The sequence below is a fragment of the Myxacorys chilensis genome, assembly GCF_059505265.1.
Genome location: NZ_JCACKG010000214.1, coordinates 1 through 57,671, shown reverse-complemented (window position 1 = coordinate 57,671; position 57,671 = coordinate 1). Strand labels below are relative to the sequence as shown.

Below are 57,671 nucleotides of genomic sequence, written 5' to 3'. Positions count from 1 at the left end.
AGCACAATGAGAGGCAAAACTGGCTCTTGTTCTGTACAAATTACGGTGTTCAATTCCTAAAGCCTGCAAAGTAAACTTCCATCCTCTTTGAGAAAAAGTATGGTCATCAATAACCTTACCTTTAGGACTTAGGAAAATCAATTCACCTTTTCTAATTCTGGCACTCAGCATTTGATGAACAGTTTCATTCATTGGAACAATTCTGTATTTGGAAGTCTTAGTAGATTTCCTAATCCTGTTTGCAGTTGAGCCCCTATTTCTAGAGAGAGTTTCATAAATATGAATCTCTTTCTTAATCAAATCAACATCTTGCCATCTAATGCCAATGGCTTCAGAAGTTCTACATCCAGTGTTGAATAGAAAGAGAACAAAGTCATGATAGTAGTGGTAAAGAGGACTCTCTCTCAACCCATTGAGAATTGAGTGAATTTCTTCTTTAGTAAAGGGTTTGGGTTTAGGTCTTTCAGCAACCTTAATCTTGATGCCTTCAAATAAATCCTTCCTAATCACTTGGAGAATAGCCAAGTAACGTTTGGTAGTGGTGGACTTTACATTTCTATCCTCAATCCACTTGATGAACTTCTTTGCTTCAGCTTGATTACGGATGGGGAGATTGTAACTTTCTAGAAGTTTGAGCAGGGATTGATCAGCAGCATTGTAATTTTCCTCAATTCTCTTCTTCAATAGCTCAAGAACAGGAGGGGACTTTATGTTTGTAGAAGGTTGAGTAGGAGGAACAATCCCTAGCAGCCAACACCTATACTTGTCAAGGCTAAAGTCAAAATTATCTGCAAGACAGTCTTGACTAATGATTTTGCCACAGAGGTCTAACTTTGCTCTATCAGAAGGATTATTCCATCTCCCCCAAGTCAAAGAGTAATGCTGGTCAACATATCTCCATCTTAGTAAACAGGATTGATTGTTCTGTCTGACTTTCAGTGATTTAGTCATATGCAAGTTTATGCAAATGTGTTTATTCACCTGAAAGAGGATTACCTGATTAGAACACCTGTTTTAGTCCTAAAAGCCACAGAAGTTGCACTTTAGCGCTAGATGCGGCATGATTGAGAGGCGCAAGGGGCTATAGCGCAGTTGGTAGCGCATCTCAATGGCATTGAGAGGGTCAGCGGTTCGAATCCGCTTAGCTCCATTTCCTGAAAATATACATTTGTATATTATGTGACTTGACCTAAAAGTTGAACAAATTGTCCAACTTTTAGGTCAAGTCACATTAGGGCAGACACGCCTGGCTTGCTTATCGATTCAGTCAGCAACGAATCGCACAAAGTGCCGCCACTTAAACAAGGATTGGGAAGCGATACCAGCGAGTTCGCCTGCGATTCGATTCGCTACTGGTGGAGCACCTGTGGTAAAGCTCGCTATCCACTGGCTGACTTCATTTTGCTGCTCTGCGATGGGGGCGGCAGCAATAGCTCCCGCTACTACCTCTTCAAACAAGATTTACAAGCACTGGTCAATGAACTGGGAATCGAAATTCGCATCGCTCACTATCCCCCCTACACCTCCAAGTACAATCCGATTGAGCACCGCCTGTTTCCTCATGTCTCTCGAGTATGCCAGGGTGTGATTTTTGAGAGCGTCCAAACAGTACAAGAGCTGATGGCAACGGCAACGACTCGCGCAGGTCTCAATGTGTTTACGACGATTCTCGACAAAACCTATCAAACCGGTCGAAAAGTCGCTCAAGACTTCAAATCCAACATGAAGATTATCTTTGATGAGTTCTTGCCGCAATGGAATTACACAGCTAAACCAGAATCACAGGTTATTTAATCCTCGATCCTTAGGGAGCGATCGACAGGAAATTTCGCCCCATGCTCAACTGCTAGCAGGGTTCTAAGTACGATAAGACATCCATCCGTACTTGGAACCCAAAATCCGACTTTGGGTAGATCCACTCGCACAGATCTCTTACACTTAGCTACATACTCCAGTGGTTATTAGAGAGCGAGCCTATATGTCGTTAAGCAGTACCAGCAAAATTGCTGACTTGTTAGAGAAAAACGAGACAGAACTTCTAAGAAACTGGCTTACAGAGTTGGAAGCATCTGGGCTGCGCCGAGACGACTTGATGCGATCGACAGAATTAAACCAGCAGTGTCATGAGTTCTTGCGGATGTTTCGCAGTGCTGCCCAGCATGAGAATTTCAGCGATGTTCAAGCGCCAGAATGGGGCAGTGTGCGACAACTCTTAACTGATATTTCCCGCGATCGCGCACAGCAAGGATTCACGCCCTCAGAAGTGGCAACTTTTATCTTTTCCTTGAAAAAACCGTTATTTGACCAGCTTAAACGGGAGTTGGCGCAACAAAATGATCTTCTGATTGACTCAATCTGGACGGTGACAGATGTGCTGGATCAGCTTGGATTGTGGACAACCGAAGTTTTTCAACAAACTCGCGAAAAAGTCATTTTGCGACAACAACAAGAACTCCTCGAACTATCGACTCCGGTTGTGAAACTGTGGGAAGGCATTCTTGCTCTGCCAATGATTGGAACGCTCGACAGTGCCCGGACTCAGGTAGTAATGGAAACCCTGTTGCAGCAAATTGTTGAAACAGGGTCGCAAGTGGTGGTTATCGATATTACCGGAGTTCCTACGGTGGATACCTTGGTCGCCCAATACCTGCTGAAAACAGTAGAAGCGGCACGGTTAATGGGAACGGACTGTATCATTAGTGGCATTCGTCCCCAGATTGCTCAAACAATTGTTCATCTAGGGTTGGATCTCTCCGGTGTGATTACCAAAGCAACTCTGGCCGATGCCTTTGCGATCGCGCTCAAAAAACGGCAGTTAACCATTGTTTCTAAAGCGTCTCAATCTGTTTGAGCGCGGCTCAACAGCGTAGAATTCAAACTGGATTTCTTGGTCAAATCATTTTTTTCAACATTAATTGAGTTCAACATTAATTGAGTTCAACATTAATTGAGGTAAGGACGTGGAACGTATTCCCATTTTGCAGATGGGTCAATTTCTGTTAGTGACGATTCAGGTCGATATGCACGATCGCTTGGCCTTAGCACTGCAAGATGACCTTACCAATCGCATTGTCAAAACCAGTGCCAGTGGAGTCCTGATCGATATTTCGTCGCTGGAAATTGTAGATTCATTTATTGGACGGGTTTTAGGAAATATTGCTACCGTTTCACAGCTTCTTGGGGCTGAGACGGTGGTTGTTGGAATGCAGCCTGCGATCGCGATTACGTTAGTTGAGTTGGGACTTTCGCTCTCTGGAGTCCGCACCGCAGCAAATGTTGATACTGGAATGCGGCTTTTGCAGACTGTCTTAGGCGTGCCATTTCACGGGGGCTTAAATGCCAATCCTTGAAACAATCTCGATATCGGATCAAACCGATATCGTTATGGTGCGGCAGAAAGTGCGGGCGCAGACCGTGGCACTGGGGTTTGGATTGGTCGATCAGACCAAGATTGTGACGGCAGCGAGTGAACTTGCCCGCAATACGTTAGATTATGGTGGCGGTGGTAGTGTGACGCTAGAAGTCTTAGAAAGCGATCAGCGCGTTGGATTGAGCCTGAAGTTTACGGATCAAGGGGCAGGGATTGCCAATATAGAATTAGCGCTACAAAATGGCTACACAACCGGAGGCGGATTGGGACTCGGACTTGGAGGAGCGAAACGGTTGATGCACGAGTTTGAAATCACTTCAGAGGTAGGCAAGGGAACGTGCGTGACGACCGTTCGATGGCGACAGCAGAGTTGATAGCAGGCGGAACGGATGTAGCAAAAAGAAATTTTTGTGTTAGTTCTAACTCAGGTTGTCGTATTACCGCGATCGCGCTAAGGTCAAGTGCCAGACAGATGGATTTCTGACAGATGGATTTTTTAAAGTGTTTTGAGTGTTGTGAGATTGAGTTGAGTCATAGTGAATAGAGAATTGTTTCTATTCAAAGAAAGTTTTGATCGCCGACGCGCGATTTTATGGAGCTTGCGAAGCGATCGCCCTGAATGGAAACATGCATTGTATTACCAATTACTGAAGACAGCCAAATAGGAGAAGCTCGACGCTTTGTTGCAACCCTGGCGAGAGCATTAGAGTTCAATGACCACGATCGCGGCAAAGTGGCGATCGTGGTGACGGAAGTGGCGAATAACTTACTCAAACACGCTCAGAAGGGGCAAGTGATCCTACAATCCCTCGCCACGCCTGAAGCGGTAGGCATCGAAATCATCGCGCTAGATTCTGGGCCTGGCATGAAAGATGTCAATCAGTGTCTTCAAGATGGCTTCTCGACCGGAGGCACAACCGGAACTGGACTTGGTGCAATCCAACGGCTTTCGACGTTTTTTGAGATTTATTCGCAGCCGCAGGTGGGAACAGTACTTGTCAGCCGATTCTGGGTGCAGAGATTGCCTCATTCAAATTCTCCTATCCTGACGACTCTACGATCGACGCCGCGATCGCACCCGCTTGAGCTAGGCGCGATTAATCTACCGAAAGTAAGCGGTGACGCATCGGGAGATGCTTGGGCCGTTGAGAATCACCTCGATCGATGTCTCGTGCTAGTTGCCGATGGCTTAGGATCAGGAGCGTTAGCCGCCGAAGCCTCTCAAGAAGCGGTGCGCGTGTTTCAAGCCAACGTCGCGCAACATCCGCAAGCAATCTTAGAGCAAATTCATGCTGCGCTCAGAAAAACGCGCGGTGCGGTCGTTGCGATCGCAGAAATTCTGCCCACTCAACAAATGCTTCGGTACGCCGGCATCGGCAATATTTCTGGAGTCATTCTGACTGATAGAACAAGTCGAAGTCTCGTGTCTTTCAATGGCATTGTCGGAGGAAGCGTTCGCAAATTCGCTGAGTTCTCCTATGATTGGTCAATTCGCTCTGTGGGAATGTTTCAGAGTGATTCGCTCTTAGTCATGCACTCAGATGGATTAGCAAGCCACTGGTCGTTAGATCGCTATCCTGGACTAGTCAATCGTCATCCCGCCCTGATTGCCGCCGTCTTGTATCGTGATTTTGTGCGATCGCGCGATGATGTAACTGTAGTGGTTGCAAAGCTGAGGCAGGAAGAGCATGTCTAAACCGCAGCAGTCTCCGTCAGGAAGACTGGCACTTCTAACCGTCGAACTTCGATTTGAGCAAGATGTTGTGTTGGCACGTCAACGGGCAAGACAAATTGCGAGTCGGCTAGGATTTGATCTGCAACAACAGACTCGCATTGCGACCGCTATATCAGAAATTGCTCGGAATGCGTTGAGCTATGCGGGAGGGGGTAGAGTTGAATTTGCGATTAGCGCAGAGCGCAACTCCGAAGGAACCGATGGGAGCTTGGCACAGCCAACCGCAGGACAAGCATCGCAGGCTTTTTTGATGCGGGTTTCAGACTCCGGACCCGGTATTGACCAGCTATCTGCTATTTTTGATGGACGCTATCAGTCCTCTACAGGAATGGGATTGGGGCTAATTGGTGCGAAACGACTGATGGATGATTTGAAAATTCAGTCTGTGTGCGCTAGTTCGGGCGATGCAAAGCGGGGCACGATCGTTGAATTGATCAAATATTTGCCAAAGCAAGCCCCTCGCCTAACGCCGAAAGACGTACAGCAGCTAGTCGACCATCTGCTGCGCGACCATCCCCAAGACGCTTACGCCGAACTTCATCAACAAAATCAAGAATTGCTGCATACGCTGGAGGCGCTGCGTCAACGGCAAGACGACCTCACGCAACTCAATCAAGAACTAGAAGCGACCAATCGTGGTGTTGTTGCGTTGTACGCTGAGCTAAACGATCTCGCGGAGTCTTTTCAGCAAGCGAGCGAACTCAAGTCTCGATTCTTGTCGCACATGAGCCATGAGCTTCGGACTCCCTTAAATGGCATTCTCGGTCTGTCTAATATGCTGTTGCGCCGCTTGGATGGAGAATTAAGCGCAGAGCAGGAAAAACAGGTCACGTTCATTCGCCGTTCTGCCGCTACGCTCTCTGACTTAGTGAATGATTTGCTAGATTTAGCCAAGGTGGAATCTGGAAAATCTGACGTCGATGTTGCGCCGTTTGAGGTGGCAGATTTGTTTAGTACGCTGCTCGGAATGCTGCGTCCCCTGCTGGATCAAAATAAGTCAGTGCAATTAGTGTTTGACGAGGCAATAAACGGTTCCTTCGGAGTTGCGCAGAGCGCAACTCGCGATACTGCTAAATCAAGCGGATTGCCAACTTTGTACACAGACGAAGGGAAAGTGTCTCAAATTTTGCGCAATCTGATCTCAAATGCCTTGAAGTTTACTGAGCAAGGAGAAGTTCGAGTCAGTGCAACGCTCGGCAGCAATCAAACGATTGTGTTCACCGTTGCAGATACCGGAATCGGCATTGCCGCGACCGATCAATTCCGCATTTTTGAAGAATTTGTTCAGGTTAATCATTCCCTCCAGCGTCGCGTAAAAGGCACGGGTTTAGGATTACCATTATGTAGAAAATTAGCCGCGCTACTTGGGGGTAGCGTTGCTCTAGACAGTACTGTAGGCGTTGGCTCTAGATTTGTCTTAACGTTGCCTATCTCCTATTCCGACTCGATAGCTACAGCGTTGGATGTATCCATTGCCAGATCGAAACCTGATCCATCTTTTGAGCAAACTAATGATGTAGAACCAAAGCCTGAGCCGATCGCAGATCAACCTCCGCGATCGCATGTGCCAAGTTCTGATGTGCGCTCGACGAAAAAGATTCTGCTCATTGATGATGACAAAGTTTCTCGCTACACGTTGATCAGTTCGTTGACTGATTTCTATACAGTGATTGAAGCCAAAGATGGGTATGAAGGACTCTACCGTGCCAGAACCCAGCAACCGGACGCGATCGTCCTCGATCTTTCTATGCCTAGACTAGACGGATTTGAAGTTCTCGCTGAGTTAAAGGCAGATCCGCTCACACAAGCCATTCCAGTGATTATTCTCTCATCTAACGCCCTCACCGCCGCTCAAGCGGAAGACCTCGCGACCCACACGATCGCGCTGCTTTCTAAACAAACAGATTCGCCTCAAATGCTGCTGCAACTGCAAGAGGCATTACTCAGCGTCGGGTTAGATTGCCATTAGTCAGAAGCCTTAGCCAGCTTTGCTACGATCGCGACTAATTCATCTGGCTCGACTGGCTTCGACAAATGCCACTGAAATCCGGAATCAAGTGCCTGCTGATGGTTGGCTTCCCCGGCATACGCCGTTAGCGCGATCGCTGGAATACGGCAAGCTTCCTTTGTCGCGGGGAGTTGTCCAGTCTGTTCAGTCGGCAGCATCCGAATTTGACGAATCAACATATACCCATCAATTTCAGGCATTCCAATATCGCTAACCAACACATCAGGCTTTACCTCAGGTAAGGCTTGCAGCACTTCTATGGCGCAGGTTGCGGTTGTCACCTGTGCGCCAGACTGCTTCAACACAAACGATACAAACTCTAGTGAATCTGGCTCATCGTCCACCACCATAACGTGGACACCGCTCAAATCAAGCCGTTCGGTTGGATCAGGAACTTGCGCGATCGCGCTGGATTGCACCGTTAAGATCGGCAAATGCACTGTAAACATTGCTCCCTGCCCTTCGCCTCCACTTTCTGCTTGCACCGTACCGCCGTGCGATTCGACAAGCTGACGTACGATCGCCAGCCCCAACCCTAAGCCACCAAATTTTCGGGTCGTGGCACTATCTTGCTGCTGAAAGTAATCAAACACATGAGGCAGAAATTCTGTATTGATGCCTCTTCCCGTATCGCTAATTTGAATCTGGGCATCGGCATCGATCTGTGAGAGGCGGACTTCAACGCGGTTGCCGCTGGGCGTAAATTTAACGGCATTAGACAGCAAATTCCACACGACTTGCTGCAACCGGGCCGGATCGCCCATCACAATTACTTCTGGTTGCAATACGGTCTCAAGCTTAATGGCTTTTGCTTCGGCGGCAAGTCGTCCCGTCTCGATCGCACTTTTGATGACGTAATTTAAATCGACGGGCATCACCGCCAAGCTCAATTTGCCGCGCAGAATGCGAGACACATCGAGCAAGTCATCAATCAACTGCGTTTGCAGTTTGGCGTTGCGCTCGATTGTGGCTAACGCTTCTGCAACTCTGCCTTCATCCAATCTACGAGTTTGTAACAGCCGACACCATCCCAAAATGGGATTGAGCGGAGAACGTAACTCGTGAGATAACACCGCGAGAAATTCATCTTTGACATGATTGGCGCGGGTCAGATCATCAGTGCGCTGTTGTAGGGCAGCTTCAATCTGTTTGCGATCGCTCAGATCCACGACAAACAGAACATATTCATCCGCTTCGCCCTGTAAGCGAGTTCCACTGACCAAGACCGGAAAGTGAGATCCATCTTTGCGAATGAGTTCTTTTTCAACGGGTTCAACGTTGCCACATTGCTCCAGATCAGCAACCCTTTGTCCATCTATATCAGCAAATTTCAATGAAAAGGCTCTCCAGTCCGCCCTCCGCGCCTGCTCTTCAGTGCCATAGCCCAACATTCGCAGCAGGGCGGCGTTCGCTTCTAGCAGTTCGCCATCAGATCGAGTAAAACAGATGCCAATTTGCGCCGTTTCTACCATGCGATGCAGCCGTTCTTGGCTACGACGCAGTATTTTTTCTGCACTCCGAAGCCGCAGCAGCGATCGTACCGTCGCTAGCAATTCTTCAGGATTAATCGGCTGCATCAGGTAGCCATCTGCACCGCCATCTAAGCCATCTACTTTATCTTGGCTCGTGATTCGCTCTGCCGACAAGTGCAAAATTGGGATCGAAGCGGTTACAGGATTAGCTTTGAGACGCTGGCATACTTCAGTACCATCAATATCAGGTAATTTGACATCTAGAATAATCAGATCGGGCTGATCGTTGGCGAGTTCTAACGCGCTGATTCCGCTTGAAGCTTGCCGAACTGCAAAATTTGCTTGTTGCAGAATTCGGCTGGTGATGTACAGATTAGTGTCGTTATCATCGACGCAGAGGACAATCTGATGCAAGGGATCCGCAGCCTGAGCTAACTCTGATTGGACTTCACGGATTGCCTCGAGCGTATTTAGATCGTTTTTAGCTGAAGGCAGCTCTGCCTGCGGCGTCACGTCAGTAAAGGTGGTCACGACTGCATACGGAACCGAGGCATTGGCCTGAAATAATGGCTGTGCGGTGACCATCAACTCAATTCGATCCCCGCTGGGTCTGTAAAATTCCATCGCCACATCCGAGCAAGGCTGACCAGTCTGTAACGCCGTCCACGCCGGATAGTCTCCAGTGGAAGCCTCTGTAGCAAAAATTTGCCACGGATAACGGGTTGCGGTGCGAAGTTCTGAAGGATCGTAGCTCTGGGTCGCGGTGTATCCTTGGATCTGCTCGAACGTCATGCCTAGAATTTGCTCAGCCGCCACGTTACAGGCTTGAACTGTACCATCTGCCAACTGTAATACCAGCCCTACAGATTCTACAGATGAAGCATTTTGACGTTCACTAGAATCAAGCGGTTTTCGAGATAGCTCAGTGATGAGTTGAGAGTTAGCCGTTCCGGGGTTCTGCATTGACTCGAACTAGTGGGCTGCGATCGCAGCACTGAGGGACTTAAAGACACAGTGATGAAACAGACATAGTCTCCTCATTATGAGGTGATCAACAGAGAATGGTTAAGCGATCGCTCCAGATTTCTATCACAGGACTGATAACAGTACGGTGCTTATATCTACCCAAAGAAAAAGGTGTGCATTGAATCTGCTTTATTGAATCTGCTTCGAAGGATAGCCGCTAATCTCAAAACGCTCACAACCGTAAATTATTAAGACAGGGAATCATTAAAACGGTTGCTCCCCCTCCACTGACGTTTCCCTATTGCCTTACCGGAAATCTGAACTGATCTGACTCATCGTATAGCACTATGAGATGTGCATTAGGACAAACTTTTTGTGTAGAAGTCGCGCGTATCGGAGCTTCTACACAAAAAAATTCCATCCAAGCGGTAGCGCTATAGACACCAGAATTTAGAACTACAAGGTTGACAATCTTCCAATAGGTTTCCTATGCAATGAGTTGAACACAACGATTTTTGAGGGTTTGCGTGACTGGAATCCGAATCCAAAATTCAGCACCTTGTCCAGGTAACGAACAACAATTGATTGTGCCACCATGCTTGTCCACTACAATTTGGTAGCTAATCGATAATCCTAGCCCTGTCCCTTGACCCACTGGCTTTGTTGTAAAGAATGGGTCAAACAGTTTTCTCTGAATCGTCTCAGGAATGCCAGGACCATTATCCTTAATACAAATGGCAACTTCCTCATCACCCAATCTCTGAGTTGAGATCGTAATGATACTTGAGTGTTCTTTCAGCGTTTGGGGCGATCGATGCTTATCGCGTTGCTGCAAAGCATCGATCGCATTGCTGATCAAATTCATAAACACTTGGTTGAGTTGTCCCGCGTAGCATTCTACTTCAGGGAGATCATCGTACTGCTTAATGATTTGAATTGCGGACTGATTAGATGTTGCTTTCAGCCGATTTTGTAGAATCAGCAGGGTGCTATCAATACCGTCGTGAATGTTGACAGATTTCATTCCGGCTTCATCCAAACGCGAGAAATTGCGGAGGGTGAGCACAATTTCGCGGATCCGATCGGCTCCTCCTTTCATCGAAGTTAACGTTTTAGGCAAATCTTCAGCGATAAAATCAAGGTCAATCTCATCGCTCAACTGTTGAATTGAGGGCGTGACAGTGGGGTAGGAGGCTTGAAACAGGGTAATTAACTTGAGAAGATTTTGGCTATACTCACTCACATAAGTGAGGTTGCCATGAATAAAGTTAACTGGGTTATTGATTTCATGGGCAACCCCAGCAACTAGTTGTCCCAAGCTAGACATCTTCTCAGTCTGAATTAACTGAGACTGTGTTTGTTGCAACTCAGACAATGCTTGCTCTAAATCCTGTTTTTTCTGACGCAGTAGTGCCTCGGATTGGCGCAAAGCCGTGTCGGCTTGTTTTTGCTCGGTGACATCGCGCAGAATCACGATGTAGTTCTCGAAATTGCGTTTACAGCGTTGTGAAAGAGTCAGTTCGATAATGCGATCGCTTTGATTGCTGTGTATCAAGGTTTGCTCACTTCGATCGCTCCAATCCTCTATTGAACAATCAAGTGACGGGAAAAAGTCGCTCAGAGATTGCTCAATCAGATGCTGCGGAGTTGTTTGCAGAAGCGATACGGCAGCAGAATTTGCCTGAACAATTGCGCCAACTTCATTCAACACCAAAATGGTGTCTGGAACCGTATCTAGAGCGGTGCTGAATAAATTTTCAGCACGTTCACGCGCTTGAGCGATCGCGGCTACTTGCGGCAAACTCGTCCAGCAGGCAATGGCGATCGCGACAAAGGCGATCATCATCAACACTGTTACCAACAAGTTATTACTCAGCCCAGCAGCACCCCTGCCCAGTTTGCTCAACATCCAACCGATTGTCGTGGCGCTGCAAACCAGCACAATCAGAACAATGACTTGTACACTCACAAAATCCTTGAACTTTCCATCGATCGCTCTAGTTAAACGAGGATGTGTCCACCATTCGGGCTGAAAGAGCGCAAATGGAATGCGCCGAATTACAGCATCAACCCCCAAGATCGCAACAGCAGCGAATAGACCAATTAATACATCTTCCCAACTCCAAGCAAGCCCACCCACCAGCAGAACTACGACTTCGACGCATAGGAAACCGAGCGACCAGCGGGACCAGCGTGCTTCTGGGTTATCCCGATGTAACCACAGTCCCCAGTGCATTGCCATCATTGGCATCATGTAGGCAGTACTGCCAACCACCACAATCCGAGAAATATCCCCCCATTCAAGAAACAGAATACTAATTGCAAGGGTAAAGATTAAATTTGGTGCTAGCACTCCGTCACGTGAAACCGTGGAAAATACAGGAGAAAGCTGTTTATCGACGGCAAGCTGGTACAGAACTCGGGGTGCACTGGCGACAGCAGTAGCGCTAATGAGTAAGCAACTAGAGGTTAGCAACAGCGTGACGAACAAGGATGCACCAGTACCCCAAAATGGCTGAGAGGCGCTCAGTAGATGTGCAAATATCGTATCTGTTGATGTGTTGCCTATCTGCATGAGAACCCACGACCCGCCCAAGTAGATGATGGGAATTAACCAAGCAGAGAAGGCGATAAATCGCAGTGTTTCCGTCGGTTTCTTGCTATCTGCTACAAAGGAGGAGCCTGTTTCGCAAGCATAAGTGCCATAAACAGCAAAGAAAAACCACTTTGCCCATTCCACAAAACTAAAGTGAGACCAGCTTGTGGGAGCTAAACCGGGGCTTGTAGGCGCGATCGCTAACCATCCCAGCCCTTGCATACAAAACAACAGCAGCAGCCCAATGGCTGGCAGGACAAAGAATGCGTGTAGAATTCCGAGTGTTCGTGTACCGCTAAACGCCACAATAAATGGAACAATTGTGAACCCAATTTTGAGGGCTAACTCAGGACAAGGAATCCCTAATGGAGACAGATTTGCTTTGATTAAATCAGTCAGATTGATCGCGTTTAGTGCAGGCACGAGCGCCCAACTGAAGTAATACGCGATCGCGGCATACCGTCCAACGTTTGGATGTTGCTGCAAGAGCCGCGTTGTGTAATTGGGCGTTCCACCAGAAACATCTGACCACAGCGTTCCCAACTGTTTAACCTGAAAATTCAGCATCATGCCAATGATCACAGCCGGTAGCCAAACAAAAATGGCTTGTGGTCCGAGTGCCATGTGCATGAGAGGAGCGGTATTAATCCAAGACAAATGCCCTGAGAGTCCAAAGCCAAAGGTCTCCAGCGATGTCAAGTTTCTGGGTAATTGCCCATGCGAATTAGGTTCACTTAGGTGCTGCATAAACAATTGGGAACAAATGAGAAGTACGAATCAAATGCCGGGTTGAACAGTGGTTGTGTTGAACAGTGATTAGCACCTTTCCCACAGCCTTTTGCTCTTTTTCATCTTTCCCTGACATGCATGAAGCTGAACATTTGCCCTTGGCAAAACGGCTCACATGTATAGAGCGCGACTCTTTTCTTTGCTTCCAATGTGCTATCGAAATTATGCGATCGAAACTTCCAAAGAGATATCCGTTGTGTGCCCCGCAAAGCTTGAGTAAATGTTAAGAAATTATAAATAAAAGAGGAAAATACGCACTTTTGTCATTCCTATGTCTTAATGACTGTACGGTAAATACCGAGGTGCTTAATAGGTAGCTTAAAGCTGAGTCGATCAGTTAGTAGTTCCAACATTCGAGGCACGAAGGACTATATTTCGTAGCACCCGTTTACCCCTGCAAGTCTTATTTCGGTTAACGCTCCATTCATCAACGTGCAGTAATGCCCGGTGTATCCGTATGTTCACATTTAGACGATACGAGGAGAGAGAATGATGGTGTCTAACGCTACAGCCGAATTATCCCACTTCGAGAATCCTTATCAGGTGGCACAAGCTGCGATACAACAGTCTGTTCCCCCAACACTGTGGGCAGAAAATGAGCAATTTGTGTCTGGATTAAGGGAGCGCTTAAAGACGCATCCATTGTTAACCCATCCGTTGCTAAGCGCACTCCAGCAGGGACGGTTCAACTGCGAGCAACTCAAAGTTGTTCATTTAGAATATCGCCATGCCATCGTTGAGATTTTTACAGATACGTTACTCGCCGCTCAACTGCAAGCCCACCAATTGGAACCCCGGCTCATGCGAGGAAGTAAACTGTATGCTCGGTTTATTCTGGGTCTGAACCTATTTGATGAGTATGGATTCCAGCCTGGTTCTCAAGGAGGAAGTTATCAAGGTAATCCCAATCACGCCCATTATCTGTTATTTGAACAGGTGCTGGACGAACTTGAGATTAGTTCAACCGAGCGAGAGAACTATGCTCCCAGCCAAGCAGCACGAGTATTGCGACAGGCGCTAGAAAGTGTTTACCATGACTTGACTTCGATCGTTGCACTTTTAGCGATCGCAGAAGCTGCTGTCGCGTTTACTATGAGTTTGCGAGACAATGCACGTCTTGTTGGGTTAACGGTTGACACTGGCTTCTACAAATGTCATGGGTTCACCTATGAGCAAGAAACAGTCGGCTGTGATGATTTCCATGAACTGGGGCTTTGGTATGTGCTGATGCAGGCCATCACTCCTGATCGATATGCTGAAATTACGAATTTGGGGGATCAATACTGTAATTTATGGGCTGCGTTCTATGATGCTCAGCTACAGCGATTAGAAGAAACTGAGGAGCATCACTTTGAAGGTGACCGAGACATTCCATTTCCTATATTCACACCATCTATTGAAAAGGTGTAGAAATCTGGGTGGTCTCTGCAAAATGCTGGAGATGTGAATGAGTGTTGATAAAAGACACAACAACATCTCTTTGACAATCCATTGTTTCAACTGACTGTTGTTTCAACTGGTTTGAAGCTAGGTTTTGTGTACAGTGCCAAATTAAATGGCATCGAGACACATTCGCGTTGCTCAGCAAACTCTCTCTGCCGCACAATTGCAGGGAAAGTTTGCCCAGCGGCCTAGCATCAGGTCATCAAGATTGCTTAGCTGTCTCTAGGCGAAAAGAAGCAAAGCTAGACCTAGCTTTGTTTCTTTAACGACACTCATGTGTCTCCACGACAAATACAAAGTCACTGTACATTGAGGGAGCGGTTTTTTCTACTCAAGCAATTCCAGGTTTCGTACCGCACCTTGATCTGCGCTAGTCGCTAACAGGGCATACGCCTTGAGCGCCGCTGTGACCCGACGTTTCCGAGGCTGCTCAGGCTTCCAGGCATCCTTGCCCTTCGCTTCCATTGCCACGCGGCGGTTGGCTAATTCCTCCGCCGATAAATCCACATTGATACTGCGATCGGGGATGTTGATTTGGATGCGATCGCCGTTGCAAACCAGAGCAATATTGCCGCCCGCTGCCGCTTCCGGAGAAGCATGACCAATCGAAAGTCCCGACGTTCCGCCTGAGAAGCGACCGTCGGTTAATAAAGCACAACCCTTACCCAGACCCTTAGATTTCAAGTAACTGGTCGGATAGAGCATTTCCTGCATACCAGGTCCACCGCGCGGACCTTCATAGCGAATGATCACGACATCGCCTGGTTCCACTTCATCTCTGAGAATGCCGTTGACAGCAGCATCCTGACTTTCATAAATGCGCGCCCGACCTTCAAACACATGAATGCTTTCGTCTACGCCTGCCGTCTTCACAATACAACCGCGCTCCGCCAAATTGCCGTAGAGCACAGCCAGTCCGCCCTCAGTACTGTAGGCGTGTTCGCTGTTGCGGATACAGCCATTCTCACGATCTAGGTCGAGGGAGGGCCAGCGGGTCGATTGACTAAACGCTTGCTGCGTTGGAATTCCCGCAGGGCCAGCCTTAAAGAAGGTGTGGACGGCTTCGTCATCGGTACGCACGACATCCCAGCGATCGAGTGCTTCTTTCATCGTCTGACTATGAACCGTCGGTACGTCCGTGTGGAGCAGCCCAGCCCGATCCAGCTCACCGAGAATGCTAGGGATACCACCGGCGCGGTGAACATCCTCAACGTGATAGTTGGGTGTGTTCGGTGCCACCTTGCAGAGTTGGGGAACCTGACGTGAGAGGCGATCGATGTCGCTCAAGGTGAAATCGACCCCGGCTTCATGGACGGCAGCTAGCAAGTGCAGAATGGTGTTGGTCGATCCGCCCATTGCAATATCAAGAGCCATTGCATTTTCAAACGCTTTGAAACTAGCGATCGAGCGCGGCAGCACCGATTCATCGTCCTGCTCATAATAACGACGGGTAATCCTGACAATGGTTCGGGCAGCGTCGAGGAACAGATCCTTGCGATCAAAATGGGTCGCCAGTACAGTGCCATTACCAGGCAAGGAAAGACCGATCGCCTCGGTGAGACAGTTCATAGAGTTGGCGGTGAACATGCCAGAGCAAGAGCCACAGGTCGGGCAGGCGGAACGCTCATACTCTTCAACCACCTCGTCGCTAACACTGTCGCTGACGGCAACCACCATAGCGTCCACCAAGTCCAGTTTGTGATCCGCGAGCTTAGTCTTGCCCGCTTCCATGGGGCCACCGGAGACGAATACGGCGGGAATGTTAAGACGCAGGGCTGCCATCAACATACCGGGGGTGATCTTGTCACAGTTGGAAATGCAGACTAGGGCATCGGCACAATGGGCGTTGACCATGTACTCGACCGAATCAGCGATGATTTCGCGCGAGGGCAGACTGTAGAGCATCCCGTCATGACCCATCGCAATGCCATCGTCCACCGCGATCGTATTGAATTCTTTGGCGACCCCACCAGCGACTTCAATCTCACGGCACACCAATTGCCCCAAATCCTTGAGGTGAACGTGACCGGGCACAAATTGCGTAAAGGAGTTGGCGACCGCAATGATGGGCTTCTCAAAATCCTCGGTGTGCATTCCGGTGGCACGCCAGAGGGCACGGGCACCCGCCATATTGCGTCCCTGGGTAGAAGTTTTCGATCGATAGGTCGGCATGGTGCATCCTATGCGTCTAAGGGCTTTTAATAGTCTAAACGGTTGTGTTGCAAAAACAAGTCAACTGAATTTGCTTAGATTTGCGCAAATTTCTGCTAAAAATGCCTCAAGCTGATAGAAACTTCACGTTTTCAGAACTCAGTGATATGGGAGATGGGATAATTTTTGACGTTTAGGCGACGTAGCCCGCTGTCCCTTGTCATACCAGGAGACAGATGAACGGTTTTCTAACTGATGCGCGATCATTAAGACAAACCTATTAACCAAACTCAGGCATGTCCGAACAGGCTGCTTTTCTCAAATGAGTTCTATTTCCTGGTACACACTACTATTTGCAGCGATCATCTTCATTGGCGGAAGTGCCATTGGTGTCTCAATATACGCTGCGATTTCTGCTTATCTAAATCTCAAACCGAAAATTGGTTGTCGGGTTGACACTGATCCGTTATTTGAAGACCTTTCTGGCGTAGCTGATCTGCGATCGCAGATTGAAATTTCTGATGGTCACAAGACTTACAGCTACAGCAACTTGCAAATTGCGCAAGTGCAAGTGAAAAATCAATCCAAGCAGGATTTTGATCAATTTGAGTTAGGAATCACCCTGTCTTCCAAGGATGTTGTCATTCATCTCGAAGTACAGTCGCCCGGTCGCCACCATCTCGTTAAACAAATTGATCCGTTCACTTTTACCGAGCCTAAACCTAAAGCTGACTTAATCTTGCAACCGTTTAACCGAGACGATGCTTATACATTGCGCTTGTTAAGCATCACAGCCGAACCGAACCAACGCTTAGGTGAGATCAACTTTAGTTCACCAGTTGCAGTTCGGTTTGTCGATCTGCCTCGGATTCAAGAGACGATTAAAGACACGGCAAAGTCTGCTACTATCTCGCTCGGCCCCTTTAGTTTTTCGTTTGACTAATTTCCTGCGACTAAACTAATAAGTAAGCAACTCTCCACTTTTAGCATTCGCTTTATACCGTCAGAGCGATGTTTGCTGTTAGTAAACGATCAAAACTGATGACCAACGAATTTGAGGATTCTATCTATATGAACAAAGTTATCGCTTATTTGCAAAGGCTACGGCTACGTCAATTTTTGATGGCTTCTCTAATTGGACTAACCTTTCTTGTCAGTTTTGCTGTAGGGCAATTTAGCGACTCATTACCAGCACAAGCGGCACCTATAACCTCAGCTAACCAGAGCAAGGCTCAAGCAGAGGGAACTAGAGCGTCAAGCGGTGGCTTGGTTGAGTCTGTCAAAGATACGGCTGAAACTGTCAAAGAAAAGCTGAATTTAGATGAGCCTCTACCTGAGAGCACAAAACTTTTCTTCAAACAGGTACAAGGTGAGGATGTCAAAGTGAAAGAGCCAGGTTTCTCAGAAGACGAAGAAACGCCTAAAAATGAGTAGTCATTTTTGATGCTGAAGATGTGTCCAGCATCTGTTAGCAGAATGAGGATACGCAAATTAAGCAATGTGAAGTGTAGCGCGAATGAGTCAACATCAGTCTAACTACACTTCCAAGCAATTAGGACTATTTTAGGATGCGATCGCAGCACTCAGCCAGCTTGTTTTTTCTCTGGCAAATTCCGGAGTGGCACGGATCGGCCTTCATAAAACTGGCGTTCTAGCTTGCCTAAGCCAAACCACAGCGCGATCGCACTCAATGCCACGATTGCTGAAACAACCGATGGTACAAACACCGGAAGCAATGTCGCAGCGATCAGACTCACGATCACAAATGTGAACCGAATCCTCTGAATATTTGTCAATGCGCTGCGACAGCTTGCACAATGAACCGTATGGGAATGGTAGCGATCAAGCAACGCTTCTGCTGATTGAGCAGGCGGCAACGCTTGACCCACAAAAGGATCTGCCCCAAACTCGTTGACCCACTGCCGCAATGTTGATACGAACGCATCTGCCCGCGTCGGCAGATAGAACGCTTTCGCAAAATTAGCGCTTCCGCCCTTTGCGGCTAAATACCGTTCCTGATGATGCAAGAAAATTTGATCGTCTTCCAGAACGTTGTTATTGCCAATGTGGGAGTACCAGCGCGGCGTCAGTGTAATGAGAAAACCAGGCAATTTCGAGGAAAACTTGAACGGGAACCGCGCAAACACGCGACACTCCCCTTTGCGAATCGGCGTTGCATACACAACGGTGAGCGTCCGACCGAACTGTTTCGAGGTCAGATCGTGCCACATGAGCGATGGTGCAACAAAAGTGGTGTGCTGTTGCCCTAGGGTTCCTTTACGTGGACCCTCTGCCCAAATCCCCTGAAAGCCTTGTTTACCAGATTCCAACACTTCTAATTCCGCCGGAGCCGCATTCGACCGATTGCCTACGGATCGATGGTGGGTAAATGACACATGGCTCGAATCTAAGACATTTTCTAACAGCGTCAGTGCATCGTAGGGCAAGTCTCGAAACGTGTTTAAACAAATCCAGCCCTCTGGCGATTCTTCCATCGGTTCAATCAGCGGAATTTTGACGCGCTCGGCATTCTCTGGTGTCCCCGCATAAATGAACAGCAATCCTTGACGTTCAGCCGTGGGAAAAGCCGCCACACAAGCGCGGTCAGATTCATGCGCCGCCTGATCAGGACGTTGCTGTGGAATACGATCGCACGCGCCATCTCCCTTAAACGCCCAACCGTGGTACGGGCACTCAAGCAATCCATCTGCTGCAATCCTACCTTCAGACAGTGGTGCCAATCGATGCGGGCATTGATCACTAAACGCTCGCCAGCACGCCGCTTGTTTGTCCCACCAAATAACGAGATCCTGATCAAGCAGCGTAAACTTGGTTAACTTCGCTTTGTCTAAATCTTGGACGTAATAAACGGGATACCAAGCTTCTTTCCAATCAAACCGATTCGGATCAGTTCCTCCAGCGGGGAGTGCATCAGGTTGAGTTGTCCGTTCTTCCATCAGCATGGCGATCGCCCTTTAAACTCGTGCTTTATGCATCTTAACAATTTTGGCGCAAGCCTACCGACTACCGCCTTAAAGACGGACTTAATGAGTCTGTTGAGCGGGTGCAGATAGAATGCCTGAATTTCCCTAGCCCTCTAGGTAGAGGCAGCAATCGCTGGATTATTCAGAATAGATGGAATCAGGGTTAGGTTTTTACATCTAGATTTTTACATCATCGTTCGTAGTACTGCATTCGACTTTAAACAAAAGGAAGTTATGACGCGATCGCAATTCCCCAAAATCTTTTCCGCAAGTGTATTAGCACTCAGCCTCACGACATTACCGTTAGGATTACCTGCTTTGGCTCAGAACAGCGGTTCAGGTACCTCGTCGGGTGGGAGCACTGGCACCACTGGTTCGGGGAGTGGAACAACGAATACAGAAGGTAGTACAAGCGGCACTAATAGCGCACCTGGCTCAACCGGAACGACTGGCACGACCGGAACAACAGGTACAGGTTCAACTGGAACGACCGGAACGACAGGTACAGGTACAGATGCAACTGGAACGACTGGAACAACAGGTACAACAGGTACAGGTTCAACCGGAACTACTGGCACAACAGGTACAGGTACAGATGCAACTGGAACGGCAGGTACAACAGGTACAGGTTCAACAGGCACAACTGGCACAGGTACAGCAGGTTCAGATGGGACAACGGCTCCAGGCTCAACTGGGACAACAGGTACAGGTTCAACCGGCACAACGGGTACAACAACTACTCCAGGTGGGACAGGTGGCGTATCTGGTGCAGGAACAGCGAACCCAAGCGGCATAACGGGTACACCAACTACTTCTCCTACTGGTGCTAACACCATGACTGCTCCTACTGGTGCTAACACCTCGACTGCTGGTGCTAGCGCAAATCAGGGTTCTGGTGGCAATTGGGGATGGTTAGGAGTGTTAGGGCTTGCTGGATTGGCGAGCTTACTGAGCAACGGCAGAAAACAAGCCTCCCGATCATGAGTAGGACTAGCGCATTTGGTTTCTATAATCCTCAAGCATGAAACCTTTGGTTCTGGTTTCTTCAACTTGAGTGGGGTTTGGGAATCAATTCGGAGTGATGTGCAAAACGAGGGGTGGAAGTGGCGTCCCTCGGAGTAATGCACATTGGATTTGGATTTTGGAGATTGCTACGTCAGGGGAGAGGGTTAGCTCTTCAGTACCGACTACGTGTTAAAGGACAATAAAGTGGGTTGTTCGGCATTAGTCGTTACAGAGATTTAGAAGCCGTTTCTAAACGAGCGGACTTTTTCTAGCATTCGGCAGAAGCTTCGGCTTAGAAAACTCTTTACGATTTTTGTGTAAAAAATCGTTCTCATCTCTCTTTAATTTCACCCTAATAATTAATAATTTCACCCTAATAATATGAGCTTCCTTTCGATTGAAGAACTGAAAGAACTCGTTGAACAGCAGCAAGGATTGTGTGTGTCGATCTACATGCCGACCGCGCAGCTTAGTTCAGAAACTCAGCAAAACTCTGTCCGCTTCAAGAATCTAATTCGACAGGCAGAAGCGGAGATAGAAAACTACGAATCGCGTCCGACTGATGTAGGTCAATTTCTTCAGCCCGCAACTGATTTGGATAAAGATGAATTTTGGCAGGATCAGAACGCAGGTTTAGCTTTGTTCATCGCAGAAGGATTCTTCCGCTTCTATCGCGTGCCGATTGAGATGATTGAATTGGTGGTCGTGAGCGATCGCTTTCATCTCAAGCCGCTAATTCCGCTGTTGAGCAGAGATGACCGCTTCTATATTCTTACGCTCGGTCAGCGCGATGTGCGTCTTTTGGAAGGCAATCGTTACGGCATGACTCGTGAAATTGAAATCGAAGGCCTGCCGAAGAGCATGGATGAAGCGTTGCAGTACGACGAAACGGCGAAGGATGAACAGCGGCGACAGGGCGCTGGTGCAGGTCGTGCAGCGTTACAAAGTGGCGGCTCGTATCACGGACAGGGAGGCGAGCGCGAAAACGTCAAAGAAGATTTGCTGCAATATTTCCACTTGGTTGACAAAGCGCTGCACGACTTTCTCCACAATCGCCATGCGCCGCTTATTCTAGCCGGCGTCAACTATTTGCTGCCGATTTATCACGAAGCAAATACCTATAATTTCATCGTGGAAGAAGGAATTCAGCACAACACAAAGCAGCAAACGTTGCAAGAACTCCATGCGGAAGCTTGGGCAATTGTGGAGCCGCAGTTTGAAGCAGACCAGCAAAAAGCCATCGATTACTATCATGAGTCGATCGCCACTGGCAAAGGATCAAACAATTTGGACGAAGTAATTCAAGGCGCGTTTTATGGTCGTGTAGAGCAGCTTTTTGTTCCGGTCGGCGTGCAAAAATGGGGACATTTTGATCCGAACTCGATGGAGCTTGAAATACACAAAGATGCTCAACCTGGCGATGAAGATTTGCTAAATGCAGCAGCAATTCAAACGATCTTTCATGGTGGAACGGTGTACGCCGTTGAACCGGAAAAAGTGCCGGATGACGCACCTGTTGCGGCAGTATTTCGCTACTAATTGCACTTCATTTGAGCGGATCTAAAAGCCCGATCAATTCAGGGGTAGTTCATTCGTTCAACTGGGCTGTGTAAAAGTTAAGTTTGTAAGTTTTCAGTACGATGTTGCATATTGTTCTGAAATGGGGCTTCGGGTTTTGTTGTACGTTGCGTTAAACGTGCAAAATTTGCTGATCGGTTTGCTGCTGATCGCAATTTCGGTTGTAGATTGGGGGACTCGGCAAATCTCCTGAAGTCTGCCCCAACTTGAATCAGACCTGCTAACTGAGTTGCGATCGCAATTACTCGACCTCTGCATAGCTGTTCCTGAATGAAAACCTCTCCCCTGATCCCTTAGGCTTATCGCTCGTACTGCCCAGAGCGCATTGATCCAGCTTCTGAACTAACGCTTCAAATTGGGGCTTTCTCGCGCAGCTCTGCGATCGCTTGAGCCATCCTTCAGGAGCTACCCAGATGAAATAGGTAGGAATTGGGTAAGTTGCCGCTATCTCTAGAGAAGTGATTGGTTCATGATGAAAGAACATTCAAAACCGCTAGCGACCCAATTACGCTGGCATTTATCAAAACAAGCCCTGGGCAATTGCTCAGGGCTTATTAGTTAGTTCAATGTCGCAATGCCGACCACAAGTTGCGACATTTATTTAATGTATGAACGTACAGCAGAACTATCAATTGACCCAAGTACCTTGAGTACTCACAAGCGTAGTCTCTCCTTGAAAAAAGAGAGCTAACACCTACCTTCCGAACCAAGATCAAGCTTTTCTAGTTGGATGACGGATGAACAACTTTCGCAGTTTTTACACGTCTACAGCATCCGTAGAGCGGCCCGTTCCTACGACTTCGTTAGGCAATGACTCGGCCTCACCACCATTAGGAGCGAGACCGTCCAACCCTTGCACAAGCCGATCGAGTTCCTCTTGCATCTGCATACAGACTTGCGCATAGCAGGCATCGACATAGTTCCGATCGTTCGCGGCTGCCCGACCGGAACGCTCAAACACGATCGGTGCACATATCCGAGTGTGGATCTGCACAGGCAATGGAATGTTAGGCAACGGACCTACTGCTAATCCCCACGGCAATCCTAGGTAAATGGGAAAGACGATCGGATCAATCCCCAACAGCCACGGCATTCCCCACTCGTGCAGTTGTCGTAACTGCGGGTAGAGATTCGCCAGAATGATCAGCGTCTCGTGAGCGCCGATGGAGATCGCCGGGACAATGGGCACTCCTTCTCGCAGTGCGAGTTTAATAAATCCTTTCCGTCCTGCAAAGTGAATGCGATGACGATCGCGGTACGGTCGCCATAAATCTTCAGCGCCGCCTGGGTAGACCAAGACGGCTGCATCCTTTTGCAGAGCAGCCGCTGCCATGTGAGGGTGCGCTCGGATGGCTCCTAATTGCACCGTTAGCTTGGAATACCCAGGAACCATCCAGACGTTGGGGTGCATTAGCCCATACACTAATCGCTCTGCACCAAAGCGGTGAAACCAGTCCACCATAAACATTAAGGTGTCTGGGGCAATCATGCCGCCATTGTGAGATCCGACAATCAACATTTTTCCCGATGGGGGTAAGTGCTGCCAGCCATCGCTCGTCACCCGAAAATAGTGGCGGTAGAGCCAGTCTCCCAACGGCAGAAGGGCTTGAATGACGCTGGGGTCTCGTCCCTCTAGAGACCAGCCATCAAACCGATTTTCTCTCGCTTTTTTGCTATCCCAGTCCCTAGTCATCGAAGCCCTTAAAGATTCAGCTATTTACTATAAAACGAAAGGGCTGCGCTGGCTTCTCTAATTTCAGACAGTTCCAAATGAGGCAGCTTGCTGAATTCAGGTAGGGTCAACTTAGGATCATGGATTAAATAAAATCGGATTTACCCTCACCCCAACCCTCTCCCGCAGGAGAGGGAGCAAGACTCTGGTTCTCCTTCTCCTGCGGGAGAAGGGGTTAGGGGATGAGGGCAACCCGGAGCTATGCAAGTGTTGGAGTTATTCAATCCACGATCCTTACTTCTAAAGTAAGCAAAGGAGAAAGCTTGCAGTGCTACAGTTTATTTTTCCGTTGTGACAGCCTTCCTTAAGCCCGTGGATCTATTTGACCTGCCTCGCTCCCGCGCTTCTGAAGAAGCCCCGCTTGCCGCTCGAATGCGGCCCAGAACGATCGATGAATTTATTGGACAAACTGAGATCGTCGGTCAAGGACGATTATTACGCCGCGCCATTCAAGCGGATCAATTGTCTTCGCTGATCTTTTCCGGCCCACCAGGAACTGGAAAAACCACGATCGCACAAATTATTGCCAACACTACGAAGGCTCATTTCATTGCGATCAATGCGGTTCTTGCAGGCATCAAAGATATTCGAGATGCGATCGCGACTGCTCAAGAACGATACCGACAATCCAATCAGCGCACGATTCTCTTTGTCGATGAAGTCCATCGATTTAACAAAGCGCAACAAGATGCGCTGCTGCCGTGGGTAGAAAATGGAACCGTTATTCTGATTGGAGCGACGACCGAGAATCCTTACTTTGAAGTCAACAAAGCGTTAGTCAGTCGATCGCGCATTTTCCAACTCAAACCACTCACGTTCGATCACCTGAAGCAAGTGGTTGAGCAAGCGTTGCGCGATCGCACTCGTGGCTATGGAACTTTAGATATTGCTCTTGATCCAGACGCGCTTGATCATCTGGTGAATGTTGCGAATGGAGATGCACGATCGCTTCTTAATGCGCTGGAACTTGCTGTCAAAACGACACCACCGAACGATCAAGGTGTCATTCATCTCACCATGACGATCGCGGAAGAGTCGATCCAGCAACGCGCCGTTCTGTATGACAAAGAAGGCGATGCCCACTTTGACACGATTAGCGCCTTCATTAAAAGCTTGCGTGGTTCTGATCCAGATGCAGCGATGTATTGGTTAGCGCGGATGGTGTATGCCGGAGAAGATCCGCGATTCATCTTTCGTCGCATGTTGATTTTAGCGGGCGAAGATGTGGGACTCGCTGATCCGAATGCGATCGTGGTTGTGAATGCCTGTGCCGCCGCGTTTGATCGGGTGGGAATGCCAGAAGGTCGCTATCCATTGGCGCAAGCAGCACTGTATCTTGCAACTGCACCCAAATCAAACAGTGTAATGGGCTTTTTCGATGCGCTATCTGCTGTGGAGCGAGAACGCGAAGCAGAAGTACCGCTGCATCTGCGCGACTCGAATCGCGATCGACAAGGGTTTGGAGATGGAGCAGGCTATCTCTATCCGCACTCGTATCGAGAACACTGGGTCGCACAGCAGTACTTACCCAGCAATTTGCAAGGCCAAGTGTTTTATCAACCGTCAGATCAAGGATTTGAAGGCTCGATTCGAGTCAAAGTGCAGCGCGATCGCGAGGCGCAACTTGCGGCATTGATTGAAGGAATCGGAATTGAGATGCCTGAAACTCTCACGGTGAGTCCTGCCAATTCGAGTGTAGATCGATGGATAGCTCGCTCACTTGGTCAAGTGGGGGAAACGCTGGGGAAGGTTCGCGATCGCATCTTTACGATCGCGCAGCCGCAGCGCCATCATGTGATTCTTGATTTGAATGCAGGTAGCGGTTTGCTCGTGTGGGAAGCGATTCGTCAAGTTCCTGAAGGGGGTGTGTATGCTCGTGTGCAAAGTGAGAAAGACTTTGCGGCATTGAGTGAGCAAATGCAGTCCTTGCCAGAACTATCTCGTCCGATTCTGGTGCAAGCTTTGCCACAGTCCATCCCATTCGATCGCATCATTGGACGAAATGCCCTTCAAGCTGAGGTTGATAAAGCGGGTGCGATCGCATCACTCGCATCGCTGATGACAGCAAACGGGCGAATTGTATTAGCAGAATCCGTTCCACGAGTTGCCCAGCGATTGTATCAACTGGCTGATCCGTCTTGGGTAAACGCGAAACTGTATGCTCTCTGGCAGCAAGCCGAGGAAGCAATTTACAGCCAATCTGTAGATCCCAAGCTGAATTGGACGACCCAAGACTTGCACTCTTATTTTGAGCAAGCAGGATTCGAGGTCGAGTTGCAAACCGAACAAACCCAAACCGAGGTATATCTATCGGAGTCGTTAATTGATCGTTGGTTTACCTCCAACCCAGATCAACTTACCTATGCAGATCACCTCGCTCGCGTGTTGTCCCCCACAGAACTCGCCCAAATTCAGCGGATTTTCTTGACTCGATTGACCAATCAAACGGTGATTTGGAACAGTCAGACAGCGTGGATTCAAGCCAGAAAACCCACGTCCTAAATTTCTCCATATCAAGACTTACGTACTGGTGACATCAAGACACTGACCTTACATCAAGACACTGACCTTAAACGACACGAACCTAGACTTAATTACAGAAGCAATCTTCCTTACGACAGAAGCAACTCTCCTTACGGCGGAAGCAACCCTTCCTTACGTCGAAAGCGATCTTTCTTACGTCGAAAGCAACCCTTCTTACACCAGAAGCAACCCTTCTTACGCTAGAAGCAAGGTTCGTTACGGCGGAAGCAACCCTTCCTTACGTTGAAAGCAATCTTCCTTACGTCGAAAGCAACCCTTCTTACACCGGAAGCAACCCTCCTTACTGCAGAAGCAACATTCCTTACTCCAGAAGCAACATTCCTCACCATAGGCACTCTGTTTGTAAAGACCTACGGCTGCACTGCAACATCTGTAATGATTTGCGTAAGTTCCATACCTACTCCCTGATCGCAAAACCAATCGCTAGAATCAAACTATATCCTGCTGATTGAGTGAAAGAGCGATGTTAACTTGCTTGACGAGGTCTTGGATTCGGACGGGTACAATTAGCGCCCTGTGTAACTCTGTAGGAATCGCTGCACTTGTAACCACCAGCCTCTTAAGTTCCCCTGCGCTGAGCGCCGATCGCAACCTTGGAAAACTCGCTGCGCAAACGTCTACATCGGGGCTGCCGATCGTGCGATCGTCGATCTTGCAGCCAAATCTGCGAGTGCCGTGGTCGCAGCCTGTGAGAGTGATTGATCCGTTTGAGGGAGAATCGCTCGCTGTCTTCGATCAAAATTATTTTCCGCGATCGTTCCGCAATACCAATAGTCAAGTCAAGGTCGTTAGTCTGTGGAAGCCTGACTCGGTGCGTGTTCTATTGGCTTACAGTGGACGAGAATGTGCGATCAGCGCAGAGCGTAACTTCGGAGGACTCGCTCGGCATTCATTCCCGTTTCATCGTCGGTTACATGCCTCAAGGTTTGGATATTATCCATTTGGATATTTTTATGATGACTTTCCCGATTCTATTTGCGTTGCCAATAACGGCGTTCAAAAGATTACCGGGCTATCTGTCAAAGCGGGCGATCGCGTTTTTCAGCTTCAGAACAAAAATGGGCAGTTTTCAATCAATCCAGAATTAGCAACGGCGCTCAGGAATGCGCCCCAGGATGTTCAACTAAGAGCGATCGCAGATAACGGCGAAGTCGTGGATAGTGCAATCGGTCAAGGAACTGTCAAAGCGTGGAGAAGCATTTACTGATTCGCAAATAGATTTGTTTTGCAGTTGAGAACCTTTGTGATGAGAATCTCAGTTGTGTTTTGGGATTATCTCAAGGCGCGATCGCAGGACGTTCTTCTGTAGGATTTGTAGATGTTAGAGTTAGCATGACATCTTGCTGATAAAAATCATATTTCGGTAAGCATTTGAATGGCAAATTAATTGTTTTATTTGCGCTTAATCATTCCGAAGATGCAGATTAGAGGGTGCTATTCTCGTTTACAAAACTTACAGTTACAAACACAGACCGTTATAAACACAGGTAAAGTACAAACACAGAAAGGATTAGAAGAAGTTTATGCCTGGACACGACATTATTGTTATCGGAGCTTCAGCAGGCGGACTCAAAGCACTCGGTGTGATCGTCAGTGCTCTGCCTGCTGATATAGATGCTGTTATCTTGATCGTTCAACACCTCGATCCCAATCGAGTGAGCATAATCCCCGACATTCTGACAGAGGTAAGTTCCCTGCCAGTATCTCACCCAACGGACGGAGAAAAGCTTCAACCGGGGCGAATTTATGTTGCGCCGCCCGATTATCATTTGTTGGTGAATCAAGGATATGTACGGGTCGTGCGCGGACCTCAAGAAAACCGATTTAGACCCGCCATTGATGCGCTGTTTCGTTCTGCTGCCCGCGCTTACGGTTCTAGGGTAGTAGGAGCGGTGTTAACCGGCTTTCTCGATGATGGCACCGTAGGACTGCAAGCGATCAAGAAACGGGGCGGAGTTGCGATCGTACAAGACCCGAAAGAAGCAGAATACCCCAGCATGGTGAAGAATGCCTTGCGATTTGTTAAGGTCGATCATTGCCTACCGCTTGCCGAAATTCCAGCCCTCCTTGTCCGTTTATCTACTGAAGCCGCAGAGCCGCAGGAAGCGTACCCAGTGACTAAAGACATCGAAGTTGAATCTAAAATTGCTGAACAGCAACTGAACACCCAGGAATTTCTGGAAAACGTTGAATCGATTGGAACTCGGACAAGCTACACCTGCCCTGAGTGTAACGGGAGCATTTGGCAGATTGGTGACGAAGATCCGCTCCGGTTTCGCTGTCATACGGGACATTCATTTACAGCCGATTCCTTCCTATCTGAGCAAACGCAGAATTTAGAAAATGCGCTTTGGTCAGCAATTCGGGTGATGGAGGAAAAGGTCACATTTTCGCGCCAAATGGCAGGGCGAATGAAAGGTCACAACTTGCAAAAGACAGCCCTGAAATATGAGAATCATGCCAAGAGCTTGGATGAAGAAGTGTCATTGATTCGAGGAATTATTCTTGGTGGCTTTTCGACAAAACGCATGGCGATCGAAGATGAGAAAGGAGAACTTGTATAATTACAAATTTAATTTTTGTAAGATTACTTTACTTTATTGCACATCAACTAATCTCAAGTCAGGTAATACAAGAAATCTCTATTAGGGTGAATACCAGAGTTGAGCGTATTTTTCTATGCTTAACTCTAAGTAGCTAGTCGAGGGGACAAACTCATGTACGACATGGATTTATTGAACAAGCAAATTCAAGTCATTCATGGGCAGGTTTTAGGACTGCATCAGTTGTCGCCACAATCGAAAAGTGTAACAACTGATGTACTGCCGATCGCGCTAAAAGAATTGGGGCTTGCTTCAGAAGAATTGCAGGTTGCTGTAGAAGAATTAACCCGCCAAAACGAAGCTCTTACCGTCGTTCAACACGAAGCAAATGCCGCGCGATTTCGCTATCAAAGCTTGTTTGAATTTGCTCCCGACGCACTAATTATTACTACACTTTCTGGAGCGATTCAAGAAGTGAATCGGGCAGCGGCAACCCTGTTCGAGCGCCACATGCTTTATCTGATCGAAAAACCTTTAGTCAGTCTCGTTACCCTCGACGATCGCACTGCCTTTCGTAACATTCTGACTCAGATTAGTCAGCAAGATGGCTCAGCCAATGGGCAGCGAAATCGGGCACAGTTAAGCGTTCGGTTGCAGCGGCGGCAGCAAGATTGGTTTGAGGCAGGGTTGACCGTCGATGTGATTCGCAACGACCAAGACGAACCGCTTTTATTGCGGTGGCAGGTGCAAGATTTAAGCAGTCGTAAGCGATCGGTTGCGGCGTTAACTCAGGCAAGTTCGGATGTGTCGAAGTTTCGCTCCTGCGATCGCTACCGCAAAGGAGAAGTGATCCCCGTTGAGCCGCAGACCCTTTGGCTAGTGAAGCAAGGCATTGTGAAGCTGACCACGCTCTCTCGATCCGGCGAAGAAATTGTGGTGGGCTTAGTGGCCGAAGAACACGTGTTTGGAGCATGTTTGACGGCGCTACCGGTCTATCAAGCGATCGCGCTTTCAGATGTGGAGCTAGTTGTGATTCCGGTTGCAGAAATAGCTCAATCGGTGGAACTAACTCAAGCGCTACTCCCGCGTATTATGCAACGGCTACAGCGCGCGGAACAGTTTTTGATGATGCACGGACATCTGCGCGTGCAAGAGCGGTTCAATCAGTTGTTGCGCTTGCTGAAAGAAGAGCTTGGCGAAGCGGTTCCTGCATCTGACGACACTTTTACAGGGAACAGGCCCGGAGTTCGGTTAAAGGTGAAACTCACACATCAAGATTTTGCCAGCGCTTGCTGTACGACGCGAGTAACGATTACCCGCCTACTCGGACAGCTTCAGCAGCAAGGCAAACTTTATTTCGATTCCTATAATCATTTGATTATCAGAGATTGAGGATTGGGGTAGTGTGATAGAGCCGTGGTTGGACAATGAAGCGGATCAACAAGTCTCCAACACTACCAACCCAAATTCAGCGATTCAACGTGCGAAGTTTTAGCGAAGTGCAATCGATCGTATCTTCCATAACTGCGGTAATTGGTTTCCCGTCGTGGATTTCAAGCTTAGCTCCAGTTGGGGCATGAAACAAAAGATACTGACTAGGAAACACAACCCGCTCATAATACCAATTGGGAATATTTGTGATTCTCACAATTTGAAGTTGACGAGTTTTATTTTTGTAGCCATAGATACTCTCAGAACTGTCCTGAGTTAGATAGTTTTGTGTCATGAATCGTTCTGAAATAAAAACAAATTTTTGCAAAAGGCGTTTTAGCCAGGCATCAACTAAGGTAGCAACTACGGAGGTATTTCCTGGTCTGTCCTAAGAATCAAGAACTTTTAATTAAAGCTGTATCAGTAAACACCAGCAAACGTAAAGATTGGGGTTTTAGTCCAATTCTTCAGAATTTAAACAGATAAGAATCTTCACAATGTTCGCTAATAAATGTTCGCTAATATGAGTATCGAAATATGCCGCTCTCTGCCCAACCATAGATGCAGAAAGGAAGTTCATATTGAAGGATAGTAAAATAACCCCAAATTCGTCTGCCTGAAGCGGATAAACTTTGATAAAATTCTAGACTTACATGAGAATGAAAGTTGAAAGCGGCTTGTTTGATCAGCAAATTCAGGCAGTCCACCAACGCGCCAAAATCATCGATCAGGCAGTCAAAAAAATGCCTGGAGAACACTCACAAATTTTGGTGGACTGCTTAGAAGAACTTCATGTGTCGCTAGAGGAACTGCAAGTTGCTCAAGAAGAAATTCGTGAACAGCAAAATAACATTTTAGAGGCTCAGCACATCATTGAGGCAGAGCGGCAACGCTATCAAGAGCTATTTGAATTTGCCCCTGATGGCTATTTAGTTACCGATCAATTTGGTACCGTGCGCGAGGCAAATCGGGCAGCCGTAGAACTGCTAAAGGTTAGCTCCAAACATCTCATCGGCAAACCGCTCCTCACCTTTGTACCTGAGGAAAATCGCCAAGCATTTCGTGCGATTCTGAATCACCTTCCGGTCTTGAGACGAATTCAAGAATGGGAAGTGCAATTGCGTAGCAGAGAGCAAAGGTTCTTTGAAGCCGCCATTACGGTGGAAACTGTACGCAATGACGGGCAGACCATTGGGCTGCGGTGGCTGATTCGGGACATCACGGAGCGCAAGCAAGCCGAAGAACAACTGCACCAAACAAAGTTACAAAACGTGCAACTGATCGAAGCCGATCGCCTTAGACAGCAGTTTATGGCAACAGTCACGCATGAGTTACGCACACCGATGAATGCGATTCTAGGATTTTCTGATTTGCTGATGCGTCAATTTCGCGCTCAGGGTCAGGTTCGTGAGATCACGATGCTAGAACGGGTGCTGAAAAATGGACAGCACCTGCTAATGCTAATCGAAGACATTCTAGATTTCTCTAAACTGCAAGCGAACCGATTAGAGCTCAACTTACAAGCGGTTGATGCAAGCGAATTGATAAGCGCGATCGTTGAGGAACTGCAGCCTTTGGCAGATCAAAAACATATACAGTTGCAGTTTTGCGTACCGTCGGCTCCTATTGCGATCGTAAATGACCCCCTACGGGTGCGTCAGATTGTGATTAATTTGATTTCAAACGCCATTAAATTCACTGATGTTGGACGGGTTTTTGTAGAAGTTTTAGAATTACCTGAAGGACGCTTTGCGATCGTGGTGGGTGACACTGGAATTGGCATTGATACTGCCGATCAGTCTCAAATTTTTCGCGAATTTTGGCAAGTGAATCAAACCAATACTCGATCTCAAGGCGGTACGGGGCTAGGCTTGTCGATTACCAAGGCTTTAGTCGAACTGATGCAAGGAGGAATTTCAGTCGAAAGTCAACTCGGAGCGGGAACAACCTTCCGAGTCGAGCTTCCGTGCCGAATCCCAGTGAAAAATCAGCTCTCTTAAAGGAAGACATCTCAGGAAGGATGAGCGATCGCTTAGATCTTGCTAAATTGAATTACCGACTAATTGAATTACCAATCATCGACAGGTTGCTAACTTAAAGGATTTTATGCTTGAGCGCAACATTATTGTTGTTGGTGCTTCGGCGGGTGGGGTCGAAACACTGAGCCAACTTGTCAAAGCGCTTCCTGCTGATCTGCCTGCTGCCGTTTTTGTGACGTTGCATTTTCCGTCCTATGCGACGAGTATGTTACCGCAAATTCTCAACCGTTGCCATACGTTGCCCGCCCTGCACGCGAACGACGGCGACCCCATCGAGCCAGGACGAGTTTATATTGCTCCGCCTGACTATCACTTATTGCTAGACAATGGCCACATTCGCCTCGATCGAGGCCCGCGAGAGAATGGGCACCGTCCGGCGGTCGATGTCATGTTTCGATCGGCAGCGCAATCGTATGGGCAGCGAACGATTGGAGTAATTTTGTCGGGAATGTTGGATGACGGCACAGCCGGGCTGAAACTGATCAAAGCTCACGGTGGGGTTGCGATCGTGCAAGATCCCAACGAAGCCTTGTTTGACGGAATGGTGACCAGTGCAATCAAAAATGTGAAGGTTGACGCTATCTTGCGGCTCAGTGATTTAGCGGCTCAGTTAGTTGTTTTGAGCCAAAATCCTGTTGAAAAGGACACTCCAATGTCTACTAACCTAGAACAAGAAGCCGAAATCGTGGCACAAAGCAAGGCAAAGTTAGAACAGGGCGAGCATCCTGAAACTTCACCTTCAATGGTGACGTGCCCTGACTGTGGCGGGGTGCTGTGGGAGCTGCGAGACAATGGACTCATTCGTTATCGATGTCATGTCGGACACGCCTATTCGAGCGATAGTTTGCTGTCTGGACAAACCGACTTGGTTGAGGCATCGCTTTGGTCGGCAGTGCGGGCGCTTGAAGAAAAAGCAGCTTTAGCAGTACGCATGGCAAAACAGGCGCAGGAGCAAAAACGAATGTATTCAGAAGCGCAATTTCTCCGACGCGCCGAGGAAGCTCGGCAGCAGGCGAATGTTGTGCGTGGAGTTATTGCTACGCAAATTGAGCCAATGCAGCAGGTGAAGGATGAGGGATGAATACTAAAAGAATGATGATCTTATCAGGGGTCATAACGAAAGAATGATTATCTTGTAGTAGAGAGGTAGCATTCGGCGTTGCACAATTACGGGATGAATTTGCCCTCTTACCCCCAATTTTGAGGGGTTTTGAACTCATGTAGTTTTTCCAGAGTTGAGAGATTTAAGGGGTAAACAAGATTCAAATCAATAGGTGATTCATCCCCACACTTAGCAACGTTCAGAATCAATTGCATCCCTCGTTGTACAAAAATTCTAAACTGTCTTATCTTCATTCCTTGTTGGGAAGCGTTGCTGTATGCGTCTGTTTCATTTGCAGGCGAAGCCTCTTTCACGGGTACCTGCAATTCGTTGCCTATGCAATTAATTTTGCGCAAGTGTGAACAATCAAGCGTGAACAATCAAGTGTGAACAATTTAGTTAGAGCTAAACCCTAGCTAGGTGGTTTTTTCTGCGCTAACAACCCGACGTTTAATCTGGTATCTTTGCCTTTTGCCAGAGCAGCCAAATCCTTGACTTTTTCATTCCATGACAAACGCCAATAGCCAATCTGAGTTTGAAGTACTTTTAGAGTATGTAAGACAGAGCCGAGGGTTTGACTTTACAGGCTACAAACGCTCTACCCTAACGCGCCGTGTGCTGAAGCGAATGCACGCCATCAATATCGAAAGTTATGGAGATTATCTTGACTATTTAGAAGTTCACCCAGAAGAATTTAATATTTTATTCAACACTTTATTAATTAACGTCACTGCATTTTTTCGCGATCGCCCTGCATGGGACTATTTTTCGAGTGAAATTATTCCTTGCATCATGTCGCGCCGAGAACCCAACGAACAAATTCGCATTTGGAGTGCAGGCTGCGCGTCTGGAGAGGAAGCTTATACTGCTGCAATGGCGATCTCCGATGTGATCGGAACTGAGCAATTTCGCGATCGCGTCAAAATTTATGCGACCGATGTTGATGAAGAAGCGTTGGCTCAAGCGCGGTTGGGGGTGTACTCGCCTGACAAGCTAAAAGATCTGTCGGATGACCAATTAGCGCTGTATTTCGAGCAGTCAAACGATAAATATAGCTTTCGTAAGGATCTGCGTCGATCGATTATTTTCGGTCGTCATGACTTAATTCAAGATGCGCCAATTTCTAGACTCGATTTGTTGATCTGCCGCAACGCGTTAATGTATTTCAACGCAGAAACGCAAGCCAGAATTATTAACCACTTTCATTTTGCGCTACGCGATGAAGGATTTCTATTTCTCGGTAAAGCCGAAACGCTGCTGTCGCACAGTAGCACGTTTGCGGTGATTGATCTAAAGTGCCGCATCTTTAAGAAAGTACCAAAGTTGAATCTGCGCGATCGCATGTTAGTCATGTCAAAAGCAAGTGGCGGTACCGTGGTAGAGCGCTCCTCGCATCAGATTCGTCTGAGAGAAGCGGCGTTTGATTCGGGTGCTTTGGCTCGCTTAGTGATCGATGCGAACGGGGCACTGGCTTTGGCAAACCAACAGGCGAGAAGCCTTTTTAACCTGTCTACCCGTGATCTCGCTCGTCCGTTGCAAGATTTAGAACTGTCTTACCGCCCGGTAGAACTACGATCGTGCATAGAACAGGTCTATCAGCAGCGGCGAACCGTTAATGTTTATGACGCCGTTTATCAAACTGCTCTAGGCGAAACCATTTACCTAGATGTGCAAGTTTCGCCGCTGTTTGATCCGTTAAGTCGAATTTTGGGCATCAGCATTACGTTTATTGATGTCACCTGCTACAAGCGACTGCGAGAAGAACTCGAACACTCGAACCAAGAGCTAGAAATGGCCTATGAGGAATTGCAGTCTGCCAATGAAGAGTTAGAAACGACAAACGAAGAACTGCAATCGAGTAACGAAGAATTAGAAACGACAAACGAAGAACTGCAATCGAGCAACGAAGAATTGGAAACGATGAACGAGGAATTGCAGTCAACCAATGAAGAATTGCAGACGTTAAACGATGAACTTGAGCAACGCAGCAAATCAACCAATCAGGTCAATACCTTTCTGGAGTCGATTTTGTCGAGTTTGCGCGATGGAGTGGTCGTTGTCGATCGCAAGTTGGAGGTACAAATCTGGAATCACAAAGCCGAAGATTTGTGGGGACTGCGCACCGAAGAAGCTGTAGGACAGAATTTTGTCAATCTTGACATTGGGCTTCCGGTGGCTCAACTGCTAGAAACAATTCGAGAATGCTTAGCGCAGCGAACACCCGAAGCGCTTAAGGTAACGCTGGAGGCGATCAATCGTCGCGGTAGAACGATTCACTGTTACGTGAGTTGTAGTTCGCTGATAGGGACGGAACCCCAACCGCAAGGAGTGATATTGCTGATGGAAGAGCGCGAAGAAGGTGGCAGCGGAGCTTGAGAGTGCCGAACCCGCTTGAGAGTAGAAACTTTAGAGCGATCTCCCCTTTGGAGCTTGGCAGAGCCCATTTCTCTGAAGTTGCGCTCTGTGCTAACCGCAACTCATCGAGGTCGCTTAAACGCTTTGATGAACAGATGTGGACTCAGATATTCCTTTGGTAGTTTGGTGTAAGCATGATGATTAACATTGAGCGTCTTGAAGAGTTGCAATTGGCTCGGCACTATTTCTGCTTTGCCCAAGAAGAGAAAGCCACGGTCTTTGAGACTAAAGTGAAAGCGAACCAATACTTTTGTCTGTGCATCGACATCGAAATAAATTAGCGTATTGCGGCACACGAGCAAATCAATCTTCGACATGGGCGCATGTTGAACCAAATTATGCCGATGAAAGGAGATTGCAGTGCGTAAGTCTTTACGAAACTGATAGCGATCGTTACTCTGTTTAAAGTACTGACTGAGCAGATGGGGAGGAATTTGAGTCACTTCGCGCTCAGAATAACTGCCTTGACGAGCTTTCTCAAGTGCATCATCGTCAACGTCTGTAGCAAAAATGTGGACTCGCTGGTTGAACTGTTCGATTCCCAGTGCTTCAGCTAGAACGATCGCTAAGGTATATGTTTCTTCCCCAGACGCACAACCCGCACTCCACACCCGAATCGGCTCATCGGGTTGCTTAGTCGCCCGAATGCGAGGAATGATTTCTCGATAAAGGTAGTCCCACGAGTCGCGATCGCGGAAGAAGTAGGTGTAATTAATTTCAATCGCGCTAAAAAGATGTGTAAATTCTTCCTCAGTGTCCTCTAAATAGCTCAGATATTCGCTGTAGTTCTCGATACCAAGCTGGCTCATGCGGTGTTGCACCCGCCGCTCTAAGCTAGAACGTTTATAGTCTGTAAAATCAAAACAATGCTTCCGTTTGATGTACTCCAGGAGTACATCAAACGGAAGCATTGAGGTTGTAGAATCATTTTCTATCACAACAGGAAATTATCTGACTGAAGAACGTTCTTCGCAAGTCCATACAAGGACTAGATTAGTCGAATGAACCTCAGTGTCATCTAGCCGCAGGACTAAACTAACAAACCTATAAATAGAAAAAATAACTATAGACGCAAAACTATTCTTCTAATTAGGTTGGAGAATGGTTTTGCCCTCGCTACCACGTCTTAAAGAAAAACAGTTTGCACGGTCCACGTTGGACCGTTGCATCGAGGTCCATCTGCCGTCCAAATCAGTTTATCTAGGCAGATTCGACGGGCAGTTTTGCTGGTATCCCACGCATGGTAAACAATATACTCCGTTTGTCCGTCAGGGCCGACCACAATTGAGTTGTGACCCGGACCCAGAACCCGGTCTGGAAGCGATCGCAACACTCGCGCCCCTGTTTCATTTCCTGCATCCGAGTAGGGACCCATGACACTATCGGCAACGCCATAGTCAACGCCATAGTTTTCAGTTTCCCACCGTCCGCCACTATAGAAGCAGTAATAGAGATCGCCGTGTTTCCGAACACAAGCACCTTCTAAGGTGTGCCAATCATAAATGCCCCCGTACATCGGACGGTCTTTTAAGAAACGCTGCCAGTCCGATCGCGATCGCAGCACAACGGTTGCTTCTCCAGCTAGCTTGGTCATGCCGTCAAGTCGGTCAACCATGAGCGCTGTTCCTGCCCTGACTTCTGCATCCGCATCTAGAAAATCGCACGCATAGAACAAATACCATTGCCCATCATCATCTCGAAAGGGATGTGGATCGATCGCAAACGGATAAGCTTCGAGATCAAGTAATGATTCTCCTAAGTCTTGATAGGGGCCTAAAGGACGATCGCTCTTAGCAACTCGTAACTGATGCTGTTTATCCTCGTGCCCAACCGAGTAGTAAAGATAAAACACGCCATCTGAGTAGGCCACTTCAGGTGCCCAGAAGTCATTGCCCAAAGCGGAATCGGGACGAATGAGCGCATTGCCTGCAAACTCCCAAGTTACAAAATCTTCGGAGCGCAGGAGGGGAAAAACGCGCCGTTCGCCAACCTCATCGACTGTTCCTGCGGCTTCAGCGGCACTCGTCCCGATCGCATAGTAAACGCCTTCATGTTCCCAAGCAAATGGATCAGCAAAGTAGCCCGGATAAACCGGATTGATGTAAGTGCGGGCTTCCTTTGGTAATGTAACTGGCTCAGTATCCAAATCCGACATCATGCTTCTCAACTGAAGTGGCAAGCGTTTCTTCGATCTTAATTCTCGAATTTTAGTACTTGAAATTGTTAGTACTTGAAGTTGATGTAGGTTTCCGCTCGATTTTCCGGTAAGCGATCGATGACCTCGCAGCGCAACATTTCCTGCAACGGTTCCGGTAAGCTATCGTAATAATCCTGCTGGAGCGTGAGATCGACTTTTGGCGTGTGCAACCAATGCATGACGTATCCCATCACCACCATTGGACGCGCTTGATCGGTTTGGTTTGGCGAACCGCGATGCAACGCCAGCGGCGACCGGATCATCACATCTCCAGGCTGCATGTAAAAAGACTCGACTTCAATTTCGCCTGTCGCGACTTTCCGTAATCCCTCTTCACGCGATAATGTGTGCGTTCCTCGCGCCATTTGAAACGGCCCATTTTCGGCAGTGACTTCAACTAAGGGAAAGTTCACCGCTAGGGCATACAGTGGAGTGACAATTTGATCCGAAAATAACGGACGAAAATCTCGATGAACGTCTTGATACGTCGAACCCTGCATCGGAAAATCAACGCCCAGTTGCACCAAGCGATATTCTTGCAGAAACACGCGATCGAGGATTCCCATAATGGCAGAATTCGCAAATACCTCGGCATTGGCAAACGGAGCAATCCAAGGCAGCGTTAGGTAGTAACGATTTTGCTCTCGTGGCGCGAGTCCTCCAGGCTGATTTTTCCTTGCTCTCACCACGCGATCAAAGGCATCCTTCCACTCTTCGATTAGGCTGCGATCGAAAAGATTGCGAATCACACAAATTCCATCTTGATTGAGATCTGAGGCAAACCGATCGAAGTCAGCCTCTGAAAAGCTCACCGGGCTAATACATTGCACCATTGCAAATTAAAGAAGTAACGTCTTATACAAGTCTATGCGATTTATTATGCAATGGAGCCTAGAAAAAATCCTTGTTTACGTTACTTAATTTGCTGGCGTTACCGATAAATTCAATTGCCGAGGAAATGGCTTTCTAAGTTTTGCTGAATCCACTCAAATCCTCGGTGCAAACACTCAAGACAAACTTCACGACGCTGTTTTTCCTAGAGAATAATGCTCGCCTGTTTAAGGGGTAAATCGCGAGTTACAGAGACAGCAAAACCGTAAATTTCCTTAGGAATTGACCTGTTCTATTTGTATCAGTTAGGCAATGGTTAGACCGTAAGTCGAAACATTTAACCTGTTTTGTATAGACTGTCACAACCAGACTATATCTGCGCTCATTCTCAAGCCAGAAGCTATTGCCAAGCCGAATTCTTATGCTTGCAGCATCGATAAAAATACAGAATTGCAGAACTAAATTTTAGAAGCCGAAAAAGAGGGTCAATGCAACTTCAAGTCGAACACAATAGCAGTTTGCTTCAGAAACAATCCTGTTTAATCTGTAAACAACTGTTTGAGATGACAGAAGCAAAAATCATTATCTGTAATGAGCAGGGCACTTACTACGGTGAAGTTTGTCCGAAATGTTTGGAAAAAGGGTTTGACTGGCTCAGCGATCGCTTTGAACGATTGAATCAATCAAGGAAGACGATCGTAATAGAACAAACTCCAGTTTTGGAAATACCAATTAGTGCTTGAAACTGAAAATCATTTAGGCAAATGAACTATGGATAGTGTCTCAGATCTACAGAGCAACGCAGAAGTGATTCACCAGAAGTTAGAAGAACTCCACACTCTGCTTTCTGCCTTGGAAGAACAGACGAAATTAGGACACTTTCCTGTTCCACTAAAAATGGAAACTGTTGAGATTGCTACACTGGAGAAGCGATTGCCCATTTTGGAAGATGGCTCTTTCCTGACAGATTAGTTTTAATTCCTTTGGAAAATTGAGATTAGTGACTGTAGATTTTGAATAGTGCTGCAATATGGAAGAGATGCCAAAGATGCAATTGAGAATCCATTTGCGCGGCGATATCAACAGAACAATTTTGCCTAATAACTACCCATCTGATGTCAATTGTTGCTGATTAAGTAGTTAGGAATAATTAATGAGTTTATGCTATGTAAGATTTCAATTTTTTCAACCTCCAACTTTTGATGGAATCACTCAACAACTGATTTCCTAAACTATACTTGAAGACGATTGCTTAATAAGCGCGATCGCGCTTTACCTTACAGCTACCCTTTTGCAAATAGAACTGGGACTATAGGTATTATTTGCTGGTTTTTGTAGGGTGATTTTATCTACTTTAGAAAAGGCGGTATACCGCTTGAGATAAGTCTTCAAAATTCACCAAAACCTACAACATTCTTACCTCAACTATGGATTGGTTCATTTCTCTAAAGCAATTTGAGGAGCTAGTAACAGCTAGACCCTCGCCACCCTACGTTTTGCTGCTATCAGGAGTATTCATTACCCTTGTCTGCGCCATCCCATTCGCGATCACAGTCAGGCAACGAATCAAATATTGGTCTAAGTACCTTTCTCCTGAAACCTTACCAACGGAAGCAAAGCTACAAATTATTGTCCCTTTTTCAGGCATGATCGGTGGTTTCTATATCACTCTAGCTGCCGGATTAGAAGTTCTTGGTTTACCAGTTCTTCCTTCTCTTATCCTCGCCTTATTCGCCACGTCTCTAGCTAGTTATCTTGCTTGGTTCTTGCTAGGCCGAGCATTGAGCCGACGCGCTGTTCGTTCTTATCTTGAACAATCTTTTGGTGCTAATTCTCCATAGATTGAACAAATTATAGATTGGACAAATAGGTGTTGCAGAATCACTGGATGAATCTTGTGATTTTGCAACACCTATTTGGTTCTGTTGATTAAGCGCGGTTTGCAATGTACTGCTGAATATAGCGATCCATAGCACCTTCCAATGACGGCAGTAATGTTCCTCGTTCGCTACTTAGAACGCTGTAAGCAGGACGAGGAGCAATCCACCCTAGTTCTTCGGTGGGGCGCGATTCGATTCGAGTGGCGTCGAGTCCGGCCAGTTCAGCCGCTTGCTGGGCAAAGTTTGCCCAAGTGGTTGCGCCTGAATTGGCTAAATGCCAAACGCCATACTCTCCATCGATTAATAAATCTAGGGTCGCATTCACCAAGTCAGGAACATAAGTCGGTGACACGATCGCGTCTTCTGCTGCAATAAACGACTCTCCTGCTGTTAAGGTCTTAAGCGCGATCGCGAGAAAGTTGTAATCGTCCCAAGGACCAAAAAAGGCACTGGTGCGAATGACAAGCGAACGGGGCTGCGTTTTTAACACCCGTTGTTCTGCGATCGCTTTACTATGCCCGTAGATGTTTAATGGTCTCATTGGCGAGCTTTCGGTGTACGGAGCAGCGCGATCGCCATCGAACACCAAATCTGATGAAAATGTGACTAAAGGAGTGTCGTACTGAAGACAAGCTTTTGCCAAGATTGCCGCTCCATCTGCATTAATCTGATGGCACAACTGCGGCTCGCGTTCCGCTTCATCGACTCGAACATATCCCGCCGCGTTGATCACCGCCCAAGGTTTTAACGCTACCAACGCTTGATCCACAGAAGTTGGGTTGGTAATGTCCATCTCCTGTCGGGAAAGCAGCCGATAGGAAATACCGCGTAGCTCACACATTCGAGCAAAGGCGCGCCCGAGTGTTCCTGTGGCTCCCGTAATGACGAGTGGGGCGACCGTTTGAGCGATCGGGTGTTGTTCAACAGAATGATGTTGTTCAATGCTTTGTTCACCTGTTGTACAGCTTATAGGTGGATAAAGCAATCGCAGCGATCGCTGCCACCATCCTGGCGCTTCTAAAACAGGATGGGAGTAGTTCTGTCCTTGCGCCAAACAGCGCAGCATCTCGGCTATGGCGGTCGATCGGGGGCGAGGCGCACGCAAATCAAAAACCCCTGGCTCATAGCATCCGTCGGCACGAGTGACCAAGCTATTCCAATCGTAGGCCCCTAGCAATGACCAAGCTGTGATAGCTCGAATCTCTACACCATCACGGCTGAGGCGTTGTGCAGCGTCCCAGATTTCTTTGATCCAGCGCAACTGTTCTTCACGGGTACACTGTAGATGCACTTCGGTGACGGCCACCGGCAACTGATAGCGTTCCCACACTTCTTTGAGCATTGAGTAGGGATCCCAAATGCCTTCGATACAGACCCGAACAGCTTCTACATCGGCATATTGATGAGTTTCGTTGCCACCATGTGAGGAGGCCGGATAGCGATCGAGACGTTCATCGAGCCAGCGATCGCTCGTCAAATACCGATTAATCCCCACCACGTCAGGCGGACAAGCATTCTCTTGAAACCAAACCAGTTCAGCTTCGTCAATCCCAACTTGATGGTGTAAATATTTCCATAGGGAATGGGCGCGATCGATGCGACCGCAGAGCAAATCGAGACTGAGCCACCGTCGATTGTTCTCAAACTGCGCTTGATAGGCCAACAAGGGTGTGCTGAAAACCTTACCCAAATCCTCAGTTTGAACGAGTTGCGCCTGTGGATTGGCTTGCCGAATTGCTTGCATTGCCAGAATGACAGCACGACACTCGTTTAGCAAGACCCGGATGAACGTTTGGTCGTCGCGTCCGTGAGGATACCAATGACCATACAATCCACTAAAGCGGGCTGTTGTTAGAGGTTCATTGATGGGCGTGTAATGGTTCACCCAAGGATAGCGACGCGCAACCGCAGCAGCAAATTGGGCAACTTTCTCGGCAAATGCAGGATCGACCAGACTGGTATCACGGGGACCACTGCCGTGATGAACTAGCCCCAAAATTGGACGAATGCCTAAAGCCTGCAGCCGCTCGAGGCGTTGATCCGCCCATGTCCAGTCTGCTTGCGCAAGACCATTTGGAGCAATGCGTTCCCAGAGAATTGGGTAGCGAATTGCCGTAATTCCTAAGGAGGCAAATTGGTCGAGATCTTCCAAGCGGGTGGCGTGCCCGTTGCGTTCGAGTTGATCAAAATATTGGTCGCCCACTCGATTGACTGTACATTCCACCCCACCCCACACTTCAAGCTGTGAAGGTTGAGAGCTATGGGCTGCATGCTGCGCCATATCAGAGATCAACGACACCTTTGGCGTATGTCGCTGACCATCCTGCCTAATTGTCATCTTTACTTGTCCTTATTCTGTCTGCGTCATCGCTACGGACCTTGCACCATTTTTCTGAGCAGGAGGACTTGCTTTTTGATTGCTTGGCAAGCTGCCATTAGAATCGGGTGCAAGTGCTTTTGGGGTTACTTGTTTTTCTTCGGGATGCCAGCTTGGACGCTCGGACAGTTTGGCGTAAATTGCAAGTGCCTGAGCGACGACCTGATCCATGTTGTAGTACTTGTAGGTGGCTAACCGTCCGACAAAATGCACGTCCGGCGTTGCATCAGCGATCTCTTTGTATTTCTTGTAGAGTTCGGCATTTTCAGGGCGAGGCACAGGATAGTATGGATCGCCTTCTGCTTTCGGCAACTCGTAAACGATGCTGGTTTTGGAATGCTCTTGTCCGGTCAAATACTTGAACTCAGTGGCACGAGTGTAAGCGTGCTCATTGGGATAATTGATCACTGGAGCGGGTTGAAAAACAGATTTGTCGTGCGTTTCATGTTTGAATTCGAGCGATCGATACGGTAGTTTGCCAAACCGATAATCAAAAAATTCATCAACGGGTCCGCTGTAGATCATTTCCCGGAACGGAATCACTTTCTGAATCTCGCGGTAATCTGTGTTAAGCATCACTTTGATATTCGGATGTGACAACAGATTTTCAAACATGCGAGTGTATCCATGCAACGGCATCGCTTGATAGGTATCAGTGAAATAGCGATCGTCACGATTGGTGCGAGTAGGAACCCGTGCTGTGACGGATTTATCGAGTTCAGACGGATCTACGCCCCATTGTTTGCGGGTGTAGCCCCGGAAGAATTTTTCGTACAATTCGCGTCCTACTTTGCTGACAACCACATCTTCTGAGGTGCGAATATACTCTTTTGGCTCTGCGATCGAGGCAAGAAACTCTTCGACTTGGAACGAGGTGAGATTCAAGCCATAAAGCTTGTTGATCGTATCGAGGTTAATCGGAATCGGAACTTGCAACCCATCTACACTAGCAAGAACGCGATGTTCATAAGGTCGCCATTCGGTGAAATGCGATAGATATTCAAAGACGTCGCGGGAATTGGTGTGAAAAATGTGGGGACCGTAGCGGTGAACGAGAATCCCTGCATTGTTGTGATGATCGTAAGCATTGCCTCCAATGTGGGTTCTGCGATCGCAAATCAATATTTTCTTGCCAGATTGGCTGGCTAACCGCTCAGCAAGGACACTACCTGCAAAGCCTGCACCCACAATTAGATAATCAAACATTAAAATTTCTCCACAATAGGGGACATTGCTTCTGAAGCTGAAGCACGATTTTGAATTGCAGCCTCGATCAGTCGCATCATGCTTGCCCAAGTCTCATCCCAAGAAGTTTGAGAGAGAAATGCGTCAACGCGTGTGCGCCAATCTTGATTAGCGCGAAGTTGCACTTCGCAAGAGACGTGTTGGTTTTGCTGCATGGCAATTTCAGCTTTTCCAACAAATTCTTCAACGCTATCGGCAATGTGAACTAAATTTTGATGGCCATAAGGACGGACAACATCGCGAATCGAAGTTGAAACCACAGGTTTTCCAGCAGCTAAATACTCCGGCGTTTTTGTTGGACTAATAAATCGAGTCGACTCGTTCAGCGCAAAGGGTAACAGCGCGACATCCCATCCGGCTAAGTAATGGGGCAATTCGAGATAAGACTTGCCGCCTAAGTAATGAATGTTGGGACGGCGCGGTAGACTATCTGCATGAACCTTTACGACCGGACCAATCATTACCAACTGCCAATCCGGTCTCGCTTGAGCGATTCCATCGAGCAAATCCAAATTCATCCGTTCATCAATCACGCCATAAAAACCGAGACGGGGATGAGCAATGCAGGCTTGATCTGGGGGATCGGTTGCGATGTCTCTAGCTTGAGCAAAATGCGCGACATCAATGCTGCTTGGAAACGGATGAATGTTGGAATGCTGATGTTGTTTCGCTTCGTACAGGCTTTGTCCTCCGGTGAATACCACGTCAGCCCATTTGAGCAGTTGTGCTTCCCAGTTCTTTAACGTAGCGGATGCGTCTTTGAATGCAGTCAGCTCATCCATGCAGTCATACACAACACAAACCGGCTCTAAATGGTTGGTGAACGACAAGGCGAGCGGGTTGTAGTACCAGAGCATTGGGTTTGCGATCGCAAACTGTGAAATCAACTCGTCCACAAGACTCTGCTGCATTGCTGCCAGCATTTCTTCGCTCATTCCTTGGGGTAGATGTGGCACACCCACCCATACACCACACTCGCGTCTGGTAACCTCTAACCACCAAGAAGCACTGGACTCGAAGACTGGTTCTTCGACGAAAAAAGTTCTTCGTTCCTGAATACAACGGGACAAAAGATGTTGTGGTCTCTGATAAACAAAGTCCCAGCGAAGATGAGAAAAACAAACTAAATCCGGTGTATTTTCTGATGTCTTCAAACTAGCTTGTTTAAGGTCTGAAACACCTAAGCTAGAAAGATCTAATTGCGATGCTCTATTAGGAAATAACTTTATAGGTGCAGTTGAAGATAGGTAATTGCCTGATGATTGCTCAGATTGCGCCATAAGTTTTCTCGGATTCTTATTTGTGCATCTAATTTGCACTCGTAGGTTAAAATTACGCATTCTCGATATACAAATCTTCTATCCAACGGAATAACAAGAGTTTAATTAAGAAACATTAAGTTAGTTTGCATCGTTAATACTGCGTTCATTTGAAGTACAGTTACATTGATTCTCATATGGGTTATACGCAAGACCTATAGTTTTCCACCTATTAATTGTGTCGAAGAAATGTGCCAGCCAATACAATCAAGCAGGTTGTAATCCAGCTCAAATGTGCTTGCTTACTATGGAAAGAGGACAAAGAGAAATTTGATGAGTAAGACTTAAGTTATTCTCAATTTTTCGCATTTCTAGCTCAATTCTAGAAATTAAGCCAATGATTTTAGTAACGGGTGGAGCGGGGTATATTGGCGCTCACGCTGTAATGGAGTTACAACGGGCAGGATATGAAGTCGTTGTGCTTGATAATTTGTCCTATGGACATCGAGAACTCGTCGAGCAAGTTTTACGAGTACCATTGATTGTTGGAGACATTCACGATCGCGCCCTGCTCGATCGCCTGTTTGCAACTTATCCCATTACCGCTGTGATGCACTTTGCTGCTTATATTGCTGTAGGTGAATCAGTTAGCGATCCAGCGAAATACTACCGCAATAACGTTGTGGGAACACTAACATTGCTCGAAGCAATGACAGCAGCATCGATTCAGCAATTTGTTTTTTCTTCGACTTGCGCGCTCTATGGCATTCCCCAATTCGTTCCGATTACCGAAGATCATCCTCAAGCGCCGATCAGTCCTTATGCTGCCAGTAAGCAGATGGTCGAACGAATGTTGTCTGATTTTGAAGTCGCTTACGGTCTGAAGTCAGTTCGATTTCGCTACTTCAACGCGGCAGGGGCCGATCCAAGTGGGCAATTAGGCGAAGATCACAATCCTGAGACGCATTTGATTCCTTTAGTGCTGCTGACGGCGATCGGTAGACAATCCGCGATTCAGATTTTGGGCACCAATTATCCGACACGAGATGGCACTTGCATTCGTGATTATATTCATGTCACGGATCTAGCTCAAGCGCATGTTTTGGGTCTGAAATATCTGGAAAAGGGCGGACCCAGTGATGTGTTTAACTTGGGTAACGGCAATGGGTTTTCAGTCCGAGAAGTGATTGATGCAGCTAGGCAAGTAACCGGGCGAGAAATTTCGATCATAGAGCGCGATCGCCGCTCCGGAGACCCACCCATTCTAGTCGGGAGCAGTGACAAAGCTCAGAAAACGCTCGGCTGGCAACCCCAATATTCTGATCTCAACGAAATTCTTGCCCACGCTTGGCAGTGGCATCAACATCGACATGGCGCAAGTGGACGCCCAGCAGTCAAAGATTAATCCTAATTCAGAAATTGATCATAGTATCGTTGTGAAGTTCTTGCCGTGATATATGGCAGGAACTTCACCGTAAATATACTCGTATGTCTTGACAAGCCTCTCATCCCAGACAGTTGTTGATCGACATTGTTTGAAGTTGCAGGGTGGAAATCATAATAAAATTCTCTATTTAAATTTAATTACCGTGCGTTGGCTTCCGTCATCTGTGCTGGAAGCTAAGCAAGGTTAAGCAGACCTTTCATTAAAATAATCCCAATTTTCTCAGTAGAAATGATGATTTTTCCTAGCTAGGTTGTTCTGCTTTCAAAAGCAAATTCAGCCACTTCTATTATTTGCTAGCAAAATATGTAAGGCAACGAAATTATGCTTCTAAAATTAAATTCACATCTACCGCAAGGATTATTCATATTAGTTATAATGTTCAGTATAAGCACTGCTAGGGCAAAGTAATTTAGCTTCAAATATTACTTCCTGATAATTGTTAAATCGATTGAAGTGTTATGGTATAAGGCTTCGACGCCTTGAAATGTTCGTAACATAAGATGCGATTCGTAGATCTACGAAGTTTTTCTAATACTGTTAATTTTGATGTTCAGAAAGTGGTGAAACGAAGCATACTTTCTTCTAGTCGGATGAGTGAAGTCTAATGAACCTACTCGGAAAAAGCCTCGACGCTGCCTCTCTATCTATGTCTCCATCAATTGCTCAATTTCGCCAGCTTGAAACAGGGTATCCACGTCCGCAACTCCAGCGATCGCAGTGGATTAACTTAAACGGCACCTGGAAATTTTCCTTCGACGATGAAGGAAAATTCAAGCGGCCCGCAGATGTTCAAGCCTGGACACACCAGATTGAAGTCCCCTTTGCGCCAGAATCTGAGCGCAGCGGCATTCATGACACTCAGTTCCACCCAAACTGCTGGTACGAACGGGAATTTGAAGTGCCAATTGACCGTCAGCATGTGTTGCTGCACTTTGGAGCTGTTGATTATCAAGCGTTTGTTTGGGTCAACGGTCAGTTTGTCGGCACGCATGAAGGGGGGCATACGTCGTTCAGTTTTGACATCACAAATTTTCTGAACTCGGATGCTGTGCAACGAGTCACGGTTTGGGCACAAGACGATCCGCAGGATTTGGCAAAACCGAGAGGAAAGCAAGACTGGCAGCCAGAGCCGCATAGCATTTGGTATCCACGCACCAGCGGCATATGGCAAACCGTCTGGGTTGAGTGCGTTCCAGAAACCTATCTAGAGAAAGTGCGGTGGACATCTGATTTTGAACGGTGGGAAATCGGGTTTGAAGCCATGCTCGCTGGCACAAAATGCGATGACTTACAGATTAAAGTTCGCCTAACGGTGGGCGATCGTTTACTGGTGAACGATTGTTATGAAGTGGTTAACGGCGACATTAATCGCCACATTGCCTTATCCGATCCTGGAATTGATGATTATCGCAATACATTACTGTGGAGTCCCGAAAAGCCAACTCTGATTGATGCTCAAATTCAGCTTTGGCATCAGGGGGTGTTGCTTGATGAAGTCAAGTCCTACACCGCGATGCGGACGGTGAATATTCAGCGCGATCGCTTTATGCTGAATGGTCATCCTTACTACCTGAGGTTAGTTCTCGATCAGGGCTACTGGACAGACACATTAATGACACCGCCTTCAGATGAAGCCTTGCGCCAAGATATTGAGCTTACGAAACGCATGGGCTTTAACGGCGTCAGAAAGCATCAGAAAGTAGAAGATCCCCGATTTCTCTACTGGGCGGATGTAATGGGGCTGTTGGTGTGGGAAGAAATGCCGAGTGCCTATCGCTTCACGCGCAAAGCCGTAGAACGCATTACAAAAGAATGGGCAGAAGTAATCGAGCGCGATGCTAGTCATCCTTGCATTATTGCTTGGGTTCCATTCAACGAATCTTGGGGCGTTCCTAATCTCACTCAAACGGCTGCCCATCGTCATTATGTTCAAGCGCTGTATTTCTTAACCAAAACTCTTGATCCCACTCGTCCGGTAATTGGTAATGATGGTTGGGAAAGCACCACGACAGATATTCTGGCGATTCATGATTATGATAGTCAGCCTCAGCGATTAGCAAAACGCTACGGTCCCGAAGTCAAACTATCCGATTTGTTCGAGCGTCAACGTCCCGGTGGACGAGTCTTAACGCTAGATGGCTATCCGCATCAAGGACAGCCGATTATGTTGACCGAGTTTGGCGGCATTGCTTACGCTCGGCCCACCGATGCTGATGTTCAAAAAGCTTGGGGGTATGCTCGCTCTTGCGACACGGCTGATTTACAGCAACGCTATAGCGCCCTGCTGACGGCTGTTAACCGCGTCGAGATGTTTAGCGGCTTTTGCTACACCCAATTAACCGACACCTTCCAAGAAGCGAATGGATTGCTGTATGCCGATCGCACTCCCAAATTTCCGCTCGACGCGATCGCGTCTGCCACTCTAGGTAGGGATAGTCACGCGTCAGGGGGCGCTATACTGACCACAAATGTTGTCGCAGCCGCAGGATCAGGGGCAGATCATGGATTTCCAGGAACTTCTCAAACCGGATGGTCGGAAGATCACCCTGTACAGCAGACGCCCCATTGTGCCGGGCCTTCATGCACCCAGCCCTGGTAATGAACCGATTCAAGCGAATCCTCATCTGCGGTGGCATCCGCTGCGGGGCGAGTGGGTAGCCTATGCGAGTCATCGTCAGGGGCGGACGTTTATGCCGCCCCCAGAATATAATCCGCTGGCACCCACGACCAATCCAGAGTTTCCGACTGAACTTCCTCAAGGACAATATGATGTCGCGGTGTTCGAGAATCGCTTTCCGTCGCTAACGGTGCAGGCACACGATCCACCTGATTTGATTGTGGATACGTTGCCTGCCACGGGAGCTTGTGAAGTGGTTGTCTTCACTCAAGATCCAACAAAATCGTTGGGTGTTTTAGAACTCGATCATCTTGAGTTGTTGCTGCAAGTGTGGGGCGATCGCACTCGAATTTTGGGAAGTTATCCTCAAATTCAATACGTGCTGCCGTTTGAGAATAAAGGCGTTGAAGTAGGCGTAACATTGCACCATCCTCATGGACAAATTTACGCTTATCCGTTTGTGCCTCCGGTTCCGGCGCGAATGCTGGCTCAACAACAACAGTATTACCAACAGCATCAACGCGGACTATTACAAGACTTGATTGAGAAAGAAATCGCAGACAATCAGCGAATCTTGTATCGCGATGAAGCCGCGATCGCGTTTGTTCCCGTGTGTGCCCGCTATCCCTATGAAGTTTGGATTGCACCGATTCAACCTACTGGCACCTTGAATGATCTATCAGACGAACAACGCCACAGTCTTGCCAAAGCATTGAAGACCGTGACGCTAAAATATGATGGCTTGTGGAACCGATCGTTTCCGTACTTAATGGCCTGGTACCAAGCACCCACAGACGATCAGCCGCATCCCGAATTCCATCTGCACGCCGAATTTTATCCGCCTTACCGCACTGCTGACAGACTGAAGTATTTAGCGGGAACCGAACTGGCGGCAGGTATGTTTGCTAACGATGCCCTCCCCGAAGAAAAGGCAAAGGAACTTCAAGCGATCGCAATCGAGTTTGATGAAACATGAACACAGATCCTTCTGAAAGACAAAATGAATGCTTGCAGAAGCTGAAACTGATGCAAGCGTGTTTGCACGAGACTGATGCCGCTGCGATTCGTCTACGCGGAACAGATTGGTTTGCGTGGGCAACTGCTGGAGCCTCGAACAGCGTGCTATTAGCGGCCGAAACAGGCGTTGCAGACGTGTTAGTGACAGACAACAATGCGTGGATACTCACCGACGAAATCGAGGCACAACGATTAACCGATGAAGAACTACCGGACGGTGAACAGAGTCCTTACGTTCTGCATGTGTCTCCCTGGGCAGATTCAGCCCAACGGGAATTGTTTGTGCAAGAAGTAACAGCACGAGGAAAAATCCTCAGCGACCGACCTACATCATCTGAATTTTCTCTACCTCATTCTCTAATTCAACACAAGCGCAAACTACTGCCGTCTGAACTCGATCGCTATCGTCAAGTCGGACAACTTGCTAGCCAAGCGATGACCGAAGTTCTGACCCAAGTACAACCCACTTGGACGGAGTATGATCTCGCTGGAGCGGGAGCAGAAGCGTTATGGAAACGAGGATTACATCCCGCCCTTACGCTTGCGGCTGGAGAACAACGCATTTCTCGCTATCGACATCCGGTGCCCACTGGAGGGAAGATCGAGCGACTTGCTATGCTCGTGTTTTGTGCCCGTGGATTTGGACTATATGCGAATTTGACCCGCTTTGTTGCCTTCGATGCGTTAACCGCTCAGGAACACAAGTTACATCAGCAAGTGCGTGAAATTGAAGCGATTGCCCTGAGCCAGTCTCAACTCAATACGCCGCTGAATCAGGTTTATCAAACTCTTCAACATAGTTACGAACAGCAAGGCTACCCGCAAGCGATTCACGAACATCATCAAGGCGGAACAACCGGATATTTGGCGCGAGAAATTGTCGCAAATCCAACGACCGTCGATCGCTTGAGTGCCAATACTGCGATCGCATGGAATCCAAGCTTAACGGGAGCAAAGATCGAAGATACCTTCGTACTGCTTGAGGATGGCACCTTAGAGAATTTGACGTTTGATTCAAACTGGGCAAGTGTCGAGGTCGCGGGTCGGTTACGCCCAATTCCGTTAGTGATTCAGTAAGCGATTTGATAAGCATTGTTCAAAGCATTAGAATTTGACGCAAAGAAGCATCACTCTCGCCAAATCTCAAATTTCATAATCCTATTCAATTTCTGATTCAAAATGGATTTTCAACAGATTTTTAATGCGGCTCCACAAGTTCAAGCCCAAGCTCCCGGACGAGTCAATTTGCTGGGAGAACACACCGACTACAATGATGGATTCGTGCTGCCCACCGCGATCGAGCAACACACGGCTGTCTATCTTGGCTTTAGCCCGAACACACAACACCACTTTTATTCGCAAGACCTAGAAGCACAAGTCGACCTCACCTCTACAGACTCTGTTTCTGAAGGGTTTGCTAGTTACCTAATCGGATGTATTCGAGTTGTAGAACAACTTGGTCATACAATCCCGCCTTTGAATGTGTTTGTTACCTCTACAGTACCGATCGGTGCAGGTCTATCAAGTAGTGCGGCCTTGGAAGTCGCAATGTTGCGGGCACTACGATCGCTACTCAGTCTTAATCTCGATGACATTGACATCGCCAAGCTTGCTCAACAAGCTGAGATTCAATACGCTGGGGTTCAGTGCGGGATTATGGATCAAATGGCGTCGAGTCTTGCAGACACGGAGCATCTTTTATTTCTCGACACGCGCACTCTGGATCGCCAACTTGTTCCCCTTCCTGACGGCGCAGCAATTTTAGTGATTGACAGTGGCATTCCTCGGACATTAGCAGCGAGTGGATACAACCAGCGCCGGGCAGAATGTGAGGAAGCAGCCCGATTACTTGGTGTCAAAGCACTACGAGACGTAACCGATCTCGATGCCATTGCTCAACTTCCCGAACCGCTTCAACGTCGGGCACGACATGTGATTACCGAAAACGATCGCGTTTTAGAAGCCAAACAAGGTGTTTCTGCAATTCGATTTGGAGAACTGATGAATGCTTCCCATGCTAGTTTGCGCGATGACTATGAAGTGTCGATCGCAGGACTCGATCAGTTAGTAGCAATCTTGCAGTCAACACCAGAAGTTTTTGGCGCGCGTCTGACAGGGGCAGGATTTGGCGGCGCATGTATAGCGTTGGTTGATGTTAAAGCTTCACCTAGGCTCTACGAAATTGCTCAAAGCGTGCTAGTACAATACCGTTCAACTGGGCATAGCGGACAGCTTTTGATTCCAACAAAATCTGATTGAACATACACCATCAATTTGTTTCATAGCAACTAACGCTGTGAAGTAAGGTATTCCTGTAAAAAGACGCGAAGGGAGGCGGTTATCCGCCTCCCCTATTCCCGTTGAAACTCCTTATGCATTCAATACCGGTGAGAAGTTAACGATGCCCTAACCACTTAGCCGCGATCGCGCCAAATGCAGCACCTACGACAGGATTACTCAAAAATTTCACTAAGGCAGGTTGATCCGCTAACACTTCATGAAAGATGTCAGGGTGACTGTGATAAGCAAATCCTGCTAGTTTACTAACATCATCTGCACTCATTCGACTGGCATGATGGCTCGACAGTCCCAGTTGTCGTTCTAAGTCACGATCCTGAAGGCCGCGCTTCTTGAAATGATTGAGGAAGTCACGCGCTACATCATCCCGCTCATTGGGTTTGATTTGGGCGATCGCTTTTTGAAGTTCTGGCTCCATTTGGCTTGCGGGAACCTGATTCGGATTGAAAGAACGGCTAAATAACTGATGACGCTCATCTCGTGTTGATCGTTGAGCAAAATCATCAAAGTTCTGATAGTCCTGTGATGTGCTGGCATCATCGAGGCTTTCTGTGTTGCCGCCTGCCAGATCATGCATTACTTGGCGCTTGTAAGCATCACTACTAGACATGGTGTTATATCTCCTGGTCAAATCATCACGTAAGGTTTAACAATCAACTAACTGGATTGACTAACTGGCTTGCTGATACTCAATTTGCTTTGACTGGCTATCGTAGCGGGCTGTCAGAATCAGTTTCTTGTCTGGGGCGTACATCAAAACGGTTAAGTCTTGATTGGGAAAGTTTTTATGAAAGCCTTGCGCAAGGGATTTTGTTAGATCTCTCACTTCGGTTGGGCGCACTTGAGAAGAAATAACAACCCCGAGTTTATTGTTGTCTCGCACATAGGCATCTTTAACCAAGCCTTTACTCGCGGTCACGACCCAATTCCCAAAATCCTGACCTGCAACCGAATTGCCGCGTTCAAGCTGGCTGTAATTACTTGTGTGATCAATGGGTGCTGGGCTAATGGCTCGTGGTTCTTTTGCCGTTGCGGCTCCACAAGCAGTTGTAAACATGAGAACTAGAACAAGCGCGATCGCAGTGAAAAACTGGCGACTCCTTTGAAAAACGTTCACTTTTTCCTCCTTCAAATATTGGAACAAATAACGCAGTATGACGGCAGCCCGGAAGAAACGCAGACGGAGGCTGGATGAATCCGCCTGCAAAAGTCCCCGTGATCAAAGCCGTAAGTTTTAATGAGTTTTGGTAGTGTTGTAGACCCGAGTTGGATGCTTCAGTCGCGTTTTTAGAACACGCTATCCAAGCTAATTGACAGGCCCATAACACAGATTTACAACACTGCCGTGAGCGTGATTGGCAAAAACTTACACGTTCTTGTTAATCACGGCGCGGCCTTCCGTATTAATGTCAAGTTCTTCCCGGCGTACGGTCTCTTCAGCCGTAACCGTTTCTTGATCGACCACTTTCTTCACGCGCACTTCCTCACGCACAAACGCTTCTTTGCGAATGTCTGGCGTTTCTTCGTACACTTCCATGTGGGCCACTTGCCCTTCCTGAAAGTTTGCTTCACCGGGAGCGATCGTTGCAGAATCAACCGGATTCCGCTCAATCACAACGCGCTCTTTCTCAATCGGAACTGACACTTGTGCGGTTTCAGTTTCGACATGCTTACCGATCGTAACTTCTCCAGCTTTTCTGCGAGTCTTGCTAGCAATTAGGCGTTCCTGATACAGCCTCAAACTCTGGTGATCCTGATCGTTGAGATTGTATAAATCAGGCTCGTTTCGATAACTATAGGTATCACGATTATAATCTGGAGTCATATTGCGGTCAGGGGCAGCAACAGCACCAGCTAACCCAGTCCCCGCAGAAGGACGATACACGTTTCTCACTCGTTCTTCGTGATCGTAATCAACAAGCGTATTCTCATCGAACTCAGGTAGGCTTTCGACCTGTGACCTGGTCAAGCTCTTAGCATAGACGCGGCGATTGGAATAATCGATCCTAGCACTGCCGATCGGGAGTAATACGGTCTTACCAAACACCCAAATACCTGTGTTGATCACGAGGTAGCGAAACTCGCCATTGTCATCGACGAGGACATTGTCAACAGAACCAACTTTGTCATTTTCAGAATAGAGATCCAGCCCAATCACATCGTCATTGTCGAAGTGGCTGCGGTAGTCCGGGTCAAAGTCTTTAATCTTGTGAAGTGCCATTTTTCTCCTTTAATGCGTCTAAAGTAAACGTAATACTTATGCTTAACAGTAAAGAGGCTGCGCTAATGTTATTCACCCGTCTTAAGTTACATTCAGCGCTATCTCCAAAGGTGAGCAACGACGGAACACACGCTCAAATACTTGTCCCGTCTAATGTTTTAATTTGCGGCGATCGCTTAAATTCGGTTCTAGCAAAGGGTAGAGGAGGGCTAAGCCGTAGCCGACTATCATGAAAGTAATTACACTCGTTTTACTTAAAGCTGAGGGCACAGAAAGAGACTGCGATTGGCTCTGCCAAGCTCCGAAGGATCGCACTCCCCTTTCTGAACTAAGCCCTTAGAAGCTAAAATTTTGTGGGGAATGAGTTAATTCTTCACCATAAAATTTTGCTCAAAAACTCAGTCCTTGTTAAGCGCTTCGATTTAAGAATTTGTTATGAACCCTTTAAAGCTACGCGCAGAAGAATGTTCGGCATTCGGAGTCTTGGTATTACAGTACCTGGAGAAAAATCCGCATACCAACATGAGCCAGTTGGCGAGAGAAGTAAACATCTCGCGAGCAGGACTGGGCTGGATTTGTCGCAAGCAAAGCAATCCAGATGAACACACGGCCAGTCGAATCGCGCGAATTATTGGTGCTAATCCGACTGAAATTGCGCGACTCGTTCACGAGAACAAGATCGAAAAGCTAGCGAATCGCAACGAACTCCACTACGCGACTAAATTTAGCAAAGAATCGATTCGGATCGCGATTCCTAAAGAAGACGCGATCGCAGGTTTGAACGCCGTCTTTCAAGCGTTTCACCGGGTTACAAGAAGTGTTCCTGAAATCGAAAAGCCAACGGACTTCCAAATTTACAAGCAAGCTTACGAAATTATAAAGCGACAGTTTCTAAGCAGAAAAATATCTAGAAAGCAGCAGTCTACGACATTAGCAGGTTAACTGCTGAAGGAGAATGTTGGGCAATGCAGGCGCGATCGCAGACGCCTACTCTTGCCGATTCAAATTTGCACGTTGACGAAGCGCGATCGCTAAACTTTCTCTTTAGCTGGTGGCGTAATCCCTCGCTTGATTAAGCTTGCCTCCACTTCTCTTAGTAGCCCAAAATCTTCTTCGGGCAGAATCGCCTGTTGTGATGATGGCTGACGCTCTAAAAACGCGAATGCTTGGCGAAATTGCTGCGGTGTCGCTTGCACAGGCGAAGAAAAGTGACAAGGAATTACGCGCTCAAAATTCCAACTGGCGACACGATCCGCCCAAGCGAGCGTCTCTTTTGGAACTCGGTTTAGAATCAATCGCTGCAAAATTGGCGCAACAAACAGCCGTCCGTCCCCGCGCAAGGCATCAAACGATCGTTGCCAGTCGTCTTTCCATCGGAAGGGAAACCACCCAAAATAGTTTTTCTTGGAATGATCGCTCGCCGTTCGAGCATCCCAAATCGATGGCAAGAGATCTGGAGTGTCTAACGTGCTAGGAACGAAATAGAAGGCAAACAGCGAAATGCGCTGCCAACCCTTGCGGCGAAGCTCTGGTGTATCTTGAATAGCATCGCTGGCGTGCTCTCGCGCGTGATAGAGCAACGGAAACGGATCGAGTTGAACGATCGCAGGTGGGGCTTCAGAAACCGAGAGGACAGAATCGGTTACGAGCAGCGTGTGCGATCGCTTGTGAAAAAGCGCCACCTCTCCAAATGAACCAATGCCCTGCGCCACCGGACCCAAAATCGCATATTCAAACTGATCGCCAAATGGCGTTTCTGAACCGTCATCTGACAAAATGTGAGTGCGCTTTGCTGGAAATCCTAGCCAACTGAGCGGCAAATTGACCGGAAAGCTCCACTGATTAGGTGCTACAAACACTTGAGCGTTCGGGAAAAATCGCGCAAACGGACCTACAAATACTTTATGCTCCAAGCCAGAAATCGTGGGCAGAATAATGTACTTTACATCCCCATGCTCGGCGACTAATTCATTCACGAGCCGAATGCATTCTGGTGTCGGCGCAACAGGCGCATAGATCAAAAGCCCGCCTTCATCAAGCTTCACAGCGGTCATGCGAATCGGCGTCGCCACATAGAAAATGCCTTGAACTTGGTCAAACGTCCAAATCGTGTCTCTGACCACTTCTGCGCGAAGCGTGCGCCGTTTGTTGTAAGGGTAAAGCGGTACCGTAAACCACCATGACCAATTCCAATCTTTAGAATCGCGGTTTAACGTCTCTAATTCGCTCTGAACTGCCATCGTGCCGCAATCCTTTAGAGTTTAGTGGAGCACTTGCTCCTGTATTCTTCAGCCGTTACTGAATGTTCGAAGCTAGTCTCTAGTTTATCCAAGTTGCGGGTTAAGTTGAGAGAACAGAAGAAAACAACCGCAAGCCACG

The 57,671-nt window shown here is 47.6% G+C and carries 44 protein-coding genes and 1 tRNA gene (1 of these 45 running past the window's edge); 28 read left to right on the top strand and 17 right to left on the bottom strand.

The genetic code is table 11. The annotated features are described in order from the left end of the window. On the bottom strand, nucleotides 1-951 hold the 5' portion of the coding sequence (locus tag AC5JLB_RS21605) for a site-specific integrase (protein WP_495875887.1). Its footprint begins 114 nt before the window's first position; only the first 951 of its 1,065 coding nucleotides appear in the window; the start codon lies at nucleotides 949-951; its stop codon lies off the left edge, out of view. Nucleotides 952-1,077: 126 nt separating this feature from the next. Here AC5JLB_RS21605 and AC5JLB_RS21600 point away from each other — a divergent pair. The 7 genes from AC5JLB_RS21600 to AC5JLB_RS21570 all read left to right on the top strand — a co-directional run bounded on the left by AC5JLB_RS21600 (nucleotide 1,078) and on the right by AC5JLB_RS21570 (nucleotide 7,074). Then, a tRNA-Ala gene (locus AC5JLB_RS21600) sits at nucleotides 1,078-1,150 on the top strand. A 101-nt stretch (nucleotides 1,151-1,251) separates the two neighbouring features. Further along, entirely contained in the window at nucleotides 1,252-1,794 is a 543-nt protein-coding gene (locus AC5JLB_RS21595; RefSeq protein WP_495875886.1) for an ISAzo13 family transposase, read from the top strand. A 160-nt stretch (nucleotides 1,795-1,954) separates the two neighbouring features. Further along, entirely contained in the window at nucleotides 1,955-2,851 is an 897-nt protein-coding gene (locus AC5JLB_RS21590; protein WP_495875885.1) for an STAS domain-containing protein, read from the top strand. Nucleotides 2,852-2,960: 109 nt separating this feature from the next. Beyond that, entirely contained in the window at nucleotides 2,961-3,350 is a 390-nt protein-coding gene (locus AC5JLB_RS21585; RefSeq protein ID WP_495875884.1) for an STAS domain-containing protein, read from the top strand. Beyond that, nucleotides 3,337-3,744, top strand: a complete 408-nt coding sequence (locus tag AC5JLB_RS21580; protein ID WP_495875883.1) for an anti-sigma regulatory factor — start codon at nucleotides 3,337-3,339, stop codon at nucleotides 3,742-3,744. The genes AC5JLB_RS21585 and AC5JLB_RS21580 overlap by 14 nt, the downstream gene beginning before the upstream one ends. A 245-nt stretch (nucleotides 3,745-3,989) precedes the next feature. Beyond that, nucleotides 3,990-5,066: an ATP-binding SpoIIE family protein phosphatase gene (locus AC5JLB_RS21575; protein WP_495875882.1), complete on the top strand. Its 1,077-nt coding sequence runs from the start codon at nucleotides 3,990-3,992 to the stop codon at nucleotides 5,064-5,066. Next, nucleotides 5,059-7,074: an ATP-binding protein gene (locus AC5JLB_RS21570; RefSeq protein ID WP_495875881.1), complete on the top strand. Its 2,016-nt coding sequence runs from the start codon at nucleotides 5,059-5,061 to the stop codon at nucleotides 7,072-7,074. The genes AC5JLB_RS21575 and AC5JLB_RS21570 overlap by 8 nt, the downstream gene beginning before the upstream one ends. On the opposite strand, the gene AC5JLB_RS21565 is transcribed toward AC5JLB_RS21570, so the two are convergent. Beyond that, nucleotides 7,071-9,548 carry a hybrid sensor histidine kinase/response regulator gene (locus tag AC5JLB_RS21565; protein ID WP_495875880.1) on the bottom strand — a complete coding sequence of 826 codons (2,478 nt, stop codon included), beginning with the start codon at nucleotides 9,546-9,548 and terminating at the stop codon, nucleotides 7,071-7,073. The two genes, AC5JLB_RS21570 and AC5JLB_RS21565, sit on opposite strands and share 4 nt — an antisense overlap. A gap of 490 nt (nucleotides 9,549-10,038) precedes the next feature. Next, nucleotides 10,039-12,894 carry an ATP-binding protein gene (locus AC5JLB_RS21560; protein ID WP_495875879.1) on the bottom strand — a complete coding sequence of 952 codons (2,856 nt, stop codon included), beginning with the start codon at nucleotides 12,892-12,894 and terminating at the stop codon, nucleotides 10,039-10,041. Between the two features lie 531 nt (nucleotides 12,895-13,425). On the opposite strand from AC5JLB_RS21560, the gene AC5JLB_RS21555 reads away from it, so the two are divergent. Continuing rightward, entirely contained in the window at nucleotides 13,426-14,346 is a 921-nt protein-coding gene (locus AC5JLB_RS21555) for a hypothetical protein (RefSeq protein WP_495875878.1), read from the top strand. Between the two features lie 360 nt (nucleotides 14,347-14,706). Here the strand turns inward: AC5JLB_RS21555 and ilvD are convergent, their stop codons facing one another. Next, nucleotides 14,707-16,551 carry a dihydroxy-acid dehydratase gene (gene ilvD, locus AC5JLB_RS21550; RefSeq protein WP_495875877.1) on the bottom strand — a complete coding sequence of 615 codons (1,845 nt, stop codon included), beginning with the start codon at nucleotides 16,549-16,551 and terminating at the stop codon, nucleotides 14,707-14,709. Nucleotides 16,552-16,852: 301 nt separating this feature from the next. Here ilvD and AC5JLB_RS21545 point away from each other — a divergent pair, with 301 nt between their 5' ends. Both AC5JLB_RS21545 and AC5JLB_RS21540 read left to right on the top strand, forming a co-directional pair. Next, on the top strand, nucleotides 16,853-17,473 hold the full coding sequence (locus AC5JLB_RS21545) for a hypothetical protein (protein WP_495875876.1): 621 nt from the start codon (nucleotides 16,853-16,855) through the stop codon (nucleotides 17,471-17,473). A gap of 98 nt (nucleotides 17,474-17,571) precedes the next feature. Next, on the top strand, nucleotides 17,572-17,964 hold the full coding sequence (locus tag AC5JLB_RS21540) for a hypothetical protein (RefSeq protein ID WP_495875875.1): 393 nt from the start codon (nucleotides 17,572-17,574) through the stop codon (nucleotides 17,962-17,964). 149 nt (nucleotides 17,965-18,113) lie between these two features. Here the strand turns inward: AC5JLB_RS21540 and AC5JLB_RS21535 are convergent, their stop codons facing one another. Beyond that, nucleotides 18,114-19,493 carry an aromatic ring-hydroxylating dioxygenase subunit alpha gene (locus tag AC5JLB_RS21535; protein ID WP_495875874.1) on the bottom strand — a complete coding sequence of 460 codons (1,380 nt, stop codon included), beginning with the start codon at nucleotides 19,491-19,493 and terminating at the stop codon, nucleotides 18,114-18,116. 255 nt (nucleotides 19,494-19,748) lie between these two features. On the opposite strand from AC5JLB_RS21535, the gene AC5JLB_RS21530 reads away from it, so the two are divergent. Together AC5JLB_RS21530 and AC5JLB_RS21525 are read left to right on the top strand one after the other, a co-directional pair. Continuing rightward, on the top strand, nucleotides 19,749-20,498 hold the full coding sequence (locus AC5JLB_RS21530; RefSeq protein ID WP_495875873.1) for a hypothetical protein: 750 nt from the start codon (nucleotides 19,749-19,751) through the stop codon (nucleotides 20,496-20,498). Between the two features lie 402 nt (nucleotides 20,499-20,900). Continuing rightward, nucleotides 20,901-22,058: a baeRF3 domain-containing protein gene (locus AC5JLB_RS21525; RefSeq protein ID WP_495875872.1), complete on the top strand. Its 1,158-nt coding sequence runs from the start codon at nucleotides 20,901-20,903 to the stop codon at nucleotides 22,056-22,058. Between the two features lie 796 nt (nucleotides 22,059-22,854). Here the strand turns inward: AC5JLB_RS21525 and AC5JLB_RS21520 are convergent. Next, complete coding sequence (locus tag AC5JLB_RS21520) at nucleotides 22,855-23,790, bottom strand: lysophospholipid acyltransferase family protein (RefSeq protein ID WP_495875871.1); 936 nt, start codon at nucleotides 23,788-23,790, stop codon at nucleotides 22,855-22,857. 330 nt (nucleotides 23,791-24,120) lie between these two features. Between AC5JLB_RS21520 and AC5JLB_RS21515 the strand changes: the two genes are divergently transcribed. The 4 genes from AC5JLB_RS21515 to AC5JLB_RS21500 all read left to right on the top strand — a co-directional run bounded on the left by AC5JLB_RS21515 (nucleotide 24,121) and on the right by AC5JLB_RS21500 (nucleotide 30,308). Beyond that, nucleotides 24,121-26,331: an AAA family ATPase gene (locus AC5JLB_RS21515; RefSeq protein ID WP_495875870.1), complete on the top strand. Its 2,211-nt coding sequence runs from the start codon at nucleotides 24,121-24,123 to the stop codon at nucleotides 26,329-26,331. A gap of 505 nt (nucleotides 26,332-26,836) precedes the next feature. After that, nucleotides 26,837-27,580 carry a hypothetical protein gene (locus AC5JLB_RS21510; protein ID WP_495875869.1) on the top strand — a complete coding sequence of 248 codons (744 nt, stop codon included), beginning with the start codon at nucleotides 26,837-26,839 and terminating at the stop codon, nucleotides 27,578-27,580. 316 nt (nucleotides 27,581-27,896) lie between these two features. Continuing rightward, complete coding sequence (locus tag AC5JLB_RS21505) at nucleotides 27,897-28,937, top strand: chemotaxis protein CheB (RefSeq protein ID WP_495875868.1); 1,041 nt, start codon at nucleotides 27,897-27,899, stop codon at nucleotides 28,935-28,937. Between the two features lie 153 nt (nucleotides 28,938-29,090). Then, entirely contained in the window at nucleotides 29,091-30,308 is a 1,218-nt protein-coding gene (locus tag AC5JLB_RS21500; RefSeq protein ID WP_495875867.1) for a Crp/Fnr family transcriptional regulator, read from the top strand. A gap of 76 nt (nucleotides 30,309-30,384) precedes the next feature. Here the strand turns inward: AC5JLB_RS21500 and AC5JLB_RS21495 are convergent, their stop codons facing one another. Further along, nucleotides 30,385-30,642 carry a DUF1830 domain-containing protein gene (locus AC5JLB_RS21495; RefSeq protein WP_495875866.1) on the bottom strand — a complete coding sequence of 86 codons (258 nt, stop codon included), beginning with the start codon at nucleotides 30,640-30,642 and terminating at the stop codon, nucleotides 30,385-30,387. A 364-nt stretch (nucleotides 30,643-31,006) separates the two neighbouring features. Here AC5JLB_RS21495 and AC5JLB_RS21490 point away from each other — a divergent pair, with 364 nt between their 5' ends. From AC5JLB_RS21490 to AC5JLB_RS21480, 3 genes are all read left to right on the top strand, one after another. Beyond that, nucleotides 31,007-32,347 (top strand): PAS domain-containing sensor histidine kinase, encoded by a 1,341-nt coding sequence (locus AC5JLB_RS21490; RefSeq protein WP_495875865.1) that lies wholly within the window; start codon nucleotides 31,007-31,009, stop codon nucleotides 32,345-32,347. Nucleotides 32,348-32,453: 106 nt separating this feature from the next. Beyond that, complete coding sequence (locus AC5JLB_RS21485; protein ID WP_495875864.1) at nucleotides 32,454-33,467, top strand: chemotaxis protein CheB; 1,014 nt, start codon at nucleotides 32,454-32,456, stop codon at nucleotides 33,465-33,467. Between the two features lie 528 nt (nucleotides 33,468-33,995). Further along, entirely contained in the window at nucleotides 33,996-35,864 is a 1,869-nt protein-coding gene (locus AC5JLB_RS21480; RefSeq protein ID WP_495875863.1) for a CheR family methyltransferase, read from the top strand. A 101-nt stretch (nucleotides 35,865-35,965) separates the two neighbouring features. On the opposite strand, the gene AC5JLB_RS21475 is transcribed toward AC5JLB_RS21480, so the two are convergent. The 3 genes from AC5JLB_RS21475 to AC5JLB_RS21465 form a co-directional block, all read right to left on the bottom strand. Continuing rightward, complete coding sequence (locus tag AC5JLB_RS21475) at nucleotides 35,966-36,841, bottom strand: CheR family methyltransferase (protein WP_495875862.1); 876 nt, start codon at nucleotides 36,839-36,841, stop codon at nucleotides 35,966-35,968. A gap of 188 nt (nucleotides 36,842-37,029) precedes the next feature. Beyond that, nucleotides 37,030-38,061 (bottom strand): glycoside hydrolase family 43 protein, encoded by a 1,032-nt coding sequence (locus AC5JLB_RS21470; protein ID WP_495875861.1) that lies wholly within the window; start codon nucleotides 38,059-38,061, stop codon nucleotides 37,030-37,032. Between the two features lie 65 nt (nucleotides 38,062-38,126). Beyond that, nucleotides 38,127-38,933, bottom strand: coding sequence for a phytanoyl-CoA dioxygenase family protein (locus AC5JLB_RS21465; RefSeq protein WP_495875860.1), 807 nt, complete (start codon nucleotides 38,931-38,933; stop codon nucleotides 38,127-38,129). Between the two features lie 486 nt (nucleotides 38,934-39,419). On the opposite strand from AC5JLB_RS21465, the gene AC5JLB_RS21460 reads away from it, so the two are divergent. From AC5JLB_RS21460 to AC5JLB_RS21450, 3 genes are all read left to right on the top strand, one after another. Continuing rightward, the gene (locus tag AC5JLB_RS21460; RefSeq protein WP_495875859.1) at nucleotides 39,420-39,674 is read left to right on the top strand and encodes a hypothetical protein; all 255 of its coding nucleotides are present in this window, start codon (nucleotides 39,420-39,422) and stop codon (nucleotides 39,672-39,674) included. A gap of 28 nt (nucleotides 39,675-39,702) precedes the next feature. Next, nucleotides 39,703-39,903, top strand: coding sequence for a hypothetical protein (locus tag AC5JLB_RS21455; RefSeq protein WP_495875858.1), 201 nt, complete (start codon nucleotides 39,703-39,705; stop codon nucleotides 39,901-39,903). A gap of 455 nt (nucleotides 39,904-40,358) precedes the next feature. Beyond that, a complete protein-coding gene (locus AC5JLB_RS21450) occupies nucleotides 40,359-40,772 on the top strand; it encodes a hypothetical protein (protein WP_495875857.1) in 414 nt (137 codons plus the stop codon). Between the two features lie 88 nt (nucleotides 40,773-40,860). Here AC5JLB_RS21450 and AC5JLB_RS21445 read toward each other — a convergent pair whose 3' ends face one another. From AC5JLB_RS21445 to AC5JLB_RS21435, 3 genes are read right to left on the bottom strand one after another with little or no spacing between them, the layout of a single operon-like run. After that, nucleotides 40,861-43,149, bottom strand: a complete 2,289-nt coding sequence (locus AC5JLB_RS21445; RefSeq protein ID WP_495875856.1) for a family 1 glycosylhydrolase — start codon at nucleotides 43,147-43,149, stop codon at nucleotides 40,861-40,863. Between the two features lie 12 nt (nucleotides 43,150-43,161). Then, nucleotides 43,162-44,394: a UDP-galactopyranose mutase gene (gene glf / locus AC5JLB_RS21440; RefSeq protein WP_495875855.1), complete on the bottom strand. Its 1,233-nt coding sequence runs from the start codon at nucleotides 44,392-44,394 to the stop codon at nucleotides 43,162-43,164. Then, complete coding sequence (locus AC5JLB_RS21435) at nucleotides 44,394-45,389, bottom strand: glycosyltransferase (protein WP_495875854.1); 996 nt, start codon at nucleotides 45,387-45,389, stop codon at nucleotides 44,394-44,396. The genes glf and AC5JLB_RS21435 overlap by 1 nt, the downstream gene beginning before the upstream one ends. Before the next feature lie 700 nt (nucleotides 45,390-46,089). Between AC5JLB_RS21435 and galE the strand changes: the two genes are divergently transcribed. The 5 genes from galE to galK all read left to right on the top strand — a co-directional run bounded on the left by galE (nucleotide 46,090) and on the right by galK (nucleotide 53,032). After that, complete coding sequence (gene galE / locus AC5JLB_RS21430; protein WP_495875853.1) at nucleotides 46,090-47,097, top strand: UDP-glucose 4-epimerase GalE; 1,008 nt, start codon at nucleotides 46,090-46,092, stop codon at nucleotides 47,095-47,097. A gap of 646 nt (nucleotides 47,098-47,743) precedes the next feature. Beyond that, complete coding sequence (locus tag AC5JLB_RS21425; RefSeq protein WP_495875852.1) at nucleotides 47,744-49,738, top strand: glycoside hydrolase family 2 protein; 1,995 nt, start codon at nucleotides 47,744-47,746, stop codon at nucleotides 49,736-49,738. Then, entirely contained in the window at nucleotides 49,707-50,732 is a 1,026-nt protein-coding gene (galT, locus tag AC5JLB_RS21420; protein WP_495875851.1) for a galactose-1-phosphate uridylyltransferase, read from the top strand. The genes AC5JLB_RS21425 and galT overlap by 32 nt, the downstream gene beginning before the upstream one ends. After that, nucleotides 50,729-51,850 carry a M24 family metallopeptidase gene (locus AC5JLB_RS21415; RefSeq protein WP_495875850.1) on the top strand — a complete coding sequence of 374 codons (1,122 nt, stop codon included), beginning with the start codon at nucleotides 50,729-50,731 and terminating at the stop codon, nucleotides 51,848-51,850. The genes galT and AC5JLB_RS21415 overlap by 4 nt, the downstream gene beginning before the upstream one ends. A 102-nt stretch (nucleotides 51,851-51,952) precedes the next feature. Beyond that, on the top strand, nucleotides 51,953-53,032 hold the full coding sequence (gene galK / locus AC5JLB_RS21410; protein ID WP_495875849.1) for a galactokinase: 1,080 nt from the start codon (nucleotides 51,953-51,955) through the stop codon (nucleotides 53,030-53,032). Nucleotides 53,033-53,168: 136 nt separating this feature from the next. Here the strand turns inward: galK and AC5JLB_RS21405 are convergent, their stop codons facing one another. From AC5JLB_RS21405 to AC5JLB_RS21395, 3 genes are all read right to left on the bottom strand, one after another. After that, entirely contained in the window at nucleotides 53,169-53,681 is a 513-nt protein-coding gene (locus AC5JLB_RS21405; RefSeq protein ID WP_495875848.1) for a hypothetical protein, read from the bottom strand. A gap of 60 nt (nucleotides 53,682-53,741) precedes the next feature. Continuing rightward, nucleotides 53,742-54,188 (bottom strand): hypothetical protein, encoded by a 447-nt coding sequence (locus AC5JLB_RS21400; RefSeq protein ID WP_495875847.1) that lies wholly within the window; start codon nucleotides 54,186-54,188, stop codon nucleotides 53,742-53,744. A gap of 249 nt (nucleotides 54,189-54,437) precedes the next feature. Beyond that, a complete protein-coding gene (locus AC5JLB_RS21395) occupies nucleotides 54,438-55,292 on the bottom strand; it encodes a DUF2382 domain-containing protein (protein WP_495875846.1) in 855 nt (284 codons plus the stop codon). Between the two features lie 435 nt (nucleotides 55,293-55,727). On the opposite strand from AC5JLB_RS21395, the gene AC5JLB_RS21390 reads away from it, so the two are divergent. Further along, a complete protein-coding gene (locus AC5JLB_RS21390; RefSeq protein ID WP_495875845.1) occupies nucleotides 55,728-56,234 on the top strand; it encodes a helix-turn-helix domain-containing protein in 507 nt (168 codons plus the stop codon). An 89-nt stretch (nucleotides 56,235-56,323) separates the two neighbouring features. Here AC5JLB_RS21390 and AC5JLB_RS21385 read toward each other — a convergent pair whose 3' ends face one another. After that, a complete protein-coding gene (locus tag AC5JLB_RS21385; protein WP_495875844.1) occupies nucleotides 56,324-57,532 on the bottom strand; it encodes a DUF4336 domain-containing protein in 1,209 nt (402 codons plus the stop codon). Between the last annotated feature and the right edge of the window lie 139 nt (nucleotides 57,533-57,671).

Excerpts from the sequence above, each read along its gene's own strand:
- AC5JLB_RS21425 (WP_495875852.1), top strand. The coding sequence starts at position 47,744 with ATGAACCTACTCGGAAAAAGCCTCGACGCTGCCTCTCTATCTATGTCT.
- galE (WP_495875853.1), top strand. The coding sequence starts at position 46,090 with ATGATTTTAGTAACGGGTGGAGCGGGGTATATTGGCGCTCACGCTGTA.
- AC5JLB_RS21480 (WP_495875863.1), top strand. The coding sequence starts at position 33,996 with ATGACAAACGCCAATAGCCAATCTGAGTTTGAAGTACTTTTAGAGTAT.
- AC5JLB_RS21575 (WP_495875882.1), top strand. The coding sequence starts at position 3,990 with ATGGAAACATGCATTGTATTACCAATTACTGAAGACAGCCAAATAGGA.
- AC5JLB_RS21500 (WP_495875867.1), top strand. The coding sequence starts at position 29,091 with ATGTACGACATGGATTTATTGAACAAGCAAATTCAAGTCATTCATGGG.
- AC5JLB_RS21495 (WP_495875866.1), bottom strand. The coding sequence starts at position 30,642 with ATGACACAAAACTATCTAACTCAGGACAGTTCTGAGAGTATCTATGGC.
- AC5JLB_RS21535 (WP_495875874.1), bottom strand. The coding sequence starts at position 19,493 with ATGCTGATGGAAGAACGGACAACTCAACCTGATGCACTCCCCGCTGGA.
- glf (WP_495875855.1), bottom strand. The coding sequence starts at position 44,394 with ATGTTTGATTATCTAATTGTGGGTGCAGGCTTTGCAGGTAGTGTCCTT.
- AC5JLB_RS21520 (WP_495875871.1), bottom strand. The coding sequence starts at position 23,790 with ATGACTAGGGACTGGGATAGCAAAAAAGCGAGAGAAAATCGGTTTGAT.
- AC5JLB_RS21485 (WP_495875864.1), top strand. The coding sequence starts at position 32,454 with ATGCTTGAGCGCAACATTATTGTTGTTGGTGCTTCGGCGGGTGGGGTC.
- AC5JLB_RS21445 (WP_495875856.1), bottom strand. The coding sequence starts at position 43,149 with ATGACAATTAGGCAGGATGGTCAGCGACATACGCCAAAGGTGTCGTTG.
- AC5JLB_RS21395 (WP_495875846.1), bottom strand. The coding sequence starts at position 55,292 with ATGGCACTTCACAAGATTAAAGACTTTGACCCGGACTACCGCAGCCAC.
- AC5JLB_RS21505 (WP_495875868.1), top strand. The coding sequence starts at position 27,897 with ATGCCTGGACACGACATTATTGTTATCGGAGCTTCAGCAGGCGGACTC.
- AC5JLB_RS21405 (WP_495875848.1), bottom strand. The coding sequence starts at position 53,681 with ATGTCTAGTAGTGATGCTTACAAGCGCCAAGTAATGCATGATCTGGCA.
- AC5JLB_RS21565 (WP_495875880.1), bottom strand. The coding sequence starts at position 9,548 with ATGCAGAACCCCGGAACGGCTAACTCTCAACTCATCACTGAGCTATCT.
- galK (WP_495875849.1), top strand. The coding sequence starts at position 51,953 with ATGGATTTTCAACAGATTTTTAATGCGGCTCCACAAGTTCAAGCCCAA.
- AC5JLB_RS21540 (WP_495875875.1), top strand. The coding sequence starts at position 17,572 with ATGACCAACGAATTTGAGGATTCTATCTATATGAACAAAGTTATCGCT.
- AC5JLB_RS21385 (WP_495875844.1), bottom strand. The coding sequence starts at position 57,532 with ATGGCAGTTCAGAGCGAATTAGAGACGTTAAACCGCGATTCTAAAGAT.
- AC5JLB_RS21560 (WP_495875879.1), bottom strand. The coding sequence starts at position 12,894 with ATGCAGCACCTAAGTGAACCTAATTCGCATGGGCAATTACCCAGAAAC.
- AC5JLB_RS21470 (WP_495875861.1), bottom strand. The coding sequence starts at position 38,061 with ATGATGTCGGATTTGGATACTGAGCCAGTTACATTACCAAAGGAAGCC.
- AC5JLB_RS21510 (WP_495875869.1), top strand. The coding sequence starts at position 26,837 with ATGTTAACTTGCTTGACGAGGTCTTGGATTCGGACGGGTACAATTAGC.
- AC5JLB_RS21460 (WP_495875859.1), top strand. The coding sequence starts at position 39,420 with ATGCAACTTCAAGTCGAACACAATAGCAGTTTGCTTCAGAAACAATCC.
- AC5JLB_RS21530 (WP_495875873.1), top strand. The coding sequence starts at position 19,749 with ATGACGCGATCGCAATTCCCCAAAATCTTTTCCGCAAGTGTATTAGCA.
- ilvD (WP_495875877.1), bottom strand. The coding sequence starts at position 16,551 with ATGCCGACCTATCGATCGAAAACTTCTACCCAGGGACGCAATATGGCG.
- AC5JLB_RS21455 (WP_495875858.1), top strand. The coding sequence starts at position 39,703 with ATGGATAGTGTCTCAGATCTACAGAGCAACGCAGAAGTGATTCACCAG.
- AC5JLB_RS21465 (WP_495875860.1), bottom strand. The coding sequence starts at position 38,933 with ATGGTGCAATGTATTAGCCCGGTGAGCTTTTCAGAGGCTGACTTCGAT.
- AC5JLB_RS21570 (WP_495875881.1), top strand. The coding sequence starts at position 5,059 with ATGTCTAAACCGCAGCAGTCTCCGTCAGGAAGACTGGCACTTCTAACC.
- AC5JLB_RS21390 (WP_495875845.1), top strand. The coding sequence starts at position 55,728 with ATGAACCCTTTAAAGCTACGCGCAGAAGAATGTTCGGCATTCGGAGTC.
- AC5JLB_RS21490 (WP_495875865.1), top strand. The coding sequence starts at position 31,007 with ATGAAAGTTGAAAGCGGCTTGTTTGATCAGCAAATTCAGGCAGTCCAC.
- AC5JLB_RS21450 (WP_495875857.1), top strand. The coding sequence starts at position 40,359 with ATGGATTGGTTCATTTCTCTAAAGCAATTTGAGGAGCTAGTAACAGCT.
- AC5JLB_RS21580 (WP_495875883.1), top strand. The coding sequence starts at position 3,337 with ATGCCAATCCTTGAAACAATCTCGATATCGGATCAAACCGATATCGTT.
- AC5JLB_RS21555 (WP_495875878.1), top strand. The coding sequence starts at position 13,426 with ATGATGGTGTCTAACGCTACAGCCGAATTATCCCACTTCGAGAATCCT.
- AC5JLB_RS21415 (WP_495875850.1), top strand. The coding sequence starts at position 50,729 with ATGAACACAGATCCTTCTGAAAGACAAAATGAATGCTTGCAGAAGCTG.
- AC5JLB_RS21545 (WP_495875876.1), top strand. The coding sequence starts at position 16,853 with ATGAGTTCTATTTCCTGGTACACACTACTATTTGCAGCGATCATCTTC.
- AC5JLB_RS21525 (WP_495875872.1), top strand. The coding sequence starts at position 20,901 with ATGAGCTTCCTTTCGATTGAAGAACTGAAAGAACTCGTTGAACAGCAG.